Here is a 57,671-nt window from a genome sequence, read left to right as displayed (position 1 = left end):
TCTAGGCTTTTGCACCTGTTTATGGTACAATAGAAGTATCAAAAAACGGAGCAGAAGACCATGCCTTCAGGAGTAAAAGATATCCAGCTCTTAGAGCTTAAGGATACAATCTCACAACTGAATAAAACAATCAGCACTCAGAACGAACTCATAAGTTCATTGCAGAAGATGCTGGAAGAACGCAATGCGAAGGACAGTGAAAAAGACCTTCTGATCGCGAATCTCCAGTCTCAGCTTGCGTATCTTAAGAACAAGGTCTTTGGCTCAACCAGTGAAATACGCCATGACCAGCTGGACGGACAGCTGAATCTGTTCGGTACACCCGTCGGTGATGAAAAGCCTGCGGAAGTGATCGAACCGGAAGTGATCAGCGTCAAGGGGTATACCAAAGAGCGGAAACCCAAGGCAACCTATGATGACAAGTATAACTCTGTGCGCTCCATTTGTAAACATTTTTTTACGGATATAGTAGGACTGTCTATCAAATTTTTCTGTGTTTCTTTACGACACATGAGCATTGTTGCAGGGGATCAAGCAGTAGCCGATAAACTCCTGCAAAGTAACAATGTCCTCCGGGTACAGCAGCCCATCCAGGAAGGAAATCCACAATGCAGGCTTCGGCGCATCCGGCTTATAAGCGACCGGTAGTCGGCTCCGCACAATCTCCGGCTTTCCGGGAATAAAGCTGCCATCCAGCATCAGCGTGCCGTTGGAAAGATGAATCCGGTCTGGTAGGAGAGGGAAATCATCTACCTGTGCGGCCAGCTTCATCACTTCCAGAATGTTGCTGACCTTCCGGGGGATATTGTTCACGGCGCAGCATTTCAGCCGTTCAAAGATTTCTCCCCGCAGCGGCAGGTCATCGGTCACTCTGCCATCCGGTGTGAAAAATGCCCGGTTGGAATAAATGATTTTGTGGCTACTCAGAAACTCGTCGCAGAATACCGCTTCATTGATATTTGTCCCATCGAACCAAACCGGCAGATTAGGATCAGTCCATTTCCTGCTCTTTGCCATATGCTCGTTCCTCCTTTTTCAGCCGGTTCAGACGTTCTTCCAGCCTGTCTATGGTACCGTCTTCTTTCAGCATATCTACCGTTTTAACCCGGACCTCCAGTTCTTCAAATGTCAGTACATCCACCAGATACTCCGCACGATCCAGCATCTGGCAGGCTTCCACAAAGCGGTCATCCCATTCTTCCTCCGGGCTGGAAGGAGCATATCGCTCCTTCCAGTCCTCCAGCAGGTGCAGATAACCGCACAATACCCGCTGACAGTGCATCTCATCTCTCTGAAATGCCTTTGCCAGCGGGTATTCCGGCTTTTTCAGCGCAGCAGCTGCGGGCGGCTTGTCCGGGTCAAGTCCAAAATCATGCGCCAGCTTTTTCGCCGCCTCATAGCTGCCCAGGCCAAACAAACGGGCGGTGAACTCAATCACATCGCCGTGAGCCCCGCAGCCAAAGCAGTAGAAATAATCCTTGTTCAGTTTCATGCTGGGGTGCCGGTCATCGTGGAACGGACAGCGGCACATCCCATTCCGCTGCACCTCCACTCCGTAGTGTTCGGCAGCCTGCGGGACGGTCACGTTTGCCTTTACAAATTCGTAGATACTCATGTGTTTTCCTCCTTGATTTTTCGTACAGGTTTTCCCTGTCACTTCAATGTACGGAGAAAAAGGGGCCATCCCGAAAAATCCGTCAGTTTTGCAAGAAACAAAAAAGCAGCCCTGAAATCTTGCAAAAATGCAAAACCTCAGAGCGGCAGATGTTCACAAAGATATGTTGATATTATTCCGGTTATGGAATATAATTTATATAGAATCAGGAAAGGACATAATAAACCATGAAATACCTTTCTACCTTTGAAGCAGCAGAGAAATGGGGGGTATCGCCCCGGCGTGTCGGCGTTCTCTGTAATGAAAACCGCATCCCTGGCGCACAGCGAGCAGGCTGCCGCTGGATCATCCCGGAAAATGCGGAAAAGCCAAAAGACGCCCGCATCAAAAGCGGGAAATACATCAAGAAAAACTGAGAGGGGGCTTGGATATGGAGCAGCGGTATCTTCCCAGCACGCCGCAGCAGCGGTTGCAGGACTTGATGAAGGAACATAAAATTACGCAAGCGGTTCTGGCCAAGAAAATCGGAGTTACCGAAAGCACTCTGAGCCGTTTTATCAACGGTACGAAGGATACGCTCAGCCTGGATCAGATGATTAGCATTGCCCGCATCTTCAATGTTTCTACCGATTTTCTCCTGTGCATGACTGATGTCCCTGACCGGAAAAACTATGACATTTCCGAGCTGGGATTGTCCGCTGAAGCGGCACGGAACCTTTATACCGGCAGAACCAATCCGCAGGTGGTAAGCCGTCTGCTGGAAAACCGCCGCTTCGCCCAGCTTACCAATATGATTGCGCTGTATTTTGATGATACCCTTGCCTCTGGTTTTGCGGTGCAGAATCAGATAGTTCAAACGCTCAGTTCCATGCTGTTGGGAACAGGAAAAGAACAGCCTGATGCCAGGAAAGCGGCCCAGCAAGCAGCACAGACTGCATTACTGAATAAGGTGCCCGTCTATCAGGCAGACCTGACCAATATCCAAAATCAGTTTATGGCTGTTTTGCGGGAGATCAAAAAAGAAATCGGCACGGAAACAGGGGAGCCGCTGACCAAAGAAATGGTGGAACAGATGTATTCGGAAACGATGAAAGGGCAGGATGCACTGCATCCATCTGTTTCGCCGGAACAGTTTGTGGATCTGATTATTGCCAGTGTCTCCGGGATGGAGCTTGCCGATGCCGATTCTCTGGGGGAAGTGCGGCAGGCACTGCTTCACATGGTACAGCGGATGGCGGAACAGGATCATGAAGCCAAAAACAAATGAGCAGCTCTGCGTACTGGCACAGCGAGGGGATGCACAGGCGCAGGAGCAGCTGGTAAAAAACAATCTGGGATACATACAAAAGCTTGCAAATGAACTGTATCAAAGCGTAGGGCTGGGCAACAGTGAGCTTGGCATCGACCACGATGATCTGATTCAGGAGGGAAGCATCGGCCTTTTACGGGCTATCTCCCTGTACGACCCTGACAAGAAAATAAAGTTCTTGACCTATGCCGGACAAGCCATCCGCAACGCCATGATGGATTTGATTTCCGCCGCCTTTGCCACCTTTGAGCAGCGGCTGCAATCAAAAGAGGATGGATTTCCTATGGAACGGATCAATCTGGATGATCTGCTCCCCGGCGAGGACTCCATGCAGCGTTCCGAGCTGATCGCTGATCCGTATGCCGCTGAGCCAGAGAAGATCCTGATTGAAGAAGAAAACCGGCGGGAGCTGTACGAGGGACTGAGACGCATTCCCGCAAGAGACAGGGCATACCTCCTGTACCGATTTGGCTTTGAGGACGATCTGGAACACCCTCTGATTGGGACGGCGTTGCATTTCCATCTCAGTGAAAGTCGGGCAAAGTCAACCGAGGCTCTGGCGCTGGACAATCTATGGCTGGAACTGCCGTGGTGGTTTTAACGATAGATGCTGCGGCAGGACGGGGGCTTTTGATATACCTTTGTTCCGCTGCTGACCGGCTGGAAAAAGCTGCTTTCTGCACCTTCTTCCAGCCTTTTCCTGTTGCTCAGACTGCCCCATTTATAGGGCAACCTTTCCCACCAGAACGCCGGAATTGCAGCACAGATTCAAGGGTGTGCTACATTTCCGGCTGCCATCCGCTCTACAAAGGTATAACACACTAGACTTTCCTGCGGAAAATTGTGTGCCAACAGGGATGCTGCTCGCCCCTATTGGAAACCCAGAGCCAAGGGGCTGCGCCCCTCTGGACACCCTTCATATTTTCCTCGAAAATGGTACCCAAACTGTAAAAATGCAGTTTGACACCATTCCTCAGGAAATATAAAACCGCTGCATATTCCATCCTGCTCGGGGATGAAAATTGCAGCGGTTTTATCATACTACTCGAAATGTCAGCATCTGATCCAAATCGGCATCTTCGATAGAGCATGGCACGCCACCACGCAACGTCGCTCCCAGATGATAGAACAGCATACATCGGTTTATGTGTTGAAGCAACAACTGAGACCTTCGTTTATAGCCATACTGCTTGAGCAGGGTTCTCAGCTTAATTCTAACATAATCATTTCCATATCCATACAAAATACGGATGCGGATGCTTTTGAAAAACAAATCCAAATCCGAGAAATCGCTGGTTAATTGGTCTGCTTGCAAAGTCCTGTTTGAATACGCCAAATCTTTCTGTATTGCAGGAAATTCTTTATCGATCACTGGTTTATCATAGAAATATTGTAACCAATGATAGGTGTCTAAAATGAATTTCCGCTGATTTGCTCTGTATGGAATATCGAGAAATGCTTTCTCGCCCTCCCATATCCGGTCAAGTATTCTGCTTTCATCTCGACAGCCGAGCTGCATACTGCTGACAATTACCGCAATATCGAGTGCAGAGTAGCATAACCCTTGCATTACTGATCACCTTTCGTTCCGTTGCACTGACGACAGAGAATTTGCAAATTTTCTACAACGCTTTTGCCGCCGTTGTTCATCGGAACGATATGATCGACTTGGAAATAGATACGTGACTTGTCTGCAACACCACAGCAAGCGCACCGGTAATTTCCATCTGCATCTTTAGCTTTTTCAAAAGCCTGATCTCTCAATTCCTTTTCCAAAGCAGGATTGATTTTCCCAATTTCATGCAAAGGCAAATCTTCTAATGCTCTGGTTCCATACTTTATGTTGTTTTCATCATCGTATATATCGGGATGCGATAGTTTCATCAATTCGATGTTCAGCTGACGGAGGAAATATAGTTTCCTACCAAAAAACAGGCGAAGCATATTATCATCACTGGATTCCCAGAGCGAATCAATATACTCTGTTCTTTTGCGTTCGCCCATATCTTCGTCCCAAATATGCTGGGCAATTTTGCTAACATCAAGTTTGCTTCTGTCTACCTCAGCGAAAGTATAGAACTGCGGAACGGCTTCATATTGGGCATAATATTTCAGGATATTCAGAACATCCTTCCGTTCATAAGGAGGAATCATCTCTCCGCAAAAGAACGAATCCCGGCACTGTGCTTCCATTTCATCAAGCTGCGCTTCTGTCAAATATTCTTCTGTTGCACCAAAAGACTTGAACAGGGAAGGAAGCGCATCCATCAAATTTTTATAGGCATTCTGTGTGCTGTCGTAGACCATTACCTGATAAGCGTGATCCATTCCGTTTTCTTCAAGATATGTAAACGCATACATACCAACAGGGATTCTTTGCTCAAATGGCACTTTTTCCAACGCAGTAGTATCAACTGCATCATCCAAAATAGCTGCAAACTCCTCAATCTTGGAAATAGCAATCATGCGCAGATCTCGTTTGGCACGCTCAGATTCATTATCCTGAAAGTCATTGTTTCCATCAAATAGGCTTTCCGGATTAACCCATGCAATATGCTCGTTCCAGTGGTCTACGAACGAAACAATATATGCGCTGGCTGTGCCGCCTGCTGCTGTACCACGCAATGCACGACCAACCATCTGCGTCATCAAAATGGAAGAAACAGTAGGTCTTGCCAAAAACACTGTTTTAGTTTTGGGCAAATCAACGCCCTCAGTCAAAATGTTGACATTGATCAAAACCTGCAACTTTCCATTTCGATAGTCTTCCAGCTTTCTTTCGTTATCCTCCCGGCTAATCGTCACACCAGTAATGGCATCCTTAACAGAAGATACGATGAAGTCAGCTTTGATACCAGCTTTTTTGAAAAGAGAGGTCAACTGAATTGCATGAACCACATTAACGGCAAACAATATTGTCTGACCATAGTCATTCTGTTTTGCCTTATAAGTTTCGACAATCAGTTTGTTACGGGCTGCACTATCTGCCATCTGCTGTGCAACCTCATCCGGCAGAACATCCAAATGTTGAATGCTTTCCCATGCGTCAACACCGAGAGAATCGCCGTATTCTTCATCCGTGTAAAAGCTTTCAAAAATAGGTTTTGCAAGAATCTGTCTGTTAATCAGTTCCTTTAGTCCGATCTGATATGTGATTCCAACATCACCGTGAACAACTCGTCCATCACTGATACCGTCAGTATATATTTTTGCTAACAGTCCCTGTTCTTCTTCAGCAGTACGGAACGGAGTAGCAGTTAAACCAATCAGTTTTAAATTAGGAACCTTTGCCTTTACATAATCAATGACCTTTCTGTACGTTTTTGCGGTTGAATGATGAGCTTCATCCACAATCAAATACAGCTCTTTTTCACCTTTGAGCCATTGATCCAATCGATCAATGTTTCTTCCGATGCTGTCCTTGCTGACAATCAGCAAGTTGTCACCCGGACGAATGTCGCTGGTTCGGTCATGGCTGGAAGCTCCAGAAACAATTCTAAAGCAGAAGGAAGAAATGTGGGGGACAACTTCTGTATAAGCAAACTTTTGAAAAGACTCAGCAGCCTGATCCAGCAACATCTGGCGATGGGCAATCCAAAGAATTTTCTTTCTCTTATCAATAGCATTTTTTAAGAGCCACATGGAAGCAGTATATGTCTTACCACCACCAGTAGGAAGAACTACCAGTGTGCTGTATGATGCCTCCTGATTCATCTTATCCAATGCTTCCATTGCCTTCTTCTGATGCTCGTAAGGCGTTCTGGTATTTGTTCCTTTTTTGGGAAAAATATCACCAAAGGATTTTACTTCTACATAATTTGTAAAGTTTTGTTTGTCTAATTCATTCATCATTTCTTCCCGTACCTCTCTATATCATCCCAAAATATTTCATTGCTTCTCGGATTGCTTTCTCTTTCTCAGGCGGACACTGCGGCTGTTTGGCATTTTCCTTCTTCGACAGGTTATAGCTCTGCCCGACCTCCAGACCACATTTCCGCTTAATCTGTGAGATATACAGGGAAGATACCTTTAATCCGGTCTGCTCCAGCACTCGTCCCTTGATCTGCTCATAGGTGGCTCCCTGCTGGAAGCCGGAGGTATCCATATCTTCCAGCGAGAACTCCACCCGAATCTTTTTCGAGTCGATCTCACCCTTGGAAAGCAAGACAACCGTCTCCACATGGACCGTGCCCGGAAATAAATCAACACACCCGATCCGTTCCACACGATACCCTCTTCCCTGCAGCATCTCCAGATCTCTTGCCAAACTGGTCGGCTTACAGGCAATATAGACGACACGGTCCACGCCAAAATTCGTAATCTTCTCCAATGCCTTTGGATGCACTCCGTCTCTTGGCGGATCCAACATAATAAGATCCGGCACTTCGCCGAGTTCATCAATCACCTTCAGCACATCTCCCGCCCAGAAGGTACAGTTGTTAAGGCCGTTAAGTTCTGCGTTCTCTCTTGCAGCTTCCACAGCTTCTTCCACGATCTCTACTCCCACTACCTTCTTGGCAACCGGTGCCAGAATCTGCGCAATCGTTCCGGTTCCACTGTACAGATCAAAGATCACCTTATCTTTCGTCTCTCCGATATATTCCCTTGCCGTCTCATACAGTACCTCGGCTCCGAGGGAATTCGTCTGAAAGAAAGAAAATGGGGTAATCTTGAACTTCAATCCCAGGAGTTCTTCATAAAAGTAATCCTGACCATATAGAATCTCGGTTCCTTCATCTTTTACTACATCTGCCACACTGTCATTCTTGGTATGCAATATACCGACAATCGTTCCATTCAATTCCAGAGACAAAAGCTTCTTAACCCATCTCTGTCCATCAAATTCCTTTTCAAACTCAGACTCTGTTGTCGTGACCAGATCAATCAGAATCTCTCCTGTCTTTACCGCTTTTCGAACAAGCAAATGTCGGAAGAATCCGGTATGCCTCATCCGATGGTAGTACGGAAGTCCTGATTCTCTTGCATACTCTAAAGTGCAAGTAAGAATCTTTCGGTAATCCGCATCCACAATCTGACAATCGGACACATTTACAATATCATGAAAACTACCTCTTTTATGCATTCCAAGTGCCAATGGCCCATCTTTATATTCATCGCCAAAAGAGAACTCCATCTTATTCCGGTATTCCTGTCTCACAGGACTTTGTTTCACACCTTCCCAGATGTAATCACCTTCCACCGCTTCATCCATCATGGCTTTTACCTGTGTTTCCTTCATCCTGATCTGCTCTTCATAAGGAAGATTCTGATAAGTACATCCGCCGCATTGTCCAAAATGTGGACATTTTGATTCTATTTCCATAGGAGAATGTTCTAAGACTTCCAAAAGTCGTCCCTCTGCCTTTCCTTTTCGTATTTTATTCACAGAGAAACGCACTTTTTGCCCTGGAACTCCATTTTTTACGATTACATATCTTTCTTCTTCAGGTAGGAATACTTTTCCCTTATTAGGAAATTCTACCGATTCAATCATTCCTTCGTATACCTGCCCTTTTTTCATGTTGTTAATTCCTTTCTTCTACTATTGTATCGTACATTTCGCTTTTAATATAGTTCCGTCCTGTTCTACTTTGATATGATCAATACTTTTCACATATTGATTAAACTGTGCATATCCATAATCACTAATCTTAAAGTCTTTATATTTTTCATATACTTTATTACCAAGAGCACTGAGTTCTATTCCATTTTTTCCTGCTTTCCTGGCAATCGAAAGTACATATTTATCAATATCTTCTTTCATCTCCCAGTCTTCTCTTAGTGCAACCGATACAATGTTTCCACTTTTGACTAATTGAATTCTTGAGAATTCTTCCAAGAACTTTGACAGCATATTATAACCATAACTTCGGACATCAAAATCTGGATACAGATTTACCAGACGACTTCCTATCTCTCCCAGTCCAGTTACTTTATTACTATTCTGATTCTCAATAACCATCTTGATAATAGCATCTTCAATCTTTTCTTTACTTAATTTGTCATGTACTTCTTCCGGTTTTGATTGTCCAAGTTCCTGCTCAATCAAAAGATTTTCCAAAATCGTAAACTTATCACATGCTTTTCGGAATGGTTCCGGTGTCTTATTCTCTCCCATTCCGATAACCATCTTTCCACTTTCCCTCAGTCGACTGACCAGCCGTGTAAAATCACTGTCACTGGACACAATACAGAATCCATCCACATCATTGGTATACAAAATATCCATTGCATCAATGATCATTGCCGAATCTGTAGCATTCTTCCCCTGTGTATAACTGAATTGCTGAATGGGCGTAATGGAATTCTTCAGTAATTCGTCTTTCCAGCTGGAATGCTGCGTGCTTGTCCAGTCTCCATAGATTCTTTTATATGTAATCACTCCGTATTTTGATAACTCTGTCAGTATTGGTTTGATATACTTGGCAGATATATTATCTGCATCGATCAAGAGTGCATAACACTTTTCATCCATCCACATACTCCTTCCACTGATATATATTCTCTGTCTTCTCCCAAGACAAAAGCAGGTAAGATACCTTTTTCTACATTACATAGGCTTCTAACCTGCTTTCTCTATTGCATATTAAATTGTGTGATCGGTATCTACTTATACCTGATCATCTTCGCTGAAGAAATCATCATCAAAATCATCGTCAAAATCTTCTTCAAAATCCTCCAGATAATCTGGTGTAAAGAAAGAATATACAGCGTAAGCGATTGCTGCAACGGCTGCTACAGCTCCGATGATAGCCAGAACCCACAGTACTGTCTTGCACTGCTTATCTTCTTCTTTCTTGCTAATTAGCTTACTTAACTTTGTTGCTGCAATAATATCTTCTACTTTATTCATGCTCCCACATCCTTTCTCTTGTTTTCGCAACAAGCATCAACTATTATTTTTATTATAGCACTTATTTTTTGAGATTACTACAAATTTATATGAAAATATCTGATTTCTTATACTTTTTGGAGTCGTGCAAAAGTTGCAAACATTTTTTTTATTCCGGCATTGTCAAAATCTACTGTAACCTCATAATCCCTTCCACCTTCTATAATGGCAGTTACCGTTCCTTCTCCAAATTTCATATGGCGTACCCGGTCACCGACACCGTATCCTGGTCCTTTTCCACCACCATTTCCAAACTGCTTCACCGGCTTTTGCGTAGCAAATGCTTTCGTCTTGAATGCTTGTTTTGCCTGTTGATAAGCGCTTTGTCTTATCGGTTCTTCCTTCTCTTTTTCAAATACCATACCCGTAGATAATAGATTCATTGGAATCTCTTTCAAAAATCTAGACATCTTATTATACTGTGTCTCACCACGAATCATGCGACGTCTCGCACAAGTCAACGTCAAATCTTTCTCCGCTCTGGTAATTCCCACATAACAAAGACGCCTTTCTTCTTCTACTTCAGTTGGGTCATCGGCTGTAATCGTCATATAACTCGGGAAAATTCCATCTTCCATTCCAGCCAGATATACGTGTGGGAACTCCAGTCCCTTCGCACTGTGCAGTGTCATTAGCACCACATAGTCACTGCTTTCATCCAGACTGTCAATATCTGCCACCAACGCAACTTCTTCAAGAAAGCCGCTAAGAGTTGCAGGTTCATTCATATCTTCACAGGTTTCTTCATAAGCTGTGATCTTACTGATCAACTCATCTATATTCTCAATTCTTGCTTCTGCTTCTTCACTGTCCTCTTCTTTCAGACTTTCAACATATCCTGTCTCTTCAATAATCTCCTGCATAAGATCAGACAGACTCATCTCCAAAGCATCCGCTTTAAAATGTTCAATTAATGCAACAAAAGATTCCAGTTTCGATGCCCCACGTCCAATATTCGGAATCAGATCAACTGCACGAAGCGCATCATAGAAGCCTATCTCATGCTGTGCAGCGTATTCTTGTACTCGGTTGATACTCGTCAGTCCAATTCCTCGCTTCGGCACATTCACAATTCGACGCACTGCCAGATCATCCCGTCCATTATCTACTGTTTTCAGATAGGACAATAAATCCTTAATTTCACGCCTTGCATAAAAATTAATGCCGCCTACAACTTTATAAGGAATATTGGCTGTCACAAACTTTTCTTCAAACATACGTGATTGTGCATTAGTCCGGTAAAGAATCGCATTATCATTATATGTACAATTTCCCTGATTCACATGCTCACGTATGTCACTTACAATATATTCTGCTTCATCATACGCAGAATCAAACTGGCGGAACTCCAGTTTTTCACCTTCTCCATTGGCTGTCCAAAGTGTCTTATCTTTTCTTCCTAGATTGTTGCGGATCACCGCATTTGCAGCATTCAGAATATTACCAGTAGAACGATAATTCTGCTCTAGCTTTATCACCTTCGCATCTTCAAAGACCTGTTCAAAATTCAAGATATTCTTGATATTAGCACCACGGAATTTGTAGATAGACTGATCATCATCTCCTACGACACATAGATTACGATACTTGGAAGATAATAATCGAATCAACTCAAATTGCACCGTGTTGGTGTCCTGATACTCATCTACCATAATATAACGGAACCGTTCCTGATAATAGTCCAATACATCTGCCTGTGTCTGGAATAACTGAACTGTCTTCACCAACAGATCATCAAAATCCAGAGCATTATTTGCTTTCAGCTGCTTCTCATACTCTTCATAGACATCCGCGATTTTCCTTTTACTAAAGTCACCTTCTGCCTGAAGGCGAAACTCCTCTGGCGTCACCAACTCATCTTTTGCATGCGAAATCGCGCTCATTAATGATCGCTCTTTAAAAATCTTTGTATCTATCTGCAATAATTTACATACATCTTTCATCAAGGTCTTCTGATCATCTGTATCATAAATTGTAAAATTCGTATCATATCCTAACAGATCAATATGTCTGCGCAAAATTCTTACACAAGTAGAATGAAAAGTGCTTACCCAGATACTTTCAGACCCAAAACCCACTAACTTGTCTACTCGTTCTCTCATCTCGCCTGCTGCTTTATTCGTAAATGTAATTGCCAGAATATTCCACGGATTTACACCCATCTCTTCAATCAGATAAGCAATACGATGAGTCAGGACTCTGGTCTTACCCGACCCGGCTCCCGCAAGTATAAGAAGCGGTCCTTCTGTATGAAGCACCGCTTCCTTCTGCTGTTCATTTAATGTATCATATATACTCAAATCTTCTATTTCCTTTCTGTTCCATTCTGTTTGGTCATAAACTGATGTTCTTTTAAGATCTCGTCATGGAGCGCAATTGAAGTCCACTCCTGATTAGATGCAGTTACAACAGCCTTTAACGGCACCTGTAATTTTTCCTTTCTCATGAGGAACAGCGCTTTATCCAGCATATCTTCAGAAGTAGCCTGTATGACCAGCATCTCTTCTTCAAATCCCTCTCCATCATACACTTCGGTCTCTCTCTCCACTTTTTCCATTCCTGCCAATTTCCCTATCGGCCATAAATATTCTTCTTTTTCTACATGGCGAATCTTATATCCCAGAAACCCAAATATCATTGCAACTTGTCTGCCTTTTTTTGTTTCTTTTAGGTTATAGCACAATACAACCGATTTCATGACTTCTATTCCTCCCTCAAAATCTGTTTCTATTATACGGACTTTCCAAAAGAAGTGCAAGCGTCAAGAAACTTTCCATTTTTTTACTCAGAATATTTTTCTTTATACCCGAAAAAAATCTTGTCATATAGTTTTAAAAACTATATAATACTTTTATTGAGGTGATAAAATGACAATTGATACAAAGGACATGTTAAACAGTATCTTATCTAGCATTTCACGGATCGACTATGTACGGCCCGGAGATATTCCGAACATTGATCTATATATGGATCAGGTGACAACCTTTATGGAAGAACAGCTTCATTCTACCAAACGATATGAAGATGATAAAATCCTGACAAAAACTATGATCAACAATTACGCTAAAAATAATCTTCTTCCGCCTCCGGTCAAAAAGAAATATTCCAAAGAACATGTATTAGTCATGATCTTTATATATTATTTTAAAAACATACTGTCTATCAAAGATATTGAGACCATGTTAGCCCCTATCACAGAAAAGTATTTTAACAATGGACAAGACTTTAACATGACTTCTATCTATGAGGAGATATGTAAACTGGAAAAATCGAGAATTGACGCACTGCAAAAAGATGTTGCCAAATCTTACAATTCAGCAATCAATAGTTTCAGTGATGTTCCTGAAGATGAGAGGGATTATCTGCAATTCTTTTCTTTCATCTGCAGTCTCAGTTTTGATGTATATGTCAAAAAATTAATTATAGAAAAATTAATAGATGAACTTCCGGAACCGGATCACAAAAAAAAGAAATAAGGCAACTGGCCTTATTTCTTTTTCTATTAGTCTTTCTTCTGATTGATTCTCTCGAACACCATGTCATATCCGTCATTTCCATAATTTAATGAACGATTCACACGACTGATAGTCGCGGTAGAAGCTCCTGTCTTCTCAGCAATTTCAAGATATGTCTTATGTTCTCTCAGCATCTTTGCTACTTCAAATCTCTGTGATAATGAAAGCAATTCATTGATTGTACAGATATCTTCGAAAAAAGTATAGCATTCTTCTTTATCTTTCAGGCTCAAGATCGCACTAAACAGATAGTCTACTGCTTCAGTCCTTATCTTTTTACTCATAACATAATCTCCTTCGTAACAATATCATTACTGTTACATTTTAACACACTAAATTTATAAAGTCTACACCTTTTTGTTGCGTTTTAAAGAGAGTTTTAACTTTTCTAATGTCACATTTGCAATCAATTCTTCCGGAAAATCAACTTCCCGTAATACTTCTATGGCATATCCGTATTCTGCAATATCAACATCTACATGTGAGTCCGTGCCAAGTACAATCATCGCCCTTTGCTTTTTACACTCCTGAAGAATATTCCTGCAATTTTCTTTTGTATTTAGACGGAATCCATCTGGACGGAGCGAAGAATTATTGACCTCAATCAAGGTCCCTGTTTTCTTTGCTTCTTTTACAAATTTAACACAGTCAACTGGAAATCTTCCGTCATCTGGATGCCCGATAATATCTACATACTCATTCTCCATTGCACGAAGGTATGCCTTTGTAATATTTTCTATAGTTCGTTCACTCTGGAAACATGGTATATGCATACTTGCAATGGCTATGTCAAGCTGCTTCAGTACATCCTTGGAAAGGTCAACCTCTCCTTGCTCATTCATAATATTCAATTCCGTTCCTAAGAGCAGCTCTACACCACACATTTTCCGTGGAACAACTCTCAGATTCTGAAAATAATACAGATGGCATGTTCCCGGCATCTGTGGTGCATGCTCCGTAATCGCCAGCCCTTTCAGTCCTTTTTCTGCTGCCATAGATGCCATCTCTCGAATGGTATTATATGCATGTCCACTTGCCAATGTATGAGAATGGGTGTCAATTTCTATCTTCATGATAAATCCTTCTTTCACATTATTTATTTTTAATCCAGGAAATATTATACAGCATACATTTATCTTTTTCTACACATTCTAATTCTATACATTTGAATTTTACATTTGGAGGTATCACAATGAAAGATAAAAAAAACGAAAAAATTATTGACGAATATGACTATCTCTCTAATGCGGCTTCCACTCAGGACTGCACCGGATTGATTCCTTCCGAACCAGTTTCTGTTGAAGAAATCGAATCTTATGAAGAGCTGTATCACTTCCTTCCACCCAACGGAAGAGCTGCCAATATCAAGCCCGAGGAACAACGCAAATAATCTGGCATATATTAATCAAAAACGGGGTGTTATTCATGCCACCCATGAATTTAGTACCAGTAAATGGCACAATTCAGAATATTTCCGCATTTGGAAACAACTGCTGCCAACAGCAGGTTACTATCCGCAATTCTGATGGTATACAGAATTTCATTATTCATCCAGGCACATATGTCATTGAAGAAATACGGCTTCATCCTGGTATGAATGTTACAGCATTCTACGACGCAAACCTCCCTATTCCCCTTATCTTTCCGCCACAGTACCAGACTGTATTCATCGGACGCCGGAATCCAGCTGAGACCATTTACGCCGGCAATTTCGATGAAAGCCTCCTATCCTTAGACGGAACACTACAACTAAATCTTGGTCGTTCAACCAATATCGTCACCTCCAACGGGCAGCCATACAACTGCAGCCCCGGAGGACAATTACTGATTGTATATTATACAACAACCACAAGAAGTGTTCCGCCACAAACCACACCAAGAAAGGTAATCGTAATATGTTAGTTGGGGACGTAGACTTTTTAAAAAAGTCTACGTCCCCAACTTCATTTTGTGGTGTACCTTTTTGTAATTTGTGGTGTACCCAAATGAAAAACTTTCATTTTCTACTTGACATATTTTACTTTCAAATATACGCTAATGAAGGTATGATTCTTATATAACGTGAGGTAACTTTATGAAAAAGATACTAATGATAGCTACCGGAGGTACGATTGCCTCTAAAGAAGGCGATTCTGGTTTGGCTCCTGCAATAAGCGGAGAGGAATTAGCAGACAGTGTGCCTGGCATTCGTGATATATGCCAATTAACTGTTCTTCAGCTTATGAATATTGACAGTACGAATATGCGTCCGCGTCAATGGCTGCAGATTCGTGACGCAATCATGGAACAATATGATTCTTACGATGGTTTTGTAATTTTACACGGAACGGATACTATGGCATATACAGCTGCTGCTTTGTCTTATTTGATTCAAAACAGCTACAAACCGATTGTATTAACGGGTTCCCAGAAGCCAATGGGTAACCCTTATACTGATGCAAAGATAAATATCTATCAAAGTATTCTTTATGCGGTGGATGATGCTTCTTGCAATGTGAATATTGTATTTAATGGAAAAGCTGTTGCAGGAACCCGTGGCCGCAAACAGCGCACTCGAAGTTTTGACGCCTTTGAAAGTATGAATTTCCCAATGATGGCCGTACTTCATGATGACCGTATTATCCGTCACTATATGGAAATCCCGCCTGCTCCAGAGGATCTTAAGACTTATGACCAGCTTAATGATCGTGTATTTGTCTTGAAACTGACACCAGAAGCTAAATCTGACATTTTTGATCTATTAAAAGGACATTATGATGCTATTATTCTTGAAACATTCGGAATCGGAGGTATTCCTGATTCTTTTGAGAAGGCAATCTTCTCATGGGTGGATTCTGGAAAAACTTTGGCGGTAACGACTCAGGTACCAGAGGAAGGCTGTGACCTCGAAGTGTATAAAGTAGGAAAGAAATACAGCGAGCATCCCGGAATTCTTCAAGCCGGAGATATGACTACCGAATCTATCGTAGCAAAGCTTATGTGGGTTCTTGGACAGACAGACCAGTCAGAAAAGATAAAAGAATTATTTTACACAGTGATCAATCATGATCGAATATAATATCATGACTTAACAATGGCAGTATTGGAAGAGAACTTTCCATAATACTGCCATTGTTTTATATCTGCCTTATTTTTGCGTCTACTGCTTCTTTTCTTACATTATGATGCTGATTTTGATTTTCAGGCTCTGTTTTTTGGGTAATACTATTAAATTTATCATTACTTTTTTTCTGATTCTGCTGTTCTCGTTTTTTCTCATTCATATCTATTTTCCCTGCTCATTCCATCATTATATTCCTTCTTGCCAGGCTTTTTCTCTGATGGAATCGTAGAATCCTGATAGATGGAAGACTCCCTGTTTCCCTCATAAGCATCTTTGGTCTGTGTGTAATCAATTGGTTTTTCTGTTGTAAACGAAGACTTTTCTTTCATGCATATAATCCTCCTGTTGTTCGTACATTTTTAGACAAGATATGCCACAAGGGCAATCTTTTCTCCTGTCTCTTTCTGAATCGTCTGTTCTAATTTTGTGATTTTTTCACACATTTCTTCTGAAAGGTTGGCGTAAGCAATACCAGGAGAATCATTTGTTATTGAAGAATCTATCTCGATCATCATGTACTCCTCCTTTCAAAAGTAGTATGCATATTTTTCACAAACCTATTCATACCAGGTATTCATTTATTAAATTCAAAAAGAAACGATGTCGCTGCATAAATTTCTATTAAATGCACATTCTATTCATGAGGTGATTGTAATGATTGATAATCGAGAACTTCCCATTGGATTTACAATGGAGCTTGCACAACATTCTGACATTCTAAATAAATTTGCTCAGCTTCCCGAATCCGAACAAAAAAGTATTATTCATGGAGCAAGGCAAGTAAAGTCACGCAATGAAATGCGCAACTACGTCGAAAATATGTTTCAATAAAAGCTTTTTTAATCTTTCATTTTCACACAATATTCTCTTTTGAATATATTATAGCATTAGGGAATTCAAGGAGGATATTCATGAAAAAGAAAGCTGTTTCCGTTTTCCTGGTAATTGCAATAGCGATTACTGCTCTGTTAGGCTGTACTTCAGAAAATCAAGATGTTGAATCCACAAGTACTGAATCTGTCACGGATACAAAGCTTACGAAAGTAATCTTAAACGAAGTGGCACACTCTATCTTTTACGCACCTATGTATGTCTCCATCGAAGAAGGATATTTTGAAGAGGAAGGTATTGAACTCACTGTTCAGACTGGATTCGGCGCAGATAAGACTATGACCGCTGTTCTCTCTGGCAGCGCTGATATCGGATTTATGGGATCCGAAGCTTCCATCTACACCTACAATGAAGGGGCAAATGATTATGTAGTAAACTTTGCCCAATTGACCCAGCGAGCAGGGAACTTTTTGGTTGCCCGTGAAGAGATGCCTGATTTTACCTGGGAAGAACTGAAGGGAAAAGATGTACTTGGAGGACGAAAAGGTGGCATGCCAGAAATGGTATTTGAATATATCTTAAAGCAAAATGGCATTGCCCCATCCAAAGATCTGAATATCAATCAAAACATAGACTTTGGCTCCACTGCTGCCGCATTTTCCGAAGGTCAGGCTGACTTTACGATTGAATTCGAACCAGGCGCGACGAATCTGGAAAAAGAAGGAAAAGGCTTTGTTGTCGCTTCTCTTGGTACTGACAGTGGTTACGTCCCATATACCGCATTTTCTGCAAAGCAAAGCTATATTGATGAACATCCAGATATCATCCAGGGTTTCACCAATGCTTTACAGAAAGGTATGGACTACGTACAGACTCACACGCCTGAAGAGATTGCTTCCATCATCGCACCACAGTTCAAAGAAACTGATCAGGATACTATTACGACCATCGTCACACGTTACTATGATCAAGACACATGGAAGGATAATCTGATTTTTGAAGAAGATAGTTTTGATCTTTTGCAAGATATTCTGGAAAATGCCGGAGAACTCACCGAACGTGCTCCTTATGAAGATCTTGTGACAACAGAATTTGCCAAGAAAGCTGCAAAATAATAAAAAAATGCTGAAGGTTACAGTTTTTCACTGTATTCTTCAGCATCTTTTTATTATCTTATATGTATCAGTCAGCTGCGGTTTTGCTCTTCTACTAACTTCGCGGCACCGTACATCTCTCTTAACTTAGGCTTTTCAATCTTTCCGGTTGCATTACGCGGAACATCTGCAAAAATAATCTTACGTGGACGTTTATATCGCGGAAGCTTTTTACAGAATTCATTGATATCTTCTTCTGTACAGACAACGTCTGGTTTCAAAGAGATGATCGCTGCTGCAATCTCTCCAAGTCGATGATCTGGGAGACCAATAACTGCCACATCCAGAATCGCATCATTTGTACGGAGAAAATCTTCTATCTGCACCGGATATATATTCTCTCCACCACTGATAATCACATCTTTCTTTCTGTCTACCAGGAAGATAAATCCATCTTCATCTTCCATTGCCATATCGCCTGTATAAAGCCATCCATCGTGCAAAACTTCTTCCGTTGCTTTCTTGTCATTGTAATATTCTACCATGACTCCGGGACCTTTGACAGCAAGTTCACCAGTCTCTCCCCGCTTCACTGGATTTCCGTTATCATCAATGATCTTTGTTTCCCATCCATAACCGGCTTTTCCAATAGCACCAACCTTATGAATATTCTCAACTCCCAGATGAACACATCCTGGTCCTATAGACTCACTTAACCCATAATTCGTATCATACTGATGATGTGGGAAGTACTCTTTCCAATGCTTAATAAGGCTTGGCGGTACAGGCTGTGCACCAATATGCATCAGGCGCCACTGATCCAATTGATAATCATCAAGATTAATCTTACCACTGTCAAGAGCAAGCAGAAGATCTTGTGCCCATGGAACTAACAGCCACACGATCGTACATTTTTCTTCCGATACTGCCCGAAGAATAAATTCTGGATTTGTTCCTTTCAGAAGAACTGCTTTCCCTCCTGTCAGAAAACTTCCGAACCAATGCATCTTCGCCCCCGTATGATAAAGAGGAGGAATACATAAGAATACATCATCTTTCGTCTGACCATGATGATTCTGCTCTACTTTCGCAGAATGCATCAATGCCTGGTGAGTATGTAAGATTGCTTTCGGAAAACCTGTCGTTCCGGAAGAAAAATAAATTGCAGCATAGTCTTCATCATTGATGTCAATTTTCGGAGACTGGCTGGAACAATTTGCAGAATGTATCGTATAGTCTTCTGCAAACCCAGGGCATCCATCTCCTACATAATATAAAAGTCTGTGTTCACTGATATCATCAGCGATTTCTTCTACTCGTCCGATAAATTCCGGTCCAAACACCAGCACATCTACTTCTGCCAGTTCTACACAGTACTTAATTTCTTCAGCAGAATAGCGGAAATTCAACGGTACAGCCAGCGCACCCGTCTTTAAAACCCCAAAATAAATCGGCAGCCACTCCAGACAATTCATCAACAAAATTGCTACTTTATCACCTTTTTTCACACCTCTTTCCAACAAAAGGTTGGCAAAACGGTTGGCCTTCTCATTAAATACATTCCATGTAATCTCACGACGGTGATACGGTGCACGCACTGGCTCAATCAGCTCATATTCCTTCCATGTTACTCGTCTTGTCTCTGGCATCTCTGGATTAATTTCTACCAGACACACATCATCTCCGTACAGACGACAATTCTTCTCCAAGATATCTGTAATCGGCATTTGAAAATCCCCTTTCCATGCCGAACATTATAAATTTCGGCACTTTAACGCTTTTACTCATTAAAGCTTATGATACCTAATTTGTAGAAGATTGTCAATCTATTATTGGTATATCCTTCATTCTATGGTCCATAATTTTATTTTCTCTCCCCCAGCTACTTTCTGGATGTCGAATATAGAATCAAACTATCTAAAAACAAAAAGCAACAAATCTTTTACTTCTTATGCCCCTACATGTTCTACAATATAGCTTTTCACTTTTTCTTTTGGCATTCCAAGAGCCACTGCCAGTTCTCCATACAGGAAAAATTCTGCAATATTCAAATACTTATCATCGACATTAATTACTTTCTTTCCAGATGCCAGACGCTTCATCTTACGCAGATAAGAAGTCTTGATAATTGCGATCCAGTCCCTGCATTCATTTTTTAATAATGCTTCTTTGTATAATGCTTCTCTTCGCTTCTCATCAGGCACCCACAGAGTGTCAACATTAGGCATATCCTCAATTAATGCATGTGCATCTTCTTCTGTTATGATTTTTCTGATTTGTTTTTTCTCATTATCTACAGGTGTATAAAGTGTTCCGCCAACATCATATAAGGGTTTCAATGTATAATATTTTTTCTTCTTATCTGAGCAGCTTATGTCCAATTTCCCAATGGCCGTCACCTCGCAGACACCTTCTTTATAATGTGCTACGTAATCTCCTATCTCAAACATATTTACCTCCTGTCTGGAGTTGTTTTTAAGTCTCTGATTCATAATTATTATATCATGCTCAATTTTTTGATGTAAGAAGATTTTTACAAAACTTGCCTGCTTTATCGTTCAAAAATCTATTGTATCTGCTTAATCTGCTCGTTCAGATCATTTAGATATACCCAACGGTCCATCTTCTCATCTAATGCCTGCTCTGCCTGTTCTTTCTCCTTCAACAGATCATTTAATCTGGCAGAATTTGTTACATTCTGTGCAATCTCCTGATCCAGTTTTTCTATTTGCCCTTCTAATTCTGCAATATCATCATCAATAGATTCAAATTCCTTCTGTTCTTTATAAGTAAATCTTATTTTCTTTTCATGCTGTTTCCATGCATCTTTGTTCGCATCTTTATCAGCTTTCTCAGCTTTTCCGGCAGACACTTTTTCTTCTGGAACAGCTTCTAATTCCTTACGAATCAGATAATCTGAATATCCTCCTTCAAACTGACGAATCTCTCCTTCTCCCTCAAATGAAAAAATTCGATTTACCGTGCGATCCAGAAAAAATCTGTCATGAGATACAATAATGATAATTCCGTCAAACCGATCCAGGTAATCTTCCAGAATTGTCAACGTCTGGATATCCAGATCATTGGTAGGCTCATCCAGAATCAAGACATTCGGAGAGCTCATCAGCACACGAAGGAGATACAGTCTCCGCTTCTCCCCTCCCGAAAGCTTTTCGATTCTGGACCACTGCATAGCTCCGTCAAACAAGAAATTCTCCAGCATCTGTGAAGCAGTGATCTTTCCTTCCGGAGTCGTAATATATTCCCCGACTTCCTTTACATAATCAATCACTTTCTCAGAATCATCCATATATTCATTTTCCTGTGAAAAATAACCTACCCGGATTGTCTGTCCCATCTCTACGGTTCCTGTATCTGGCCGGACAATTCCATTGATAATCTTAAGCAGCGTCGTCTTTCCACAGCCGTTAGGACCAATAATGCCAATCCGATCATTTTTCAAAAAAATATAATTATAATCCTTAATTAAGACTCTCTCTCCATATGATTTAGAAATATCAGATAGTTCAATCGTCTTATTCCCCATCCGTGAAGCAACAGAACTCATGGAAACTCTCTTTTCCTCCTGAATATCCTGAATCTCCTGCATTGCTTTAATACGGTCAATATGGGCTTTTTGCTTGGTACTTCTTGCTCTTGCTCCCCGACTTAACCATTCCAATTCTGTTCTGAGCAGGCTTTTCCGCTTTCGTTCCGTTGCAAGTGCCATATTTTGACGTTCTTCTTTTAAACGCACAAATTCTGAATAATTCCCTGGATAGCTGTATAACTTTCCATTATCTACTTCTACGATCCTATTTACAACACGATCCAAAAAATAACGATCATGTGTGACCATCAAAACTGCTCCTCTGAACTGAATCAGATATTCTTCCAGCCATTCAGACATTGCATTATCTAAATGGTTTGTAGGTTCGTCTAACACTAAGATATCTGCCGATGTTAAAAGTGCATTTACAAGCGCAATCCGCTTCTTCTGACCGCCTGACATATGCTCTATCTTCTCATCATATTCCGTAAATCCCAACTGATTTAACATCGCTTTTGCATCTGCTTCGACGGTCCACTGATTCATTTCATCGATATTTCCTTCTACTGCTGCTTTTAATACGGTCGTTCCACTTTCAAATACCGGAGTCTGTGGAAGGTAACATATCTTCACTTGGCTCCTCATACTGATTTTCCCAGAATCATAAGGTTCGATACCCGCTACAACTTTCAGCAGAGTTGATTTCCCCATTCCATTAATTCCGATCACTCCTATTTTTTCATTCTCGCTAATACTAAATCCTACATCATTCAAAAGGATTCTATCGGTGTAAGATTTGATAATATGCTCCATCGTCAGTAAATTCATACTTTTTCTTCTCCACTATTCTTTTAATTCTCATTTTAATTGTCAGTATATCTGAAATTATAATCAACTTCAAGATATCAATTCTTTATGCAAATCTCTAAATTACACATTAATTTGAAAATCTTTCTCAGATATTCCATTTCAATCAAAAAAGTTTTACGAATTTTGCATATTTTTGCTTTAAAATATGGAAAGAATTCACAAAAAATTGTATAATATTTAATAACATGTAACACAAATGGAAAGAGAGGACTCACTATGAAACAAAACAATATGTTAGCGATGATTTTAGCTGGTGGTCGGGGGTCTCGCTTGCATGAATTAACCAACAAAGTTGCAAAACCGGCCGTTTCATATGGTGGTAAATACCGCATCGTTGACTTCCCATTAAGTAACTGTGCAAACAGTGGTATTGATGTTGTCGGAGTATTGACACAGTATGAATCTATTCTGCTGAACAGTTATGTAGCTGCCGGTGGTCGCTGGGGTCTGGATGCAAAAGACAGTGGCGTATATGTACTTCCACCACGTGAGAAAGCAGATGCCAATCTGGATGTATATCGTGGAACTGCAGATGCTATTTCTCAGAATATCGACTTTATCGATACCTATTCACCGGAATATCTCCTCGTTCTTTCCGGTGACCATATCTACAAGATGAATTATGCCAGAATGCTTGCTGCTCACAAGGAACATAATGCAGACGCAACCATTGCTGTAATCGAAGTTCCAATGAAAGAAGCAAGCCGTTTTGGAATCATGAACACCGATGAAACCGGACGTATTGTAGAGTTTGAAGAAAAACCAGAGCATCCTAAGAGCAACCTTGCTTCTATGGGTATCTATATCTTTAATTGGAAGCTACTTCGCAAACTGTTGGTTGCTGACATGAAGAATCCAGATTCTAATCACGATTTTGGTAAGGATATCATTCCACAGCTTCTGAATGATAATAAAACTCTTTATGCTTACAAATTCAAAGGTTACTGGAAAGATGTAGGAACCATCGATTCTTTGTGGGAAGCAAATATGGATCTTCTGGACAAGAATAACGAGCTTGATCTGAATGATCCGACATGGAAGATTTATACGGAAGATGTTACAACTTTGCCTCATTATATCGGACCTGATGCCGCAATCAAACGTGCATTTATTACTCAGGGTTGCAGAATCGAAGGTGAAGTAAAGAATTCTGTCCTGTTTACCGGTGCAAAAGTCGGAGCAGGTGCCAAGATTATTGACAGCGTACTGATGCCAGGCGTTGAAGTTGAAGAAGGTGCTGTTGTCACACGTGCACTTGTTGCTGACGGAATTAAGATTGGAAAAGGCGCTGTTGTCGGAAGCGCTGACAGCGAGCACATTGAGCTTGTTGCAAAACGTGTAAAGGGGGTAGAATAATATGTGTGATGCATTAGGTATTGTTAATTTTTCCGGAAATCACATCTGGGTAAATGGATTGGAGGACTATCGCCCGATTGGTGCATTCTCTTTCTTAGGAAGATACCGTGTGATCGACTTTCCTATCTCTAACATGAGCAATAGTGGAATTGACCGTATTCAGGTATACATTAGAAGAAAACCGCGTTCATTGACCGAACACCTTGGAACTGGACGTCACTATAATATCAACTCCAAGCGTGGTAAATTACATATCCTGTTCTCTGACCCAAAAGCAGAAAATGATTTATATAACACTGATATCGCTGCTTTTTCAGAAAATATGGAATGTATTGAACGGGCACATAATCCTTATGTAATTATTGCCCCAAGTTATATGGTATATTCTGCTAATTTTGATACTCTGCTTAAGACACACATTGATTCTGGAGCAGACATTACATTACTATATCATTCTGTAGACAATGCCAAGGACTCTTTCCTGAATTGTAATACTTTGAATTTAAATCGACAGAAAGGCGTATTGTCCCTGGAACCAAACCGTGGAACTGCAAAAAACAGAAACATTTTCATGGATACATATATTATGAAAAGGGAACTGTTTATCGATCTGGTGAAAAAAGCAAAATCTATTTCTTCTATGTATACATTAGCAGATACTATTAATTATGCATGTAATGAACTGGATGTACGTGGCGTTTCCCATCGTGGATTCTTTGCATCTATTACAGACCTGAACAGTTTCTACAATGCAAATATCTCTTTGATTGATTTTAAGACAGCAACAACTCTGTTTGATGAAGACTGGCCGGTATATACCAGAACAAACGACTCTTGCCCAACACAGTATTTTGAAACGGCAAATGTTAAAAATTCCGTTGTATCCAATGGATGTCTGATCGAAGGTACCATTGAAAATTCTGTAATCGGACGTGGATGTGTGATTAAGAAAGGGGCAGTTGTCAAAAACAGCATAATCTTGCCAGGCACACAGATTGGAGAAGATATCACCATTGACTGCCAGGTAGTTGACAAGCATGCTAAGATCATTCATGCAAAAGAGATTATCGGAACACCTGATAATCCTGGTTATATCCGTCGTGAAGATGTTATCTAAAACTTTATTCTAACTAATATAAAGAAAAGCGTATTCATTTTTCTGAATACGCTTTTCTTTATATTTCCCTGTTCTAATCAAGATATGTCTTCTTGTATTCTTCCCGAATTTCTTCTGGCACCAGGCTTCCTCCTGTCGCCCATACAATATGTGACGATTGATCCATCTTTTCAGACAGATGATGTATTTCCACATATTTTTTGGTTTCTTCATATTGCATTAATTTTAACGGACCTTCAAATGCTGCACAAGAACTTGGTTCAATAAAGATATCCTCTGTCCTACAAAGTGCACGCATATATTCATATAACCACTTATCTTCTACTGTAAACTCCCCACTTAATAGTGGTTCCATTACCTTTCCGACAAAACCTGAGGGACGGCCTACCGCCAGGCCATCTGCATGTGTAATACCTGTCAAACCAACATCCTGTACACAGATTGCATTATGAAGTCCCGTTGTCATTCCAAGAAGCATACACGGAGCCTGTGTCGGCTCCACAAAGAAAACATGTGCATTATCTCCCCAAAGCTCCTTTAATCCAAAAGTAATTCCTCCTGGAGCCCCGCCTACACCACATGGAATATATACAAACAAAGGATGTTCTTCGTCCACAATAATCTTTTGTTCTTTCAATTGTGCTTTCAATCTTTTTGCCGCGACTGCATATCCCAGGAACAAGTTTTTTGAATTTTCATCATCTACAAAATAGCTTTTCGGATTCGCGTCTGATTCCTTTCGCCCATTTTTTACCGCTTCACTATAATCAGAGTCATACTCGATAACCTGTACTCCATGACTTCTCAACAGCTCTTTTTTCCACTGCTTTGCATCCGCTGACATATGCACGATTACTCTATAACCTACAGCCGCACTGGCTATACCTATACTCAGCCCAAGATTTCCCGTGGATCCCACTTGTATCGTATACTGACCAAAAAATTCTCTGCACTCTTCTGAAACCAGTTTTGAATAGTCATCCTCTGGCGTAAGCAATCCTGCCTCCAATGCAAGTTCTTCTGTATGCTTTAAAACTTCATAGATACCGCCTCTGGCTTTAATGGAACCTGCAACAGCAAGATGACTGTCCTGCTTCAAAAAGAGTTTTCCCTGAATGGCATCTCCATAGGTTTCATTCAGATAATCCTGCATTGCCGGTATCGGTGTCAAGACAGATTCAATGACTCCCTTTGTTTCTATTGTTTCCGGGAAGCTCTTCATAATAAACGGTGCGAAGCGCTGCAGTCTCGCTTCTGCATCGTCAATATCTTCCATCGTGATTCCAAGTGTATCTTTTGCTTCAATCCATGATTGTAATTTGGGATTCACCCAGCCAACTTCTCTGGCAGCAGCAATCGCTCTTACAATCGGCATCTCCAAATACTCTTTTCCCATATTATGGCCCCGCAATTCTTCTTCGCTTCTATCTTATAAGAACAGATATTTTAATATGAATAATACTGCTAACACATACATTAATGCACTGATTTTTTTCTCTTTTGTCTTTCCTGTTACAACATTCAGTACTACATATGAGATAACTCCCATAGAGATACCTTCAGAAATACTATAGAAAAATGGCATTGATGCGATACAGATATAACATGGCAAAGCTTCTGCAATATCACTAAAATCAATATTTACAACATTCGTTAACATATAGAACCCAACAACAATCAATGCCGGCGCTGTTGCAAATGAAGGAATTGCCAAAAAGATTGGTGACAAGAATAATGCAAGGCCAAACAAAATTGCTGTGGTTACTGCTGTAAGTCCTGTTCTTCCTCCTTCAGATACGCCAGACGCGCTCTCAACAAATGTTGTTGTCGTAGATGTTCCAAGAACTGCTCCTGCTGTCGTAGCAACCGCATCTGCAAGAAGTGCTCCTTTAATGCGAGGTAACTTCCCATCTTCATCCAGCATATCTGCTTTCGAAGATACTCCAATCAAAGTTCCGATTGTATCGAACATATCTACAAATAAAAATGCAAAAATAACAACAACAAAATTCAAAGAGAAAATACCGCTAAAATCAATTTTTGCAAAAATCGGTGCAATACTTGGAATCGATAATCCGCCACTGAAGTCTGGAAGCAATCCGTAGAATCCTAATTCTGGATTCGGGACATACAAACCGGCAAACTGACAAGCGATCCCAAGAACCCATGTGATCAGAATTCCCCAGAGAATATTGCCCTTAACATTCTTAATAACAAGAATACCAGTAATAAGAATACCAAGAATTGCAAGAATAACCGTAATTCCTACGTCATTAAATGTAGCTTCTACCCCATTCACTGCATTATACTCATCCAATGAAAATAACTGCAGAAGTGTAGCACCTCCAATTACAATATTCGCATTCTGCAGACCGATAAACGCAATAAACAAACCAATACCAACGCTGACTGCTGCCTTCAGATTCTTTGGAATAGCATTAAAAATCGCCTCACGTACATTCGTAAGAGAAAGTATAATAAACACAATACCTTCTACAAATACCGCTGTCAGTGCAATCTCCCAGCTATATCCCATTCCCAGGACAACTGTATATGCAAAATATGCATTCAATCCCATACCAGGTGCCAATGCAAATGGATAGTTTGCAAAAATGGCCATCAACAATGTACCGATCAAAGAGGCAAGTGCCGTTGCTGTAAAGACAGCTCCCTGATTCATTCCTGCTGCAGATAAAATACTTGGATTTACAGCAAGAATATAAGCCATCGTCATAAATGTTGTAATACCAGCAACGACTTCTGTTTTTACGTCTGTACCATTTTCACTTAATTTGAAAAACTTCTCTAACATCTTTCTCCTCCTTTGTTTCTCTCATTCGACAAATTAATAACATATATTATTCTAGCAAAATAACCGGATAAAGTAAATGAGTTTAGAACAAAAAGAATCACTGCAAATATCTTGTGACATTACAGTGATTCTTATTCTCTATGTTATTGAATTTCCCTTATCTTCTTGCGAAGGCTAAGTACCTGATTCGGAGCCACCGATAATTCATCAATTCCTATCTGAATAAAATACTCTGTCATCTCCAAATCCGCTGCCAGATCTCCACAGATACTGATATGTTTTTCTTCCAGATGAACATTATTTGTAATAATACGAATCATCTTCAACAATGCCGGATGATGCGGATCATAATATCTTTCCAGTTTACTGTTCTGTCTGTCCATACCAAGCGTAAATTGTGATAGATCGTTTGTCCCGATACTAAGGAAATCAACTTCCCGCGCCAGTTCTCCGCTAATCATAACCGCTGCTGGTGTCTCAATCATGACACCGATTGGAATTTCTTCATTGAATGCCGTCTTCTCATTGCGTAGTTCCTTCTTGGCTCTTCCAATCATTTCTTTTGCCATCGTCACTTCTTCAATCGATGTGATCATTGGAAGCATAATAGAAATATTTCCAAACGCAGAAGCTCTTAAAATTGCCCTAAGCTGTGTCTTAAATATCTCTTCTTTATCCAGCGATACACGAATACCTCTATATCCAATTGCCGGATTATCATCTTCCCCAAGATCCAGACACTCTGCCAACTTATCCCCGCCAAGATCTGCAGTCCTTATAACTACCTTCTTAGTCCCCATAGATTCAGCTGCCAGCTTATATACCTGGAACTGCTGCTCTTCCGTCGGAAGCTTCGTTCCATTTTCCATATATAGAAACTCACTGCGGAACAAGCCAATTCCTCCCGCATCGCAGCGTAATACATTTTCGACATCTTCTTTTGTTCCGATATTCGCACAGACATCTATCTTCTGACCGCTCTGTGTAATATTTTCTTTTCCTTTCAGCCGTTCCAGTTTCTGTACATGTGTATGGTTAGCATCTTGCTTCTGCTTCATCTTTGTGATAGTCGTATAATCCGGTTCAATATAGACCTTTCCTTCGAATCCATCTACAATAATGGTCTTTCCTTCATAATCTTTTTTCAAAGCTTCTCCAAGTCCTATAACAGAAGGAATCCCTTTGGTTCGTGCCAAAACTGCCGTATGAGAATTAATCGTTCCATATCTTGTTACAAATCCCAGGACCTTTGTCTTATCCAGCTGAACAGCTTCACTCGGATATAATTCCCCCGTTGCCAGAACAAACGGTTCATCCGTCAGCATCTTATCTTTCCATATTCTGGAGAGAATACGCAGAACTCGATTTGCCACATCCTTCACATCTGCATCATGCCCTTGTATGTAAGACTTCTCACTTGTCGATGCTGTCGAAAGAAAACTTTCTACTGCACTCTGAATTGCATATTCTGCATTCAGCTTCTGCTCCACGATGATATTCGTTATTTTATCTTTTAATTCCTGATCTTCCAGTATCATTTGCTGCATCTCAAAAATTGCGGCATTTGCTTCTCCTACTTCTTTTGACGCCATGTCATACAAATTCTCTAATTCAAATACTGCCTTCTGACGAGCTTTTTGAAAACGCTGCACTTCCTTCTCAACATCTTTCACATAGATGCGACGAATTTCTTTTGAATCTCTTTTATAAAAAGATAGTTTACCTATAGCAATTCCTTCAGATACCTTTTTCCCCGTTAATGTAATCATATTTTTTCCCTCTACGTTTCATTTACAGCTATAGAAGCTTTCAATCATGCAATTATACTTTACACGCTTCCGTTCATTTCGTCAAGAGACTGTTATCCCTCAACATTTCCAATTCTTTCATGCAAAATATCTATTAATTATTATACCGAAAAATGATACATGTAACAATTTTTTTCGACACTTTTTGTAAAAAATATTGAAAATAATTTTAAATGCATTGACTCTTTTATAAATATGTGCTAATCTAATATGGCAAAATTTATAAAATATATTTATAGATTTTTTCATAATAAGATTAAATGGAGGTGCAATGATGAAAGGTACAGTGAAATGGTTTAACAACCAAAAGGGCTATGGATTTATCTCTGATGAATCTGGCAACGATGTTTTTGTTCACTATTCCGGTTTAAACATGGAAGGCTTTAAGACCCTTGAAGAAGGACAAGCTGTGGAATACGACATAACCGAAGGCACAAAGGGTCCTCAGGCTGTTAATGTAACAAAGCTTTAATTCGAATTAATCACATATTGAATGTACCTTTTATATATGCAAATTCGCACTTTAATTTAGATATCTAAAAGCTATACATGCAATGAAGATTATGAAAAAGACCAGATAACTAAAGTTATCTGGTCTTTTTCATATCTTTCCTCGCTATTTGAAATCGAACATTCACACCGAAAGGATTGACTACAACGCCAACACTCTCTTTTGAAAGGACATTTACGACTTTATCAGAATCAATCACTAATGCCTTGAACTTATTTTCTCGGTTAAATTTTTGAAATTCCTGTATATCCGTAAATAGCGGCTGATATACTTGGCCATCCTTCTGTTTTAAGATTGGAATCCCTTTGTCTTCTTGTGTTGCAAGAATAAATCGTCCCTCCCTGAAATGCACAAGCATCTCATCATTGAGTTCTTTCAATTCTTTTGTCATTTCTGCATTCTGTTCGGAATTCTGTTGCTTGCGCAGTTCCTGTACAAAATAAATTGCTGTCAGATGAAATTCAGGATTTTCCACACGAACCTGCCCCTTTGGCAGTTTCTCAACCGAAGGTCTATGAATAAATTCATCTAATTGTACTGCGGTTCGTTGAGAGGTCCCATCACCCACTACCAGACAATTCACTCCCATTGAATAGAGACTTGTATAAAATACTAAAAAGCTCTTATTCTCAACTTTTAAAATCTGCACCGGATTCTTTTCTTTTATCAGTTGACCAGCCTTTTCTTTCGCTTCTTTTTCGGTAAAATAAACGAAAATCTCGTCATCATATGTCTCAGTGTCACACGCCACATAAGGCAGATGTGTACATTGAGACATGATGACGTATATAACTTGTGAATTCCGGAGCATGGATAATGCTATTTTTTTTCTGTCTATGCTCATTCTAGTTTTTCCTTTGGATTCTTTTATTGGTTTGCAGTATATGCTTCATCCGCACCGTATACATCAAATCCACTGCCCTTCAAAATATCAATAACTCTTGCCGGATCATCACTCTTTACTACCGCTGCAGCATCACTTCCATTTGCAAATGCATACATGTATTCAACATTGACTTCTCCATCTACGATCTGATGCATTGCTTTGCTAAGAGATCCTGTTGCATGTGGAACACGAAGAGCAACTACATCCGTTAACATCGCTGTAATTCCTTCTTCTTTCAAAGCTGCACGTCCCTTATTCGGATCTGACACGATCATACGAAGCATTCCGTAATCGGATGTATCAGCCAGACTTAGTGCAACAATATTGACATCATTATCTGCCAGGACTTTTAACACTTCATCCAGACGTCCTTCTCTGTTTTCCAAAAATACTGACAACTGCTGAATTGTATTACTCATACCCATTCTATACTCCTCCTTTTACAGTTCTCTGTTATCAATTACACGTTTTGCCTTGCCTTCACTTCTCTGGATAGTCTTAGGCTCTACAAGTTTAACTCTTACTGCAATTCCAAGTGCCTGTTTCAGAACTGCTGCCACTTTATTCTTCAGTTCATCCAGTTTACGGATCTCATCTGAGAAGTATTTTTCATCCACTTCTACCATAACAGTAAGTACATCCAGATTATTCTCTCTATCCACGATCATCATATAATGAGGTGCTACGCCGCCGCCGATAGAAAGAAGTGCTGCCTCAACCTGAGTTGGGAATACGTTGACACCACGGATAACTTTCATATCATCGGTACGTCCCGTAAATTTCTGAATTCTTGGGAGTGTTCTTCCACATTCACAAGGACTGTGGTCAATGCTGGTCAGATCCTTGGTTCTATATCTGAGAAGCGGCATACCCTCCTTCGCAAGTGTCGTAAATACCAGTTCTCCAGTCTCTCCATCTGCACATGCTGTCTGATCTGCCGGATTCAAAACTTCTGGATAGAAGTAATCTTCGTATACATGGAGTCCTTTATGATGGATACAGTCCATAGCGACACCTGGTCCAGTAATCTCACACAGTCCATAGATATCGAAACTATTAACATTCAGACCACTTTCAATCTTCAAGCGCATCTCGTCTGTCCATGGTTCTGCACCATTAATACCTGCCTTCAACTGAAGACGGTCAACGATTCCTGCCTCCTGAGCTGCTTCTGCCAGATATAATGCATAAGAAGGCGTACATGCGAATGCAGTTGCGCCAAAGTCTTCCATACACATTAACTGACGTTTCGTATTACCGGATGACATCGGAATTGCCATACAGCCAAGTGCACGTGCGCCAAGGTCCAGTCCCATACCACCGGTAAACAGTCCATATCCATAGCAGATATGGAGACGATCTGCAGCTGTAAGACCAGCCATGGTAAGTGCTCTTGCAATACATTCACCCCATACATCTACATCTTTCTGTGTGTAAGATGCAAGTGTAAGTTTTCCGGTCGTTCCAGATGTTCCCTGCACTCTGGCAATCTTCTCCTGCGGTACTGCAAGCAATCCAAATGGATAATTGTCTCTTAAATCTTCTTTGGTCGTAAATGGAAGCTTGTTAATATCTTCGATCCCTTTGATATCTCCAGGCTCGATTCCTATCTCATCCATTTTCTTCCGATAGAATGCTACATTATCATATACATTCTTTACCTGTTTTACCAGACGTTCACTCTGCAAGGCTTTCATCTCATCCTTGCTCATACATTCAATTTTGGGATCACGGATCTGCTCCTTCCAGTCTTCCAATGCTACTCTAGCCATTTTCTTTTTCTCCTCTTTCTTATTTTATAATTGATATCCTACATCAAATGCCTGTTTATTTATATCAATCGTCTTCGGCGGTACTGTTTTTTCAATCACACGATACCACTGTTCTTTTGTAAAATCCATATGCTGAGCCGCAATTCCAAGTACAATAAGGTTAAATACTCTTGGATTCCCCAGTTTTTTAGATTCTTCTGTTGCGTTTACAGTATAAACTTTATAATCCTTGCGTAATGTTTCGATAATATTTTCCGGGTATTGTGCCGCGCCTATTACCACTGGCATCGGATCAATTCTCCAGTCATTCACGATCAAAGCTCCATCTTTCTTAAGGAAATGTGCATATCGCAATGCTTCCAGTCGTTCAAATGCTATGATGACATCTGCCTGTCCCTCTTCTACGATGGGTTCTGCTACATTTTCACCATAACGGACAAATGTTACGACACTTCCGCCTCTCTGAGCCATACCATGTACTTCGGAAAGTTTTACATCATATCCACCTTCGATGGCAAGTCCTCCTAAAATTCTGCTGGTCAACAGAGTTCCCTGTCCGCCGACTCCGACGATCATAATATTCTTCGTTGCCATTACCGGTCACCTTCCTTTACTAATTCAATTGCATCAAACTTACACAGGCTCTTGCAAAGTCCACATCCTGTACACATCGTATCATCAATATGTATCGTTCCATCCGGGTTCTTCGTCATCGCCGGACAACCTGGTCTCATACACATACCACACTTTTTACATTTATCTTCATGTGCAATATATAATGGCTTCTTTGCTTTACTGAGAAGTACACAAGGAGTTTTGGTAATGATTACAGATACTTCGTCTTTTGCAACTTCTTCCTTTACCACTTTTTCCAGTGTATCAATATCAAATGCATTTACTTCAACAACATTCTTTACTCCAATAGCCCGACAAAGTTCTGGAATATTGATTGCGTAAGTCGGATCTCCCTGCAATGTCTTTCCTGTTGCCGCATGATCCTGATGTCCTGTCATACCAGTTGTAGAGTTATCCAATATCAAGACGGTTCCTGTTGCATGGTTATACATCATGTTCATCAGAGAGTTAACTCCTGTATGTAAGAACGTGGAATCTCCTATGACAGCAACCCAGTTTTTAATATATTCTTTTCCCTTTGCCTTCTCCATACCATGAAGACTGGAAATACTTGCTCCCATGCATATCGTAGTATCAACAACACTCAGAGGTGCAACAGCTCCCAATGTATAACATCCAATATCTCCTGCAGCATGTAATTTTAATTTATTTAACACATAGAAAACACTTCTGTGCGGACATCCAGGACATAAGATCGGAGGTCTTCCAGGTGCTGCTGCCGGTGCTGCAATCTCCAGTTCTTCTCCCAAAATTGCTGTACGGATCATATTAGCACTATATTCCCCCTGTACAGTAAATATCTCTTTTCCGATTGCCTGAATTCCATAAGATTTTACCTGTTCTTCGATCACCGGATCCAGCTCTTCAACGATATAGAGCTTCTCAACCTTTGAAGCAAACTCCTCAATCAGCTTACGAGGAAGCGGATTGACCATCCCAAGCTTTAATACAGATGCATTCGGAAGAGCTTCCTTAACATACTGATATGGGATTCCGCTGGTGATCACACCAATCTTGGTATCATTCATCTCTATCTTGTTAATCGGAAGTGTATTAGCAGCCTCCGCTAATTCCAGATTCCGTTTTTCAATCTCAACATGACGTAATTTTGCATTGCCTGGCATCATAACCGTCTTTCTAATATCTTTTACATACGGCTTATCCTCAATCTCCTCACGATCGTGCAATTCTACAATTCCCTGGGAATGTGCCAGTCTGGTTGTCGTACGAAGCACAAACGGACGATCATATTTTTCACTCAATTCAAACGCAATCTTTACAAAATCTTTTGCCTCTGCACTGTCAGAAGGCTCCAATACCGGAAGCTGTGCAGCACGTGCCACCATTCTGGTATCCTGTTCGTTCTGTGAGCTGTACAATCCCGGGTCATCGGCAACTACAATCATAAGACCTCCGTTGACTCCCATGTAGGAAACTGTGTAAGTTGGATCTGCTGCCACATTAAATCCAACATGCTTCATACAGGACATTGCACGCACTCCTGCCACAGATGCTCCGATTGCAACCTCTGTTGCAACCTTTTCATTCGGAGACCATTCACAATACAACTCATCCTTATACTGAACAAGACATTCACTTATCTCTGTACTTGGTGTGCCAGGATATGCAGCAGAGACCTTTACCCCCGCCTCATACGCTCCTCTGGCAATTGCTTCATTGCCAAGCATAATTACTTTTTTCGTTTCTGACATTCTAGAAATCCACCCTTTCATATCTTTCTGTTACTTTTATATTTCCATATAATAGGTAATTTTTCACAAATTCGAGGAATTTTCGACTCGTCTTTTAATAGTATATCATAATACTTTTGCTGTTTAAAGCATTAATTTACCAAAATATATATGATTTCTCTCTTTAATCTCTTATATGTTTTTTGCATGTATATTCATTTACTTCAACCCGTATAATTGCAACTGCTTTCTCAAGCCTTGGATTTGTCTGAAATTCTTCAAACTCTTTTCCAGTCTGATGTTTCATAATAACCGAAAGTGCACAAAGCTTTTGATCAGAATCATCAATTATTTCTGCTTTACCACTTCCAATCACGCTGGCATAAATATAACTATACTGACAGGCCAGTTTTCCTTCTTCCAACTCATGATTACAATCCATTTCAAACCCAACTTGTGGATTCTTTTGTATCATCTCTATTTTCCGGCCTTCTCTTGCTCCGTGAAAATACAAAACCAATTTACCATTTTCAAATGTATACCCATGATTCATTGGCACAATATAGACCTCGTCTTCTCCAGCCAATCCCAGTCTGCACACCTTACATGTGTCTAATATTTTCTGTATTTCTACGGAATTTGTCACTTCACGATCTTTTCTTCTCATATTATTCCTCCTCCAAATTATTCTGCCTTATTATACCATTCATCAATATGACCTGAAAATAAGAATTGAAAAAACATTTAAAATACCTTAATATTTTAAGCAAATCAAGCCATAAATAAGGAGGATCATATATATGCAAAATTTTAACTATTATGCACCTACCAGAGTCGTTTTCGGAAAAGGGACCGAAAACGAAGTAGGAAAACTGATCAAAGAACAGAATTGTAAAAAGGTTCTGGTACATTATGGAGGCGGAAGTGTCATTCGTTCCGGACTTTTAGACCGCGTATATACCTCTTTAGGAGCCGAAGGTATCGCATATACTACATTAGGCGAAGTTGTTCCCAATCCAAGATTGTCAAAAGTACGCGAAGGAATCGAATTATGCCAAAGAGAAGGTGTAGATTTTATTCTTGCCGTTGGAGGTGGAAGCGTCATTGATTCTTCCAAAGCAATCGGATATGGTCTTACCAATGAAGGCGATGTCTGGGATTTTTACGCAAAGAAACGTACCGCTTCTGCCTGTCTTCCAATTGGCACCATTCTTACAATCTCTGCTGCCGGCAGTGAAATGAGTGATTCTTCTGTTATTACGAACGAAGATGGATGGATCAAACGCGGATACAGCAGTAACTACTGCCGCTGCAAATTTGCAATCTTGAATCCGGAACTGACCTATACACTTCCCGATTATCAGACGCAAAGCGGATGTGTAGACATTATGATGCATACTATGGAACGCTATCTGAATCACAGCACGAATATGGAAATGACGGATGGAATCAGCGAAGCACTGATCCGTACCGTCATGAAGAGCTCTAGAATCTTAAAGCAAGATCCGACAAATTATGAAGCCCGTGCCGAAGTTATGTGGGCAGGAAGCCTTTCCCATAATGGATTAACCGGCTGCGGAACCGATGGTGGAGACTGGGCATCCCATCAGTTAGAGCATGAACTTGGTGGAATGTTCGATGTCGCTCACGGTGCCGGACTGGCTGCTGTATGGGGAAGCTGGGCTCGCTATGTCTACAAAGACCGGGCAGACAGATTTGCTAAGCTGGCAGAAAATGTATTGATGGTTCCACACGATGATACTCCGGAAAAAACTGCTCTTGCCGGCATCGAAGCCATGGAAGACTACTACCGCAGTGTAGACATGCCAACCTCCCTTCGGGAACTTGGCATTGAACCAACCGAAGAACAGATTCAGGAACTGGCAGACAAATGCAGCTTCCAAAACACACGCACCATCGGAAAAGTGAAAGTGCTGAACCGAGAAGATATCGCCAAGATCTACCGTATGGCTCTGTAGATGAATACTGGTATGGGCGGATGGTTTTCGCGATTATAATATTCATTTACGATTACTGTGTATTCTCTGGCAGGAATCTTTTTCAGGAATTCCAGTATCCTTTCTTTTTCTTCGAACCCGGTATCACCACCGCTATAGATGCACAGACTCATCAGACCGCCATGTTTTAGGATTTTCAGCCCTTTTTGAATCGCTTCGATACTGGTATCAGCAGAAGTTGCAATATTATGATCTCCGCCAGGCAGATAACCAAAGTTAAAGCAGATCGCATCTGCAGACTCTTCTTCAGCATATTGATCCATATGTTCATGTCCGTTTAAGATCAGGCTGGCACGATCCGCTACATGGTTTTCTTCCAACAGCTTTCGCGTTTGTTCCAGGGCTTGTCCCTGGACATCAAACGCGAGTACTTTCCCATTATGCCCTGCCATCTGACATAACAATAGGGTATCCTTTCCTTTTCCCATGGTCGCATCAATATAGAAACCTTCTTCCGGCACCTGAGAGCGAATAATCTCATGGCACCAATCCGTAATCTGAGATGGGTTCATTCTATTCCTCCTGAACTATTATCGTCTTTCCTTCATTGATTGGTTCTTGAAATCCATCATAAAGGGATTAATCACTACTACGGTTTTTATTATACAAAAACATAAGTATCGCCATAGTACATATGATTCCATATCCCAACCAGCTCAGCATATCCGGAAACTGTCCAAATACAACAAATCCCAATACTGCGGAAAAGATAATCTGTGAATAATCATATACTGAGATTTCCTTTGCCGGGGCGTAGCAATAAGCTGCTGTGATAGAGAATTGTCCACCTGCTGCCGAAAGGCCTGCCAAAAGCAATATCACGATCTGCTCTGCCGTCATGGGATGGTAATCGAACAAAAGCCATGGTAATGTTGTCAGGCAGGAAAATGTCGAGAAAAAGAACACGATAAATGGTCCCTTTTCTCCTGCCTCTCCCAGTTTTCTCACCATTGTATAAGCAATTCCTGCTCCAATTCCTCCCAGAAGCCCTATTAAGGATGGAAACAGATCCATATTCGTCACCGTCGGCTTTACAACAAACAGACTGCCGACAAATGCTCCAACTACTATCAACGCCTGCAAAACCTTTACTTTTTCTTTTAGAATTAAGAAACTAAATAATACCGCAAAAAATGGCGACATTTTATTCAACATAGAGGCATCTGCCAATACCAGATGATCCACTGCATAAAAATTACACAGAATTCCCAATGTACCGAAAATAGATCGAAGAAACATATATTTTAGATTCTCCTTCTTACACCGAAACGGAATTCCTTCTTTTGCCAAAATAATTCCGGCAAAAATTGCCGCCACAAAATTTCGAAAAAAGCTTTTCTGTATAGATGGCAGATCACCTGCCATATGTACAAACATATTCATAAGCGCAAAGCAGAACGCTGAACACACGATGTACAAAATTCCTTTATACTGCTTTTTTATGCTCATGACCTAGTCCTCCTAATTTTTATAAATCAAACAATGACAGCTGATTTGACTCTGGCAACCCACTTAGGATTCCAAGCTCTGCCATATAATCAATCACCGTTTTACTTGCCTTGGTCCTCTGTCGGAAATCATCTCTAGACAGATATGGCCCATCTTTGGAAGCCTCTTCCACTGCTTCCGCAGCCTTCTCTCCCATTCCATCAATACTACTGAACGGGGGCATCAGTTTTCCGTCAATAATCAGGAATTTTGTAGCTTTTGCCTTATAAATATCAATCGGTTCAAATTCATAACCTCTCGCATACATTTCCTGAACAATCCGCATATCTTTCATGGTATCCTGCTCTTTTTTACTTAGAGAGTTGGAGCGCCGGTTATAATCGTCAATATAATACTGCAGCTTTTCTTTTCCCTGACACATAATTTCATAAGAAAATGCATCTGCACGAATTCCAAAATATGCTCCATAATAAGCCAGTGGATAATTAATCTTGCAATATGCAATTCGATACGCCATCATAACATAGGCTGCTGCATGTGCTTTCGGGAACATATATTTGATCTGTTCACATGACCAGACATACCAGTCCGGTATGTTGTGTTCTGCCATGTCCTTCTTAAATTCAGGCCATTCTTTACACTTTCCCTTCGCTACTGTTCCCTTACGGACACGTTCCATAATCGTAAACGATTCTTCACTGTCCATTCCTTTATTGATCAGATATGTCATAATATCATCACGAGTACATATAGCTGTAGAAATCGTTGCTTTTCCACTTTTGATCAGTTCCTGGGCGTTATTCAGCCACACATCGGTTCCATGAGACAGTCCTGATATTCGAATCAGATCTGACAATGTCTGCGGCTTTGTATCAACAACCATCTGAATTACAAAATCTGTTCCAAACTCCGGTATTCCGAGACATCCCACCGGACATCCTCCGATATCTTCCGGCTTGATTCCTAATGCCGATGTATCATGAAACAGCGAAATCACGCCTTTATCATCCAACGGTATCTCTGTGGCAACAAAACGATGATCCGTCTCATTGTATTCATTATCCATCGCCGGAGAATTAATATATTCTTCCAGCGTCTTAATCATCGTAGGATCATCATGACCGAGAATATCCAGCTTCAGCAGGTTGTGGTCAATGGAATGGTAATCAAAATGTGTAGTAATAATGTCTGTCGTCATATCATTGGCCGGATGCTGTACTGGCGTGAATGAATTGATCTCTTCCCCCAACGGAAGAACTATGATACCGCCTGGATGCTGCCCGGTACTTCTTCGTATTCCGGTACATCCCTGCACAATACGGTCAATCTCACATTTTCGTTTTCCCTGTCCACGTTCTTCAAAATAATTCTTTACATATCCAAATGCCGTCTTATCTGCCAACGTTCCAACGGTCCCGGCTCGAAACGTCTGTCCCGCACCAAAGATGACCTCTGTATATTTGTGGGCATTACTCTGATAGTCACCAGAAAAGTTCAAGTCGATATCCGGTTCCTTGTTCCCCTTAAATCCAAGGAATGTCTCAAACGGAATATCGAATCCATCTTTTACCAGTTTCTCTCCACAAACCGGACAGTTCTTATCCGGCATATCCCATCCGCAGCCTCCTGCAAATGCTCTCACCTCTTCAGAATCAAAATCACTGTAATGGCATTTTGGACAATAATAATGTGGACTCAATGGGTTTACTTCCGTAATACCTGCCATTGTAGCTACAAACGATGAACCTACCGATCCACGTGAACCCACCAGATATCCATCTTCGTTCGACTTCCATACCAGTTTCTGTGCAATAATATACATAACGGCAAATCCATTAGATATAATGGAATTTAACTCTCTTTCCAACCGCTCCGTTACAACTGGAGGCAGTTCTTCTCCGTACATGGAATGCGCCTTATTATAACAGATTTCTCTTAACATCTTATCAGAATCCGGGATGACTGGAGGACATTTATCCGGGCGTACAGGTGTAATCCTCTCAATCATATCTGCAATCTTATTCGGATTATCGATTACAATCTCTTTTGCTTTGGCCGAACCCAGATATTCGAATTCCTCTAGCATCTCCTCTGTCGTACGAAGATAAAGCGGTGCCTGTTCATCCGCGTCCGTAAATCCTTTTCCGGCCATAATGATCCGCCGGTACACCTCATCCTCCGGGTCCATAAAATGCACATCACAAGTCCCGACCACCGGCTTATTAAACCGTTCGCCCAACTGTATGATCTTCCTGTTTATTTCCTTTAAATCCTCTTCATTCTGTACTGTTGTTATTCTGTCACTGGCAATCATAAAGTGATTATTGCCAAGAGGCTGTATCTCCAGATAATCATAAAAATTCACGATTCTGGCAATTTTCTCTTCGGACTTATCATTTAAAATCGCCTGATACAACTCTCCTGCTTCACAGGCACTTCCAACGATTAAGCCTTCTCGATATTTTGAAAGTTCACTTTTCGGTATTCTTGGCTGCCGCCCAAAATATTCCAGATGAGACTTAGAAATTAACTGGTATAGATTCACTCTTCCCACTTCATTACGCACAAGGATAATCACATGATATGACGGCAATTTTCGCACGGCATCTGCATTATGCGAGCCAAATTGATTGAGTTTTGTAAGGTTATATATCCCTCGCTCTTTCAACATCTCTACAAATTTCACGAATATCTCTGCTGTCGCTTGTGCATCATCCACTGCACGATGATGATTTTCCAAAGAAATATGAAGCGCATTTGCCACCACATTTAATTTGTATTTTGACAAAGTCGGCAACAAGATTCTTGCCATCGCTACTGTATCTACGGAAGTAAAGTCCGGTATCATATCCTGATATCGACAATTCTGTTCAATAAAACTAACATCAAAAGATGCATTATGAGCAACCAGAGCAGCATCCCCGATAAACTCAAGGAACTGCGGGAGAACGGTCTCAATGTCCGGCGCATCGATAACCATCTGGTCTGTAATACTGGTCAGCTGTGTAATCTGATAAGGAATGGGAATCTTCGGATTCACAAATGCACTGAATCTGTCTGTAATCTTTCCCTGTTCAACTTTCACCGCACCAATTTCAATGATCTTATCTTTGATTGGGCTAAATCCAGTAGTCTCCAGGTCAAATACTACATAAGTATCATCCAGAGACTGCCCTTTTTCATTCACCGCCACATCGGTCAGATCATCTACCAGATATCCTTCTACTCCATAGATGACTTTAAATGGATCATCTTTATCTAATGATTCTATATAATGATTGGCATCCGGGAATGCCTGCACCACTCCATGATCTGTAATTGCAAGAGCTTTGTGCCCCCAGTCGTGGGCACGCTTCAGAAGATTCTTAACTTCAGTTACACCATCCATATCGCTCATCTTCGTATGACAGTGCAATTCTACTCTTTTCTCCGGCGCTGTGTCTTTTCTGGATTCTGTGAAATCACTGATCTTACGGATTCCAACGATAGACGCAATCGTCAGCTCTCCATCAAACTTATCGATATTGGTAATTCCTTTTACTTTCAAAAAAGCTCCTGACTTTACCTCTGCCAGCACATCAGGAAGCTGTTCATTTCTTACGAACATCTTTACCATGATTGTGTCTGTAAAATCAGTAATGGCGAACATGATAATGGTCTTTTCATTTCGAAGTTCACGTGTATCGAAACTAATAACCTTTCCTCGAATCGTAATCTCTCCCATCTCTGAAACTACCTGCTTAAGCTCGATTGTCTCATCATCAAAGTCCCTTCCGTATATCAGATTCGGATCATCTGAATTGCGCTTATTATAAGAGAATCTGTCTCTTTTCCCATTATCAAAATTTGATTTTTTCTTCAGATTCTTCTCATTTCCAGAAGCTTTTGACACCACCTCTGCCTGATTTTTATCAGAAGACTCTTTCTCCTTTTTCTTCAGTTCTTTTTCTTCGCGAGCCGCCTCTGCCTGCTCCATGATTGCTTCAATTTCCTGCTGAATCTTGGCATTGTTGTATTTTAACTGGCTCTCCTTCGGTTTTTTATACAGAACTCTCACTTCAATCGGACGTTGAAACCGTTCCCGGAACACATCTATCAGATAATTTGAAAGAGATTCTTTCTTTCCTTTTGCCACAATCGTATCTTTTAACTTCAGGCAAAGAATATTTCCTTCCTCAAATTCATACTCAGCTCCCTGGAGCATGCTTCGCTCAACCACACTTCTCTCATTCAATTCCAACAGAAAACTGTCAAAATACTCATTCATCAGATTCTCCGGGGTATACTGTTCCGAAAGTTCGTACTGCTCTTTGACCTCCACCTGAATATGACTGCGTCCAAATAACTGCTCTTTTATTCTTTTTTCCACTTCATAAATGCATTTTTTCTGAATCAGATGCTGGCTGTACAGATATATTTTAATGAAGTCTCGGCTTGTATTCGTAGACACTTTACTGACTTCCACGCCTTCAAACAACATCTGGATTTCCTGATTCACTTTTAAGGTTGGAAATACTTCAAAGAACGGTTTATTCATTCCAGTGTAACAACTCCTGTCTTAATGTCTCTAATAATTGATCTTCTTTTACTTTCTTGACAACTTCCCCTTTTTTGATCAACAATCCTTCCCCTATACCGCCGGCAATACCTATATCTGCTTCTTTCGCTTCTCCAGGGCCATTCACAACACAACCCATAACTGCCACTTTAATATCAAGAGGAATATCTGCTACCATCTGTTCAACCTGGTTAGCCAGTCCAATCAAATCAATCTTCGTTCTTCCGCAAGTCGGACAGGAAACTACTTCAATCCCACCTTTTCGAAGACCGAGTGTCTTAAGAATTAATTTTGCTGACTTGATTTCCTCTACTGGATCCCCTGTCAAAGATACACGGATAGTATCCCCGATTCCTTGATTCAGGATAAGTCCCAAACCGATCGATGATTTGATATTACCGGCAAGCAGCGTTCCTGACTCTGTAATTCCTACATGTAATGGATATGGGCATTCGTTTACAATCAATTCATGCGCTTTGACACACATCATGACATCCGATGATTTGATACTTACTACCAGGTTATCATATCCCATTTTTTCAATCAGGTGCACTTTATCCATGGCACTTTCCACCAGTCCCTGGGCAGTAACACCCCCATATTTCTCCACCAGGTTTTTTTCCAGCGAACCACTGTTTACGCCAACCCTGATAGGTATACCATATTCCTTTGCCTTATCTACAACTGCCTTTACACGGCTTTCATCACCGATATTCCCCGGGTTGATACGAATCTTGTCTGCACCATTTTCAATTGCTGCAATGGCAAGTCGGTAATCAAAATGAATATCCGCCACCAACGGAATCTGAATCTGTTCTTTTATCTTGGCAAGTGCCTCAGCTGCTTCCATCGTCGGAACAGCACATCGGATAATCTCACATCCAGCTTTCTCAAGCGCTTGAATCTGCTTTACTGTTGACTCTACATCTTCCGTCTTCGTATTCGTCATCGACTGAATAGCGACTGGACAGCCGCCTCCAATACATACATTCCCAATCTGTATCTTTTTTGTCTGATCTCTCCACATATACTTTTCACCTCTCCTTATAAATCTTGCCACTTAATGATAAAAACCCCTCTATCAATCACCTTGCTTCGATAGAGGGGTGTGTGTCTGTATTACTCTTGTATAAATATCAACTGATCACCATATTCGCGTTCTGTCAGTGTCAACTGACCCTGATCTACACTGTAATCAAAAGTATCTACTATAGAATCCAGCGCATTTTCCAACGCATCTTCTGTATACTGACCATCTGACTTTTCTGCCATATCTTTCAGTTCTGACTCATCCGCCGTAATTATAATCGTCTTTTCCTCTTTGTCCATTGTATAATTCATATTGACTGTCACATCACTGACATCTGCAACTTCCGAAATCGTAACCGACATCTTACCATTACTCTTGATAGACATATTCAGATTGCCATCATCACTTGCCCAATCACCTTCCAATGGATTCGTTGTAAATAATTTCGTCAGAAGAAAAATAGCTATTATTATAATCAGGACAGATGAAACACTCGTAACAATCCTCCAGATCTTACTTCTTTTTGCTTCGTCATTTTTTGCTATTATCATCTATCCAGTTCCTCTCGTCTTTATTATTGTGTTCGTCTTAAATTATAGGTGCTTTTTTCTCTGGTGTCAACGGGGGAGTTTTCTTTATTCCTCCACCTCTACCAACAGATAAAACCCTTTCTCTGTCTTTTCTATTTTTTTAATGATTCCCTTGCGCGCCTTTATTCTCTGGCCTGTACGATAGATGCCTGACATTGCAATGGAAGGCTCAACCAGATAAGTATATTGTCCTGTCACAGCACTTCTCTCACTGATCTCAACTTCCTGCCCTTCCTCCACCAGTCCTTCTCTTTCCATTTTAAATCTTTCCTGTCTCATCGTGTTTCTCCTTTCTTCCGGTCTTGCGATCCATATCTGGCACATATGTTCCATTGTGCAACTATTTGTTGATATTCGGCACTTTTTATGTTCTTTTTCGCAACAATTGGTAAAATATACCAAATATATTAAGGAGGTTGCAGCCATGTCATTTTCCGAAAAGTTGAAAACATTACGCCTTGAAAATCATATGACGCAAGATTATGTTGCAAAGCGCATAAATGTTGCACGATCAACAATTGCCGGTTATGAAACCAAAAATCGTCAGCCCTCTCATGAAAAGCTGACCGCATTCGCTAATCTTTTTCATGTGTCTGTTGATTATCTCCTTGATGATGATGAAACTATCGTTCTCTCTTTGTCTCAATCAGGCACATCTTCGATTGACGACCAGGAACTTTTATCAAAATATCACAATCTTTCTTCACGCTCAAAAGAGGATCTTTTTACCTACATTCAGCTTTTAGAATTGCGTGATGAAAAACAAAACCAGCTATAATATCCGCTGGTTTCTTGTTTCTATTCTTTTACAAATCTATGATAAATATATTCGTTAGCCATATTTTCCTGACTATCATCCAGCGGACTTAATTCCACTGTTCCATATTTTCTTTCCAATGCCTTCTGAATCAGGTAATCACATATCTGCGGGTTTTTTGGAAGAAGAGGACCATGTAGGTATGTTCCGATTACATTCTTATACACAACCCCTTCATATCCGCTCTTCCCATCATTTCCTGCTCCATAAAGCACTTTACCAAATGGTTGATTATCATTAATATACGTTCTTCCTCCATGATTTTCAAAACCTACTACCGGCATCTTGACCAAATCACTTTGCAAAACAATATTATCGATCAGACGTCCTTCTTCCTGTTCTGTATAGATATCGACAAGATTCAGACCTTCTATCATTCCAGCATCTGTTTTATAGTATTTGCCCAGAAGCTGATATCCCCCACAAACAGCTATCACAACGCCATTATCCTCAACATATTCTTTGAACTGGCTCTGAATCTCCAACAGATTGTGACACACAATTGCCTGTTCCCGGTCAGAGCCACCTCCAAGAAGTACAATATCCAGCTTAGAAAAATCAATCACATCCCCAGTGTTGAATTCAATAGTCTCTGCTTCAATCCCTCGCCATATACATCGCTGCATCATACAGGCAATGTTCCCGCGATCTCCATACAGATTCAAAAGATCCGGATAGAGATGTCCTATGGTAATCTTCATGTCCTTCGTATCCATTATCTATCTCCTTCCAGTTTCTTTAACACATTTCTGGTGCTGAACAACGCTGTATAGTTCACCAACACATAGAGATTGCCACAGCCATTCTCTACACGTTCGCAGATCGCCTTTTCAACATCTGGTTCCAACATAGAAGAAATATCCACATATTTCATCCGCAATCCCATGTCATGGCACCGAATCCCACTGACTGTAATAGAATTAATGTTCGCCTCTTTGAAACGATCAAAATCTACATCCCACAGCCAGGATACATCCGTCCCATCCTGTGCGTTATCATTAATAACAATGATAATATCCTTCAAGGTCTCATCCTGCATAACGGCAGATATATTCTGGTTAAAACCTGCCGGATTTTTGGCAAGATTCAGTACAATCCGGGTATCTTTGATCATGAACGGTTCCATACGTCCGTTTTCCGGGTTAAATCTGGCCAGCATATCATTAAAATGCTCTACCTTAAGGCCAGCCGTTCTGGCTGCAGAATATGCAGCCAGTATATTATAAACATTATAAAAGCCCTTATAATTCGCCCGAAGTCTTCTTCCTTCAACTGTAAATGCCAAATGATCCCCAACTTCAATCTCCGAACCATTGAACTGAATCTCCGGTCGCTTAAAATCACAGCCTGTACAAGAATAATCTCCCAACTGACTGTAATGATAGAAATTGTAATGGAGTTGCGCTCCGCATCGCTTACAGAAACGCCCCTCTCTGATTTCATGAGAATCCTTGTCATCCATAACCTTTTCACTGATTCCATAAGTAACGAATGGATTTCCACTGTCCATTGCAAGATATGCGGATAACGCATCATCTCCATTTACAATAACTTTCATATCTGGAGCCTGCTGCATGACCTCTTTTAAAATATTCATGGTTATGTCAATCTCACCATATCGATCTAATTGATCTCGGAACAGATTGGTCAACACCATATAATCTGGTTTAAAATGCGGAAACACCCTTCTGGTAGAGGCTTCATCTACCTCTATACACGCATAATCTGCTTTTAGGCTTCCTCCAATCCCAGCACCCAGAGCAAATGCCGCCACGACTCCATTCAGCATATTAGAGCCGGTATGATTACAGATCACTTTATATCCTTCTGCCTCAATCGCCGCACAGAGCATATTATTCGTTGTCGTTTTACCATTCGTTCCGCATACGATAAAGATATCGTTTTTTACCTGTCCTGCCAATTCCTTTAATATAGTAGGACATATCTTTAATGCAATTTTTCCGGCCCATGTCACTCCCTGACGGTGAAACACATGAACACTTATCTTCTCCGTTATCTTCGCTGCCCATATAGCCAGCATTCTGCGTAATCTCATGGTCTGATTATTCCTCTAATAATTTTGAAATATTCTCTGGTTCTGGCATAGAACGAATAGCGCCTTTCTTCATTGTAATCAAAGCTGCGCCCGCATTGGCATATGTCAGAATATCACCAAGTTTCTCTTCATCTAAATTCTCCAATCCATGTGCCAACACACCATGAATGGAACATCCACAGAAAGTATCTCCAGCACCTGTCGTTTCAATTGCCTTTACCTGGAAACCTTTACGCTCGACTCTCATATCCTTGTAATATGCACGGCTTCCTTCCTTGCCCATAGTCAGGAATATCAAAGGGATATTGTATTTTTCCTGCAAATAACGAATACCGTCATCATAATCTTCCATGCCGGATATAAACTGAATCTCATTATCTGAAATCTTCAAAACATCACAATACTGGAAGCCATATTCCATCTGCTTTTTTGCTTCCTCCAGAGACTCCCAAAGAGGTGGCCGTAAGTTTGGATCAAATGTAATCATACATCCCGCTTCCTTTGCCACTTCTAACGCTTTCTTTGTTGCAGTTCTAACTGGTTCGCCCGTCATAGATAAGGTTCCAAAATGGAATACCTTTGACTGACGAATCAAATCATAATCCACCTCATCTTCTGTCAACATCATATCTGCTCCCGGTTTACGATAAAAAGAGAATTCTCTGTCTCCATCTGGAAATGTATGTACAAACGCAAGTGTTGTATGAATCTCCTGATCCAGGACCAGTCCTTTCGTCTCGATTCCCAGTTCATCAATCGTTCCCTTTAACAGACGTCCGAACTGATCTTCGCCTACTTTTCCGATAAATGCTGTCTTTCTTCCCAATTTATTTAACATTGCCAGTACATTACATGGAGCTCCTCCCGGACAAGCCTCAAAAAGATTATTTCCTTGATCACTCTGTCCGTTCAATGTAAAATCTATTAACATCTCACCCAATGCTGTTACATCATATAATTTTTCCATAAACATAACTCCTTATTCTGATATTTCTAAATATTTTACCATACAATAATCAATTTTAAAAGAGGACAAGCCTGCTGTGGCAAGAACAATTTTACTTTTTTCCGGCAAGCATGTATGATGAACAAATCTCAACAAGAAAATCCCCTTTGTTATGACTCAATCACAACAAAGGGGGTTTTGACTTTACTCTCTTTCATACTACCCCAGCAGATGTACTCCACCTAACAGTACATAAGAAATAAACCACATAATAACCGTAGCCATACAGATTCCCAGGATAACTGCTGGAAATGCTTTTTTAAACTTTACACCAAGTAATGCAGCAATCAATGATCCAGTCCATGCACCTGTTCCCGGAAGCGGAATTCCCACAAAGAGTACCAGACCCCAGAATTCATATTTCTCAATCTTATCACTTTTACTCATAGCCTTGGCTTCTAATCTGTCTACCATCGGTTTTAATTTTTTTGTTCCCTTCATCCAGTTAAAGATTGGCGTAATCAAAAGCAGGATAAATGGTACCGGAATAATATTCCCGATGATACATATTGGAATGGCTTTTGCCACCGGAACTCCCAGTAATGGTCCTGCGACCAGAAGTGCTCCACGAAGTTCCAGAATCGGTATCATTGATATGATAAATACAATGGCTTCTTTTCCTACAGTTCCGCCAAGGGCATCAATAATTCCCTGTACTAAAGTTTCTGTCATAGAATTCTCCTTTTTACTTGTTCATGTATTTCTTTAAAAATGAAAATAGAATCTCCATCTCTTCTCTGGTTCCAATCGTAATCCGAAGATATTGTTCAATTCTTTCACTTCCCCAGAAACGAACATAGATTCCATTTGCCCTCAATGCTTCAAACAATTCTTTCGCATCATACTCTGGATGCGTAACAAATACGAAATTCGCCCTGGAATCTCCAAATTGGAATCCCATTTTTTTCAATTCTTCTTTGGCCCATTCTCTGGTCTCAATAATCTTATGGACTGTTGTTTCAAAATATTCCTTATCCTTCACTGCCTCTGCACCACAGATCAGCGAAGTCTGATTCATGGTATAAGAATTAAAAGAATATTTGGCATCGTTCAGATAACGTATCAATGTCGGATTACTGATTGCATATCCAATTCTCATTCCTGCCATAGAGCGAGACTTTGAGAATGTCTGAACTACGATCAGATTATCATACTTGTCAATTAATTCTACTGCTGAATGCCCTTCCGCGAAATCAATATATGCCTCATCAATAATTACAATTACATCCTGGTTCTTTGTAATGATATCCTCAATCATATCCAACTCTTCATAAATTGCCGTAGGAGCATTCGGATTTGGGAAGATTACACCGCCATTTTCTTTATAGTAATCTTCTTTTCTGATTCGGAAGTTCTCATCCAGTTTCTGGCATTCATAAGGAATCCTGTAGAGATCTGCCCATACCTTGTAAAAAGAATAGGTGATATCCGGAAACAATATTGGCTTTTCTGAATTAAAGAATGTCAGAAAGCACATAGATAACACATCATCTGATCCCACACCAACAAAAACCTGATCTGGATTCACATCATAGAATTTTGCCAGCTCTTTTACCAACGGTGCTGCTGTCGGGTCTGGATACAAACGAAGTCTGTCCATATCCATCATTCCCAGAGCTTTCTCAACTCCCGGTGCCGGTGGATATGGATTCTCATTCGTATTCAGCTTGACAACTTTATTCTGAGGCTGTTCTCCTGGTACATAAGGCTCTACCTTACGAATGTTTTTTTCAAATGCTTTCATATTCTTATCCTTTGCTATGTAGTTAAAAATATTCCTTTGACAGTTCTTTGAATTTTGGCAGTGAATTAATAATTGTCTCATAAGCTACACAATAAGCAAGTCTTACATAACCCGGGCATCCAAAGGAACTTCCAGGTACCAGAAGTAAATTATATTTTTTCGCTGCCGCGCAGAATTCTTTTTCATCTGCAATTGGAGATTTTACAAAAAGATAAAAAGCACCTTCTGGTTTAATGCATTCAAATCCACAATCTCTCAGTCCATTGTATAAAGCTTCTCTATTTCTGTCATAGAAAGAGATGTCTGTCTTCTCATTGATACATTTTGCCACCAGTTTCTGCTGCAATGTAGGTGCATTGACAAATCCCAGAATACGCGTTGCTACATTTGCTGCAGAACACACATCTTCACTATCTTTCACTTCATCTGGAATGACCAGATACCCAATACGTTCTCCAGGAAGAGACAATGATTTACTATATGAATACCCTACGATCGTATTCGCATAATACTTCGTCAAATATGGAACCTCCACTCCATCATACACCAGTTCACGATACGGTTCATCTGAAATCAGATAAATATCTGTACCATATTCCTTTTGCTTTGCTTCCATGATTGCCGCCAATTTCCGGATTGTTGCTTCTGAATATACAACACCGGTCGGATTATTCGGAGTATTTACGATAACAGCCTTGGTCTTCGGTGTGATCTTCTGCTCAAATTCATCTAATTTCGGCTGAAAATCTACAGTATTCGGTGATATTTCCACTAAGACTCCATCGTAGTTATTGGTATAAGAACGATATTCACCAAAATATGGCGCAAATGTGATTACTTCATCCCCTGGATTAATCAAAGTTTTCAAAATTACATTTAATCCTCCGGCAGCACCAACCGTCATGATAATATTTTTTCCTTCAAAATTCGTTCCAAAACGCTCATTCAGAGAATTCGCAACAGTCTCTCTTACATCTGCATATCCTGAGTTACTGTTGGTATAACCATGAAGAACAACCGGATCATTCTCATCTAACAATTCAATAATCGCTTTTTTTACTGCCTCTGGTGCCGGCACATTTGGGTTTCCCAGACTAAAATCAAACACATTCTCTGCCCCGTAGATGCTTGCAAGACGGTTTCCTTCTTCAAACATTGCACGAATAGCAGAACTATTAGCTACCATATTTTTCATTTTCTCTGCAATCATTTTTCTCTCTCCTTTGTATTATTCTCTATTCTGGTTTTTTTCTGTTACATCGCCCTTTTCTACCATAAACACGGGACGATAGGATAATTTTGCCTTTCTCAGGCCTTCTGCTCCAGTATCCTCTTCTCGGTTGACATATAGATACTGTTGACACTCATGCTCTACAAACTGCTGATTAATCATTGGATATGCTCCCTGTACATCTGCATATGCCTTTTCAATATGAACAACAAAAGTATCTGAACATATTGGTTCTCCCAACGAAAAAGCAACAACTTCACCATCAATTCTTAAGATTCCACCTTTAAGTTCCAGTTCTTCAAACAGTCGAAGGGCATTCATAGTAACACAGACTTCTCCTCTTTTCTCGGGGTCATCTTCACATCCGTTCTGATTACGCCATTTCAAAGCCATCTGAAAACATTCCTCTATATTATCTTTCGTTACACTCTCATAAGACCATCTGTCTTCATACATTGCTTTAAATTTATTGATATGGTTCCGCTTCCCATGTAACTTCTTCCCCGACAAGGTCGCCAGTTTCTCAGATTCATACACATAATCTGCACTATCACGGTCATACTCAATCTGAAATCTTCCCGGATACCATTCTTCTAACTGTGCAAAATACTCCGGTGTCACATTATACATCGCAAACGGAACATTGCGTTCCTTACTGTACTGCATCAATACTTCCAATGCTTTTTTCACATTTGCGGGTTCACCCGCCGGATATGCGAATGCCAGATGTGTCTCATCTTCACTCTTGAACACCAGTGCATCTTCTACGATTGCCCACTTCACCGGATACTGCCTGGACCACAAAAAAACATTTGCAAATGTTCTTTCACAGCTTCTGCTGGTATGATGATTAAAATAATGTGATATAATTTCTTTATCTTCCAGTTCAGCTCTCTTAAATTGTATCTCTAACATACTTTACCTTCTTTTCTCTTTTCATTGAACGTTTTTTAGTATAGCATATTTTTTTTCTTTTTTCTTCTTTTTATTATAAATCTTATAACAAACACGATAATAAGCACAATAATAAGAATCAAGGCATATAACATAAATGCAAATTTGTTCGGTTGTTTTACCAATTCAATAATATTCTTACTGTCATCTTCCAGTTTTCTTCCTTCCTTTTCCCCGTAATAAGAAGGAATCTGTGATATACCCTTCTCATTTTGCTCAAATGATTCCAGATAAGATGCAAGTGCATACCATTCTTTCACTTCATTTCCACTCTGGTCGTGCACAATATAATCTTCAAAATCCTCAATCTTATTTCCATTCTCATCTTTCGGTGTAATTTTCAGAAGTCCCTTTGATGTATCTTCTACTGTTCCAAGCATCTGCGCAGAATATAAACCTGCTACTACACGATAGAGCTTGTCATCCTGAATCTCCTCCGTCTGTTTTTCTTCTGTATATGGAACATTCTGTGACAGTTCAACTTCTATGACACGATTCAGAATCATACGGCTCGGATTATAAGTCCAGCGCATTCCACTTGGATATAACTGGGCCGCCGTCATGATTGGCGACACAGATACATCAATCTCTGCGACTGTCTTCAATTCCTTTCCTGTCAGATATACACTCACCAACGGATAACCTGGAATACGATCCGCACCGATTCCTAATGAACTGATATTAAACACATCTGACACTGTTACTTTTCCTTTTTGCAAAGTGTCACGAATCACTCCTGAAGGAGCAATTGCAACATCCACCGGCTTATATTCCGCTCCTTCCGCCTTTTCTACCGCATAGATATACGAATCTGCAATAATACTTCCCAGTGGATCTTCTTCTAATTCTTCCGCGAAATCATCTCTTTGTGTAAATTCTACATTATTTTCTGCCAACACCTGATCAAATGTATAGCCAAACTGCTTCAGATACTCTTCGTCTACCTTTTCTTTATATTTTTTAAGTTCCGTCGTTATCGCTTCATCTTCTTTCACCGAATCATCCAGATGATTCAATTGATATTCATCCAGTTCCCATCGTCCATCTTCCTTTTGAATCAGATCCAGTTCTCCCAGATTCTCCCCATAACAGCCGGCAGACACAATGTAAGTATCCCCCTTCTGAATCGGTTCCTCTAACTTCGTATGAGTATGACCGCTGATGATCACATCAATCTCCGGCACTTCTTTTGCCAGAAGTTCGTCTTCCGATTTGCCTTCATCTTCACTGGTCCCACTATGAGAAAGACATACGATCATATCTACATCTTCTTTTTCCAATTGATCGACCAATTCTTTTGAAGTATCCACTATACTTTCAAAAGTAAGCCCACTCTCCGGCGCACAGTCCTCTGCATCTTCTCCCAGGACACCATAGACACCGATTCTTACTCCTCCATGCTCGACAATCACGTACGGTGTACTTCCGTAATCCTCAAGCACCTGGTGAATCCGTTCATTATCTTCAGATGTATTCTTCGCCCAGTCAATATTCGCACATACAAAAGCTGGCAGTTGAAGCGATGAGTCTTCCTCTGCATTTTTCAAAGCTGCATGAAACATATTGCTGACACCTTCACTTCGATAATCAAACTCATGATTGCCAAAGGTAGTAACATCGTACCCCAGGCGTCCCAGCATCGTAAGCTCTGTTGCATCTGTCTCATAAATGGTCTGATAAAGCGTTCCCATGGAAAAATCTCCGCCATCCACCAGAAACGTCGCCGGATTTTCAGCTTTCTTTTCATCAATCAACGTCTTCATCTTAGCAAGCCCGCCAATCATGACGGATTCCTCTGATTTATATGCATCCAGATGGGAATGCATGTCGTGAGTAAATAATATTTTTACTTTCTGCTCTCCATCCGAATCAACAGATGTCGTCTCTTCAGCCACCACGGATGTCACACACATCAGACAAAGCATGATAACCAACAGCATAGATGCCATCATTCTTTTTCTAAAGTTCATATCTTATTCCCCTTTTTATCAACAATATTGTTAAAAATTATCTTTCCCCTTTTGAATACAATAAAACCTTCCTCTGCTGCATTTTTCGGAAGGTTTATCTTGTATTGCTATTTCATCCTATTCATTTTCATTCATATTTGCAAGCTTCGCTGCCTGATCAGCTGCGATACACGCATCAATGATCTCCTGGATATCTCCGTTCATAATCTTATCAAGCTTATACAGTGTCAATCCGATTCGGTGATCTGTCACACGTCCCTGTGGGAAGTTATAAGTACGGATCTTCTCGGAACGGTCTCCGGTACCGATCTGGCTCTTTCTTGCTTCTGCTTCTGCATCATGCTGCTTCTGACATTCGATATCATACAGCTTTGCACGTAATAACGCGAATGCCTTTTCCTTATTCTGAAGCTGAGACTTCTCCGTCTGACTGTAGATTACAATTCCTGTCGGGTAATGGGTCAGACGCACCGCTGAGTCAGTGGTATTGACGCATTGTCCACCATTACCAGATGCACGCATAACATCGATACGGATATCCTTTTCATCGATCTGAATGTCTACGTCTTCTGCCTCTGGCATCACAGCGACCGTAATCGTAGATGTATGAATTCGTCCGCCTGATTCTGTCTCTGGAACACGTTGTACACGATGAACACCAGACTCATACTTCATTACCGAATAAGCACCTTGCCCATTAATCATAAAGGTAACATTCTTCATACCACCAATACCGATTTCTTCACACTCTACTAATTCTACTTTCCAACGTTTGCTCTCTGCGTAATGAAGATACATACGATAAATCTCTGCTGCAAAAAGTGCAGCTTCATCTCCGCCGGCACCTGCACGGATCTCTACCACAACGTTTTTATCATCATTCGGGTCTTTTGGCAACAGAAGAATCTTAAGTTCTTTCTCCAGTTCTTCTACTCTTGCCTTCGCTTCATTTAATTCTTCTTTGGCAAGCTCACGCATCTCTTCATCAGATTCCTCTTCTAACATCTCAAGACTGTCTGCGATTGTCTGCTTGCATGCTTTATATTCCTTATATGCCTCAACAATGGGGGTCAGTTCATTCTGTTCTTTCATGAGCTTACGGAATCTGGCCTGGTCATTGGCCACATCCGGCTCCTGCAACTCACTCAATATTTCTTCCAGACGAATGAGCAAATCCTCTAATTTGTCAAACATAACTCTTCCTCCTCAATCTATCCTTACGCAAGACATTTCCCTTGCGCACGTTATCTTTTATTGTACATGCCTGTAACCACACGGTCAAGACCTGCCAAATCCTTTTTTACTTTTATATCCTTATATCCACTTTCTCCCATAAGATACGACACATCCGATCCCTGATCGTGACCGATTTCAAACATCAGGAATCCTCCATCTTCCAGATATCTTTTGCCTTCTTCTATTATCTTACGGTAAAAGTACAGACCGTCTTCTCTTCCATCTAACGCAATCCTTGGATCATGAAAACGGACTTCCTCTTGAAGTTCTTCGATAACAGCAGTACGAATATAGGGTGGATTTGATACAATCAGCTGATATTTTTCTTCTATATGTTCAAAAAGATTACTCTGTACAAATTCTGCCGCGACTTCCAACCTCTCGGAATTTCTTTTTGCCACCTTCAATGCATCTTCTGATATATCACATCCGGTTCCCACAGTTCTCGGACATAATTTCAAGAGACTCAACAAGATACATCCTGAGCCGGTACACATGTCCAGCACTTTCATTCCAGGTGTCCCTGCACGAACTACCTTTATCGCTTCTTCTACCAGTACCTCTGTGTCCTGCCTGGGTATCAACACATGTTCATTAACATAGAACGAATATCCCATAAATTCCTGCTCACCGGTGATATGCTGCAAGGGGATTCTGCTTTTACGCCTTGCAATGCAATCCCGATATTGTCTTACCTGACCTTCTGCAAGCTCTCTTTCAGGATCTCCATAATAAGACGCTCTGCTGATATTTGTCACATATTCAAGCAGATACCACGCATCTAATGCAGCCTCTGCGATCCCAGCCTCTGTCAGTGCAGCAACACCTTCTTTATATATCTTCTGCAGTGTGAAAATTTTCTGCTTCATATGCTCTCCAATCGAAAACTGCCTCCACAGCCTGTATCGCAACTTCTATCATACTGTCATCCGGTTCTTTTGTTGTCAACTTCTGAATAGCGAGTCCCGGCTTACTGAACAGGTTGATCAGCGGGTTTTCACTGCATCCTGCCAGTTTCAATACTTCATAGGAGATTCCTGCAATTACCGGAAGCAAAGCAATTCGGATAATTATCCGCATAAATGGAGATTCTACCCTGATCAGCAATAACAGAATAATACTGATAGCCAACACAAAGAATAAGAAACTAGTTCCACATCTCTTATGCTGTCTGGAACTGATACGGACATTTTCCACTGTAAGCGGCAGGCCATGTTCAATACAATTGATACATTTATGCTCTGCCCCATGGTACATAAATGTTCTCTGGATATCTTCCATTCTGGATATCAGAAGCACATACACTACAAAAATCCCTATTCTTACGAATCCTTCTATGACAGTTCTGATAGTATAGGAAGCAATCAACGGCTTCAATAATAAAGACAGGAAATATGGTAATACCATAAAGATTGCAACTGCTGCGACTACGGAAAATACCACAGTAATTCCCATAATAATGCTCTCCTGCTTTTCCTTCTTCTGTGCTTCTTTTTCTGTCAGTTCCTGAACCTCTTCTTCCTCTTCATAAAAACTTGCAGAGAACGTCAATGTCTTTATCCCCAGTACCATAGAATCAATAAAATTAAAGATTCCTCTGACAAATGGTACTGTCGTCAGTTTCTTCCATCTGCCCGTAATACT

At 40.6% G+C, this 57,671-nt stretch carries 58 protein-coding genes and 1 pseudogene (1 of these 59 only partly in view); 15 read left to right on the top strand and 44 right to left on the bottom strand.

What is annotated here, in order from left to right; genetic code table 11:
* Positions 1-60 precede the first annotated feature (60 nt).
* Positions 61-378, top strand: a pseudogene (locus ACQRBH_RS08060) (IS66 family transposase); the annotation flags it as partial.
* Positions 379-501: 123 nt separating this feature from the next.
* Here the strand turns inward: ACQRBH_RS08060 and ACQRBH_RS08055 are convergent.
* Together ACQRBH_RS08055 and ACQRBH_RS08050 are read right to left on the bottom strand one after the other, a co-directional pair.
* Complete coding sequence (locus tag ACQRBH_RS08055) at positions 502-1,017, bottom strand: hypothetical protein (protein WP_427761312.1); 516 nt, start codon at positions 1,015-1,017, stop codon at positions 502-504.
* Positions 992-1,615, bottom strand: coding sequence for a CHC2 zinc finger domain-containing protein (locus tag ACQRBH_RS08050; protein ID WP_216521465.1), 624 nt, complete (start codon positions 1,613-1,615; stop codon positions 992-994). Before ACQRBH_RS08050 ends, ACQRBH_RS08055 begins: the two co-directional genes overlap by 26 nt.
* Before the next feature lie 227 nt (positions 1,616-1,842).
* Between ACQRBH_RS08050 and ACQRBH_RS08045 the strand changes: the two genes are divergently transcribed.
* Genes ACQRBH_RS08045 through ACQRBH_RS08035 form a run of 3 tightly spaced genes read left to right on the top strand, consistent with a single transcriptional unit; the run spans position 1,843 to position 3,525 of the window.
* Positions 1,843-2,031 carry a helix-turn-helix domain-containing protein gene (locus ACQRBH_RS08045; RefSeq protein ID WP_022358551.1) on the top strand — a complete coding sequence of 63 codons (189 nt, stop codon included), beginning with the start codon at positions 1,843-1,845 and terminating at the stop codon, positions 2,029-2,031.
* A 14-nt stretch (positions 2,032-2,045) separates the two neighbouring features.
* Entirely contained in the window at positions 2,046-2,882 is an 837-nt protein-coding gene (locus tag ACQRBH_RS08040) for a helix-turn-helix domain-containing protein (RefSeq protein WP_022358550.1), read from the top strand.
* The gene (locus ACQRBH_RS08035) at positions 2,863-3,525 is read left to right on the top strand and encodes a sigma-70 family RNA polymerase sigma factor (RefSeq protein WP_216521463.1); all 663 of its coding nucleotides are present in this window, start codon (positions 2,863-2,865) and stop codon (positions 3,523-3,525) included. Before ACQRBH_RS08040 ends, ACQRBH_RS08035 begins: the two co-directional genes overlap by 20 nt.
* On the opposite strand, the gene ACQRBH_RS08030 is transcribed toward ACQRBH_RS08035, so the two are convergent.
* The 8 genes from ACQRBH_RS08030 to ACQRBH_RS07995 all read right to left on the bottom strand — a co-directional run bounded on the left by ACQRBH_RS08030 (position 3,522) and on the right by ACQRBH_RS07995 (position 12,514).
* Complete coding sequence (locus tag ACQRBH_RS08030) at positions 3,522-3,656, bottom strand: hypothetical protein (protein WP_427761311.1); 135 nt, start codon at positions 3,654-3,656, stop codon at positions 3,522-3,524. The two genes, ACQRBH_RS08035 and ACQRBH_RS08030, sit on opposite strands and share 4 nt — an antisense overlap.
* Before the next feature lie 304 nt (positions 3,657-3,960).
* Entirely contained in the window at positions 3,961-4,494 is a 534-nt protein-coding gene (locus ACQRBH_RS08025) for a hypothetical protein (RefSeq protein ID WP_022358547.1), read from the bottom strand.
* Positions 4,494-6,776, bottom strand: coding sequence for a DEAD/DEAH box helicase family protein (locus ACQRBH_RS08020; RefSeq protein ID WP_022358546.1), 2,283 nt, complete (start codon positions 6,774-6,776; stop codon positions 4,494-4,496). Before ACQRBH_RS08020 ends, ACQRBH_RS08025 begins: the two co-directional genes overlap by 1 nt.
* Before the next feature lie 16 nt (positions 6,777-6,792).
* Positions 6,793-8,445, bottom strand: coding sequence for a 23S rRNA (uracil(1939)-C(5))-methyltransferase RlmD (rlmD, locus tag ACQRBH_RS08015; RefSeq protein ID WP_427761310.1), 1,653 nt, complete (start codon positions 8,443-8,445; stop codon positions 6,793-6,795).
* A 21-nt stretch (positions 8,446-8,466) separates the two neighbouring features.
* On the bottom strand, positions 8,467-9,399 hold the full coding sequence (locus ACQRBH_RS08010) for an NYN domain-containing protein (RefSeq protein ID WP_427741874.1): 933 nt from the start codon (positions 9,397-9,399) through the stop codon (positions 8,467-8,469).
* Positions 9,400-9,534: 135 nt separating this feature from the next.
* Positions 9,535-9,777, bottom strand: coding sequence for a DUF4366 domain-containing protein (locus tag ACQRBH_RS08005; RefSeq protein ID WP_427761309.1), 243 nt, complete (start codon positions 9,775-9,777; stop codon positions 9,535-9,537).
* A 107-nt stretch (positions 9,778-9,884) separates the two neighbouring features.
* On the bottom strand, positions 9,885-12,116 hold the full coding sequence (pcrA, locus tag ACQRBH_RS08000; protein ID WP_427761308.1) for a DNA helicase PcrA: 2,232 nt from the start codon (positions 12,114-12,116) through the stop codon (positions 9,885-9,887).
* Between the two features lie 5 nt (positions 12,117-12,121).
* A complete protein-coding gene (locus tag ACQRBH_RS07995; protein WP_427761307.1) occupies positions 12,122-12,514 on the bottom strand; it encodes a DUF3783 domain-containing protein in 393 nt (130 codons plus the stop codon).
* A 169-nt stretch (positions 12,515-12,683) separates the two neighbouring features.
* On the opposite strand from ACQRBH_RS07995, the gene ACQRBH_RS07990 reads away from it, so the two are divergent.
* Positions 12,684-13,292, top strand: coding sequence for a DUF1836 domain-containing protein (locus ACQRBH_RS07990; protein ID WP_427741877.1), 609 nt, complete (start codon positions 12,684-12,686; stop codon positions 13,290-13,292).
* 26 nt (positions 13,293-13,318) lie between these two features.
* On the opposite strand, the gene ACQRBH_RS07985 is transcribed toward ACQRBH_RS07990, so the two are convergent.
* Together ACQRBH_RS07985 and ACQRBH_RS07980 are read right to left on the bottom strand one after the other, a co-directional pair.
* A complete protein-coding gene (locus ACQRBH_RS07985) occupies positions 13,319-13,615 on the bottom strand; it encodes a YerC/YecD family TrpR-related protein (protein WP_235233814.1) in 297 nt (98 codons plus the stop codon).
* A gap of 63 nt (positions 13,616-13,678) precedes the next feature.
* Positions 13,679-14,404, bottom strand: a complete 726-nt coding sequence (locus tag ACQRBH_RS07980) for a phosphatase (RefSeq protein ID WP_427741880.1) — start codon at positions 14,402-14,404, stop codon at positions 13,679-13,681.
* A gap of 119 nt (positions 14,405-14,523) precedes the next feature.
* Between ACQRBH_RS07980 and ACQRBH_RS07975 the strand changes: the two genes are divergently transcribed.
* From ACQRBH_RS07975 to ACQRBH_RS07965, 3 genes are all read left to right on the top strand, one after another.
* The gene (locus tag ACQRBH_RS07975) at positions 14,524-14,721 is read left to right on the top strand and encodes a hypothetical protein (RefSeq protein ID WP_235233810.1); all 198 of its coding nucleotides are present in this window, start codon (positions 14,524-14,526) and stop codon (positions 14,719-14,721) included.
* A 35-nt stretch (positions 14,722-14,756) separates the two neighbouring features.
* The gene (locus tag ACQRBH_RS07970; protein WP_427761306.1) at positions 14,757-15,233 is read left to right on the top strand and encodes a hypothetical protein; all 477 of its coding nucleotides are present in this window, start codon (positions 14,757-14,759) and stop codon (positions 15,231-15,233) included.
* 172 nt (positions 15,234-15,405) lie between these two features.
* On the top strand, positions 15,406-16,389 hold the full coding sequence (locus ACQRBH_RS07965) for an asparaginase (RefSeq protein ID WP_427741884.1): 984 nt from the start codon (positions 15,406-15,408) through the stop codon (positions 16,387-16,389).
* 58 nt (positions 16,390-16,447) lie between these two features.
* Here ACQRBH_RS07965 and ACQRBH_RS07960 read toward each other — a convergent pair whose 3' ends face one another.
* The 3 genes from ACQRBH_RS07960 to ACQRBH_RS07950 are packed head-to-tail and all read right to left on the bottom strand — an operon-like array spanning position 16,448 to position 16,949.
* Entirely contained in the window at positions 16,448-16,594 is a 147-nt protein-coding gene (locus tag ACQRBH_RS07960; RefSeq protein ID WP_235233806.1) for a hypothetical protein, read from the bottom strand.
* Entirely contained in the window at positions 16,587-16,763 is a 177-nt protein-coding gene (locus tag ACQRBH_RS07955) for a hypothetical protein (protein WP_427741885.1), read from the bottom strand. The genes ACQRBH_RS07960 and ACQRBH_RS07955 overlap by 8 nt, the downstream gene beginning before the upstream one ends.
* Before the next feature lie 30 nt (positions 16,764-16,793).
* The gene (locus ACQRBH_RS07950; protein WP_235233804.1) at positions 16,794-16,949 is read right to left on the bottom strand and encodes a hypothetical protein; all 156 of its coding nucleotides are present in this window, start codon (positions 16,947-16,949) and stop codon (positions 16,794-16,796) included.
* 139 nt (positions 16,950-17,088) lie between these two features.
* Here ACQRBH_RS07950 and ACQRBH_RS07945 point away from each other — a divergent pair, with 139 nt between their 5' ends.
* Both ACQRBH_RS07945 and ACQRBH_RS07940 read left to right on the top strand, forming a co-directional pair.
* Positions 17,089-17,265 (top strand): hypothetical protein, encoded by a 177-nt coding sequence (locus ACQRBH_RS07945; protein WP_235233803.1) that lies wholly within the window; start codon positions 17,089-17,091, stop codon positions 17,263-17,265.
* A gap of 80 nt (positions 17,266-17,345) precedes the next feature.
* Positions 17,346-18,380 carry an ABC transporter substrate-binding protein gene (locus ACQRBH_RS07940; RefSeq protein WP_427761305.1) on the top strand — a complete coding sequence of 345 codons (1,035 nt, stop codon included), beginning with the start codon at positions 17,346-17,348 and terminating at the stop codon, positions 18,378-18,380.
* Positions 18,381-18,451: 71 nt separating this feature from the next.
* On the opposite strand, the gene ACQRBH_RS07935 is transcribed toward ACQRBH_RS07940, so the two are convergent.
* The 3 genes from ACQRBH_RS07935 to ACQRBH_RS07925 form a co-directional block, all read right to left on the bottom strand.
* Positions 18,452-20,086: a class I adenylate-forming enzyme family protein gene (locus ACQRBH_RS07935; protein WP_427741887.1), complete on the bottom strand. Its 1,635-nt coding sequence runs from the start codon at positions 20,084-20,086 to the stop codon at positions 18,452-18,454.
* A 222-nt stretch (positions 20,087-20,308) separates the two neighbouring features.
* Positions 20,309-20,809, bottom strand: a complete 501-nt coding sequence (locus tag ACQRBH_RS07930) for a CarD family transcriptional regulator (protein WP_427741888.1) — start codon at positions 20,807-20,809, stop codon at positions 20,309-20,311.
* A gap of 116 nt (positions 20,810-20,925) precedes the next feature.
* Positions 20,926-22,737, bottom strand: coding sequence for an ABC-F family ATP-binding cassette domain-containing protein (locus tag ACQRBH_RS07925; protein WP_427761304.1), 1,812 nt, complete (start codon positions 22,735-22,737; stop codon positions 20,926-20,928).
* A 258-nt stretch (positions 22,738-22,995) separates the two neighbouring features.
* On the opposite strand from ACQRBH_RS07925, the gene ACQRBH_RS07920 reads away from it, so the two are divergent.
* On the top strand, positions 22,996-24,135 hold the full coding sequence (locus tag ACQRBH_RS07920) for a glucose-1-phosphate adenylyltransferase (protein WP_235234106.1): 1,140 nt from the start codon (positions 22,996-22,998) through the stop codon (positions 24,133-24,135).
* A gap of 1 nt (position 24,136) precedes the next feature.
* Entirely contained in the window at positions 24,137-25,252 is a 1,116-nt protein-coding gene (gene glgD, locus ACQRBH_RS07915) for a glucose-1-phosphate adenylyltransferase subunit GlgD (RefSeq protein WP_427761303.1), read from the top strand.
* 73 nt (positions 25,253-25,325) lie between these two features.
* On the opposite strand, the gene dsdA is transcribed toward glgD, so the two are convergent.
* From dsdA to ptsP, 3 genes are all read right to left on the bottom strand, one after another.
* On the bottom strand, positions 25,326-26,648 hold the full coding sequence (dsdA, locus tag ACQRBH_RS07910) for a D-serine ammonia-lyase (RefSeq protein ID WP_427741891.1): 1,323 nt from the start codon (positions 26,646-26,648) through the stop codon (positions 25,326-25,328).
* Positions 26,649-26,681: 33 nt separating this feature from the next.
* Entirely contained in the window at positions 26,682-28,064 is a 1,383-nt protein-coding gene (locus ACQRBH_RS07905) for an NCS2 family permease (RefSeq protein WP_427741892.1), read from the bottom strand.
* Between the two features lie 143 nt (positions 28,065-28,207).
* On the bottom strand, positions 28,208-29,833 hold the full coding sequence (gene ptsP, locus ACQRBH_RS07900) for a phosphoenolpyruvate--protein phosphotransferase (protein WP_427761302.1): 1,626 nt from the start codon (positions 29,831-29,833) through the stop codon (positions 28,208-28,210).
* Positions 29,834-30,146: 313 nt separating this feature from the next.
* Between ptsP and ACQRBH_RS07895 the strand changes: the two genes are divergently transcribed.
* Positions 30,147-30,344, top strand: coding sequence for a cold shock domain-containing protein (locus ACQRBH_RS07895; RefSeq protein WP_427741972.1), 198 nt, complete (start codon positions 30,147-30,149; stop codon positions 30,342-30,344).
* A 115-nt stretch (positions 30,345-30,459) separates the two neighbouring features.
* Here the strand turns inward: ACQRBH_RS07895 and ACQRBH_RS07890 are convergent, their stop codons facing one another.
* The 6 genes from ACQRBH_RS07890 to ACQRBH_RS07865 form a co-directional block, all read right to left on the bottom strand.
* A complete protein-coding gene (locus ACQRBH_RS07890; protein WP_427741895.1) occupies positions 30,460-31,227 on the bottom strand; it encodes an SseB family protein in 768 nt (255 codons plus the stop codon).
* A 23-nt stretch (positions 31,228-31,250) separates the two neighbouring features.
* Complete coding sequence (locus ACQRBH_RS07885) at positions 31,251-31,688, bottom strand: ACT domain-containing protein (protein WP_427741973.1); 438 nt, start codon at positions 31,686-31,688, stop codon at positions 31,251-31,253.
* 21 nt (positions 31,689-31,709) lie between these two features.
* The gene (locus tag ACQRBH_RS07880) at positions 31,710-33,041 is read right to left on the bottom strand and encodes a phenylacetate--CoA ligase family protein (RefSeq protein ID WP_427741896.1); all 1,332 of its coding nucleotides are present in this window, start codon (positions 33,039-33,041) and stop codon (positions 31,710-31,712) included.
* Positions 33,042-33,065: 24 nt separating this feature from the next.
* Entirely contained in the window at positions 33,066-33,635 is a 570-nt protein-coding gene (locus ACQRBH_RS07875; RefSeq protein ID WP_427741898.1) for an indolepyruvate oxidoreductase subunit beta, read from the bottom strand.
* On the bottom strand, positions 33,635-35,389 hold the full coding sequence (gene iorA, locus ACQRBH_RS07870; RefSeq protein WP_427741899.1) for an indolepyruvate ferredoxin oxidoreductase subunit alpha: 1,755 nt from the start codon (positions 35,387-35,389) through the stop codon (positions 33,635-33,637). The genes ACQRBH_RS07875 and iorA overlap by 1 nt, the downstream gene beginning before the upstream one ends.
* Before the next feature lie 163 nt (positions 35,390-35,552).
* On the bottom strand, positions 35,553-36,035 hold the full coding sequence (locus tag ACQRBH_RS07865; RefSeq protein WP_427761301.1) for a pyridoxamine 5'-phosphate oxidase family protein: 483 nt from the start codon (positions 36,033-36,035) through the stop codon (positions 35,553-35,555).
* A 133-nt stretch (positions 36,036-36,168) separates the two neighbouring features.
* On the opposite strand from ACQRBH_RS07865, the gene ACQRBH_RS07860 reads away from it, so the two are divergent.
* Positions 36,169-37,347 carry an iron-containing alcohol dehydrogenase gene (locus tag ACQRBH_RS07860; RefSeq protein WP_427761300.1) on the top strand — a complete coding sequence of 393 codons (1,179 nt, stop codon included), beginning with the start codon at positions 36,169-36,171 and terminating at the stop codon, positions 37,345-37,347.
* Here ACQRBH_RS07860 and ACQRBH_RS07855 read toward each other — a convergent pair.
* From ACQRBH_RS07855 to ACQRBH_RS07830, 6 genes are all read right to left on the bottom strand, one after another.
* Positions 37,329-37,898 (bottom strand): tRNA (mnm(5)s(2)U34)-methyltransferase, encoded by a 570-nt coding sequence (locus ACQRBH_RS07855; protein ID WP_427741902.1) that lies wholly within the window; start codon positions 37,896-37,898, stop codon positions 37,329-37,331. The two genes, ACQRBH_RS07860 and ACQRBH_RS07855, sit on opposite strands and share 19 nt — an antisense overlap.
* Positions 37,899-37,965: 67 nt before the next feature.
* Complete coding sequence (locus ACQRBH_RS07850) at positions 37,966-38,835, bottom strand: DMT family transporter (protein WP_235233291.1); 870 nt, start codon at positions 38,833-38,835, stop codon at positions 37,966-37,968.
* Positions 38,836-38,854: 19 nt separating this feature from the next.
* Entirely contained in the window at positions 38,855-43,372 is a 4,518-nt protein-coding gene (locus tag ACQRBH_RS07845; protein ID WP_427741904.1) for a PolC-type DNA polymerase III, read from the bottom strand.
* Entirely contained in the window at positions 43,365-44,420 is a 1,056-nt protein-coding gene (gene ispG, locus ACQRBH_RS07840) for a flavodoxin-dependent (E)-4-hydroxy-3-methylbut-2-enyl-diphosphate synthase (RefSeq protein WP_427741905.1), read from the bottom strand. Before ispG ends, ACQRBH_RS07845 begins: the two co-directional genes overlap by 8 nt.
* 92 nt (positions 44,421-44,512) lie before the next feature.
* Positions 44,513-44,974, bottom strand: a complete 462-nt coding sequence (locus ACQRBH_RS07835) for a hypothetical protein (protein WP_347376226.1) — start codon at positions 44,972-44,974, stop codon at positions 44,513-44,515.
* An 84-nt stretch (positions 44,975-45,058) separates the two neighbouring features.
* Positions 45,059-45,292 (bottom strand): hypothetical protein, encoded by a 234-nt coding sequence (locus ACQRBH_RS07830; protein ID WP_347376227.1) that lies wholly within the window; start codon positions 45,290-45,292, stop codon positions 45,059-45,061.
* 145 nt (positions 45,293-45,437) lie between these two features.
* Between ACQRBH_RS07830 and ACQRBH_RS07825 the strand changes: the two genes are divergently transcribed.
* A complete protein-coding gene (locus ACQRBH_RS07825; RefSeq protein WP_347376228.1) occupies positions 45,438-45,791 on the top strand; it encodes a helix-turn-helix transcriptional regulator in 354 nt (117 codons plus the stop codon).
* A gap of 20 nt (positions 45,792-45,811) precedes the next feature.
* Here the strand turns inward: ACQRBH_RS07825 and ACQRBH_RS07820 are convergent, their stop codons facing one another.
* The 11 genes from ACQRBH_RS07820 to ACQRBH_RS07770 all read right to left on the bottom strand — a co-directional run.
* Positions 45,812-46,531, bottom strand: coding sequence for a glutamine amidotransferase (locus ACQRBH_RS07820; protein WP_347376265.1), 720 nt, complete (start codon positions 46,529-46,531; stop codon positions 45,812-45,814).
* A gap of 14 nt (positions 46,532-46,545) precedes the next feature.
* Entirely contained in the window at positions 46,546-47,886 is a 1,341-nt protein-coding gene (locus tag ACQRBH_RS07815; protein WP_427741906.1) for a MurT ligase domain-containing protein, read from the bottom strand.
* Between the two features lie 7 nt (positions 47,887-47,893).
* Positions 47,894-48,853: a carbohydrate kinase family protein gene (locus tag ACQRBH_RS07810; protein WP_427741907.1), complete on the bottom strand. Its 960-nt coding sequence runs from the start codon at positions 48,851-48,853 to the stop codon at positions 47,894-47,896.
* 198 nt (positions 48,854-49,051) lie between these two features.
* Complete coding sequence (locus tag ACQRBH_RS07805) at positions 49,052-49,564, bottom strand: COG2426 family protein (protein WP_427741908.1); 513 nt, start codon at positions 49,562-49,564, stop codon at positions 49,052-49,054.
* A gap of 13 nt (positions 49,565-49,577) precedes the next feature.
* Positions 49,578-50,636: a histidinol-phosphate transaminase gene (hisC, locus tag ACQRBH_RS07800; protein WP_235233281.1), complete on the bottom strand. Its 1,059-nt coding sequence runs from the start codon at positions 50,634-50,636 to the stop codon at positions 49,578-49,580.
* A 22-nt stretch (positions 50,637-50,658) separates the two neighbouring features.
* Complete coding sequence (locus ACQRBH_RS07795; RefSeq protein ID WP_427741910.1) at positions 50,659-51,846, bottom strand: pyridoxal phosphate-dependent aminotransferase; 1,188 nt, start codon at positions 51,844-51,846, stop codon at positions 50,659-50,661.
* A gap of 18 nt (positions 51,847-51,864) precedes the next feature.
* Positions 51,865-52,782, bottom strand: coding sequence for a DUF2156 domain-containing protein (locus ACQRBH_RS07790; RefSeq protein WP_235233279.1), 918 nt, complete (start codon positions 52,780-52,782; stop codon positions 51,865-51,867).
* A 35-nt stretch (positions 52,783-52,817) separates the two neighbouring features.
* The gene (locus ACQRBH_RS07785) at positions 52,818-54,791 is read right to left on the bottom strand and encodes a bifunctional metallophosphatase/5'-nucleotidase (protein WP_427761299.1); all 1,974 of its coding nucleotides are present in this window, start codon (positions 54,789-54,791) and stop codon (positions 52,818-52,820) included.
* A gap of 117 nt (positions 54,792-54,908) precedes the next feature.
* Positions 54,909-55,985, bottom strand: a complete 1,077-nt coding sequence (gene prfA / locus ACQRBH_RS07780; protein ID WP_235233277.1) for a peptide chain release factor 1 — start codon at positions 55,983-55,985, stop codon at positions 54,909-54,911.
* 50 nt (positions 55,986-56,035) lie between these two features.
* On the bottom strand, positions 56,036-56,896 hold the full coding sequence (gene prmC / locus ACQRBH_RS07775) for a peptide chain release factor N(5)-glutamine methyltransferase (protein ID WP_427741912.1): 861 nt from the start codon (positions 56,894-56,896) through the stop codon (positions 56,036-56,038).
* On the bottom strand, positions 56,859-57,671 hold the 3' portion of the coding sequence (locus ACQRBH_RS07770; protein WP_235233275.1) for a DUF1385 domain-containing protein. It continues 126 nt past the right edge of the window; only the last 813 of its 939 coding nucleotides appear in the window; the start codon falls outside the window, past its right edge; it ends in the stop codon at positions 56,859-56,861. The genes prmC and ACQRBH_RS07770 overlap by 38 nt, the downstream gene beginning before the upstream one ends.

The organism is Bariatricus sp. SGI.161, from assembly GCF_050313695.1.
Lineage (GTDB): Bacteria > Bacillota > Clostridia > Lachnospirales > Lachnospiraceae > JAFBIX01.
This window is presented reverse-complemented; position numbering and strand designations above follow the sequence as displayed.

Coding starts and splice junctions, on each gene's coding strand:
- ACQRBH_RS08055 (WP_427761312.1), bottom strand. CDS start 1,017: ATGGCAAAGAGCAGGAAATGGACTGATCCTAATCTGCCGGTTTGGTTC.
- ACQRBH_RS08050 (WP_216521465.1), bottom strand. CDS start 1,615: ATGAGTATCTACGAATTTGTAAAGGCAAACGTGACCGTCCCGCAGGCT.
- ACQRBH_RS08045 (WP_022358551.1), top strand. CDS start 1,843: ATGAAATACCTTTCTACCTTTGAAGCAGCAGAGAAATGGGGGGTATCG.
- ACQRBH_RS08040 (WP_022358550.1), top strand. CDS start 2,046: ATGGAGCAGCGGTATCTTCCCAGCACGCCGCAGCAGCGGTTGCAGGAC.
- ACQRBH_RS08035 (WP_216521463.1), top strand. CDS start 2,863: ATGAAGCCAAAAACAAATGAGCAGCTCTGCGTACTGGCACAGCGAGGG.
- ACQRBH_RS08025 (WP_022358547.1), bottom strand. CDS start 4,494: ATGCAAGGGTTATGCTACTCTGCACTCGATATTGCGGTAATTGTCAGC.
- ACQRBH_RS08020 (WP_022358546.1), bottom strand. CDS start 6,776: ATGATGAATGAATTAGACAAACAAAACTTTACAAATTATGTAGAAGTA.
- rlmD (WP_427761310.1), bottom strand. CDS start 8,445: ATGAAAAAAGGGCAGGTATACGAAGGAATGATTGAATCGGTAGAATTT.
- ACQRBH_RS08010 (WP_427741874.1), bottom strand. CDS start 9,399: ATGGATGAAAAGTGTTATGCACTCTTGATCGATGCAGATAATATATCT.
- ACQRBH_RS08005 (WP_427761309.1), bottom strand. CDS start 9,777: ATGAATAAAGTAGAAGATATTATTGCAGCAACAAAGTTAAGTAAGCTA.
- ACQRBH_RS07995 (WP_427761307.1), bottom strand. CDS start 12,514: ATGAAATCGGTTGTATTGTGCTATAACCTAAAAGAAACAAAAAAAGGC.
- ACQRBH_RS07990 (WP_427741877.1), top strand. CDS start 12,684: ATGACAATTGATACAAAGGACATGTTAAACAGTATCTTATCTAGCATT.
- ACQRBH_RS07985 (WP_235233814.1), bottom strand. CDS start 13,615: ATGAGTAAAAAGATAAGGACTGAAGCAGTAGACTATCTGTTTAGTGCG.
- ACQRBH_RS07980 (WP_427741880.1), bottom strand. CDS start 14,404: ATGAAGATAGAAATTGACACCCATTCTCATACATTGGCAAGTGGACAT.
- ACQRBH_RS07975 (WP_235233810.1), top strand. CDS start 14,524: ATGAAAGATAAAAAAAACGAAAAAATTATTGACGAATATGACTATCTC.
- ACQRBH_RS07970 (WP_427761306.1), top strand. CDS start 14,757: ATGCCACCCATGAATTTAGTACCAGTAAATGGCACAATTCAGAATATT.
- ACQRBH_RS07965 (WP_427741884.1), top strand. CDS start 15,406: ATGAAAAAGATACTAATGATAGCTACCGGAGGTACGATTGCCTCTAAA.
- ACQRBH_RS07960 (WP_235233806.1), bottom strand. CDS start 16,594: ATGAATGAGAAAAAACGAGAACAGCAGAATCAGAAAAAAAGTAATGAT.
- ACQRBH_RS07955 (WP_427741885.1), bottom strand. CDS start 16,763: ATGAAAGAAAAGTCTTCGTTTACAACAGAAAAACCAATTGATTACACA.
- ACQRBH_RS07950 (WP_235233804.1), bottom strand. CDS start 16,949: ATGATGATCGAGATAGATTCTTCAATAACAAATGATTCTCCTGGTATT.
- ACQRBH_RS07945 (WP_235233803.1), top strand. CDS start 17,089: ATGATTGATAATCGAGAACTTCCCATTGGATTTACAATGGAGCTTGCA.
- ACQRBH_RS07940 (WP_427761305.1), top strand. CDS start 17,346: ATGAAAAAGAAAGCTGTTTCCGTTTTCCTGGTAATTGCAATAGCGATT.
- ACQRBH_RS07935 (WP_427741887.1), bottom strand. CDS start 20,086: ATGCCGATTACAGATATCTTGGAGAAGAATTGTCGTCTGTACGGAGAT.
- ACQRBH_RS07930 (WP_427741888.1), bottom strand. CDS start 20,809: ATGTTTGAGATAGGAGATTACGTAGCACATTATAAAGAAGGTGTCTGC.
- ACQRBH_RS07925 (WP_427761304.1), bottom strand. CDS start 22,737: ATGAATTTACTGACGATGGAGCATATTATCAAATCTTACACCGATAGA.
- ACQRBH_RS07920 (WP_235234106.1), top strand. CDS start 22,996: ATGAAACAAAACAATATGTTAGCGATGATTTTAGCTGGTGGTCGGGGG.
- glgD (WP_427761303.1), top strand. CDS start 24,137: ATGTGTGATGCATTAGGTATTGTTAATTTTTCCGGAAATCACATCTGG.
- dsdA (WP_427741891.1), bottom strand. CDS start 26,648: ATGGGAAAAGAGTATTTGGAGATGCCGATTGTAAGAGCGATTGCTGCT.
- ACQRBH_RS07905 (WP_427741892.1), bottom strand. CDS start 28,064: ATGTTAGAGAAGTTTTTCAAATTAAGTGAAAATGGTACAGACGTAAAA.
- ptsP (WP_427761302.1), bottom strand. CDS start 29,833: ATGATTACATTAACGGGGAAAAAGGTATCTGAAGGAATTGCTATAGGT.
- ACQRBH_RS07895 (WP_427741972.1), top strand. CDS start 30,147: ATGAAAGGTACAGTGAAATGGTTTAACAACCAAAAGGGCTATGGATTT.
- ACQRBH_RS07890 (WP_427741895.1), bottom strand. CDS start 31,227: ATGAGCATAGACAGAAAAAAAATAGCATTATCCATGCTCCGGAATTCA.
- ACQRBH_RS07885 (WP_427741973.1), bottom strand. CDS start 31,688: ATGAGTAATACAATTCAGCAGTTGTCAGTATTTTTGGAAAACAGAGAA.
- ACQRBH_RS07880 (WP_427741896.1), bottom strand. CDS start 33,041: ATGGCTAGAGTAGCATTGGAAGACTGGAAGGAGCAGATCCGTGATCCC.
- ACQRBH_RS07875 (WP_427741898.1), bottom strand. CDS start 33,635: ATGGCAACGAAGAATATTATGATCGTCGGAGTCGGCGGACAGGGAACT.
- iorA (WP_427741899.1), bottom strand. CDS start 35,389: ATGTCAGAAACGAAAAAAGTAATTATGCTTGGCAATGAAGCAATTGCC.
- ACQRBH_RS07865 (WP_427761301.1), bottom strand. CDS start 36,035: ATGAGAAGAAAAGATCGTGAAGTGACAAATTCCGTAGAAATACAGAAA.
- ACQRBH_RS07860 (WP_427761300.1), top strand. CDS start 36,169: ATGCAAAATTTTAACTATTATGCACCTACCAGAGTCGTTTTCGGAAAA.
- ACQRBH_RS07855 (WP_427741902.1), bottom strand. CDS start 37,898: ATGAACCCATCTCAGATTACGGATTGGTGCCATGAGATTATTCGCTCT.
- ACQRBH_RS07850 (WP_235233291.1), bottom strand. CDS start 38,835: ATGAGCATAAAAAAGCAGTATAAAGGAATTTTGTACATCGTGTGTTCA.
- ACQRBH_RS07845 (WP_427741904.1), bottom strand. CDS start 43,372: ATGAATAAACCGTTCTTTGAAGTATTTCCAACCTTAAAAGTGAATCAG.
- ispG (WP_427741905.1), bottom strand. CDS start 44,420: ATGTGGAGAGATCAGACAAAAAAGATACAGATTGGGAATGTATGTATT.
- ACQRBH_RS07835 (WP_347376226.1), bottom strand. CDS start 44,974: ATGATAATAGCAAAAAATGACGAAGCAAAAAGAAGTAAGATCTGGAGG.
- ACQRBH_RS07830 (WP_347376227.1), bottom strand. CDS start 45,292: ATGAGACAGGAAAGATTTAAAATGGAAAGAGAAGGACTGGTGGAGGAA.
- ACQRBH_RS07825 (WP_347376228.1), top strand. CDS start 45,438: ATGTCATTTTCCGAAAAGTTGAAAACATTACGCCTTGAAAATCATATG.
- ACQRBH_RS07820 (WP_347376265.1), bottom strand. CDS start 46,531: ATGAAGATTACCATAGGACATCTCTATCCGGATCTTTTGAATCTGTAT.
- ACQRBH_RS07815 (WP_427741906.1), bottom strand. CDS start 47,886: ATGAGATTACGCAGAATGCTGGCTATATGGGCAGCGAAGATAACGGAG.
- ACQRBH_RS07810 (WP_427741907.1), bottom strand. CDS start 48,853: ATGGAAAAATTATATGATGTAACAGCATTGGGTGAGATGTTAATAGAT.
- ACQRBH_RS07805 (WP_427741908.1), bottom strand. CDS start 49,564: ATGACAGAAACTTTAGTACAGGGAATTATTGATGCCCTTGGCGGAACT.
- hisC (WP_235233281.1), bottom strand. CDS start 50,636: ATGAAAGCATTTGAAAAAAACATTCGTAAGGTAGAGCCTTATGTACCA.
- ACQRBH_RS07795 (WP_427741910.1), bottom strand. CDS start 51,846: ATGATTGCAGAGAAAATGAAAAATATGGTAGCTAATAGTTCTGCTATT.
- ACQRBH_RS07790 (WP_235233279.1), bottom strand. CDS start 52,782: ATGTTAGAGATACAATTTAAGAGAGCTGAACTGGAAGATAAAGAAATT.
- ACQRBH_RS07785 (WP_427761299.1), bottom strand. CDS start 54,791: ATGAACTTTAGAAAAAGAATGATGGCATCTATGCTGTTGGTTATCATG.
- prfA (WP_235233277.1), bottom strand. CDS start 55,985: ATGTTTGACAAATTAGAGGATTTGCTCATTCGTCTGGAAGAAATATTG.
- prmC (WP_427741912.1), bottom strand. CDS start 56,896: ATGAAGCAGAAAATTTTCACACTGCAGAAGATATATAAAGAAGGTGTT.